Origin of the sequence: Azospirillum canadense (genome assembly GCF_025961225.1) — a bacterium.
Lineage (GTDB): Bacteria > Pseudomonadota > Alphaproteobacteria > Azospirillales > Azospirillaceae > Azospirillum > Azospirillum canadense.
On record NZ_JAOQNG010000007.1, the window covers coordinates 247,127 to 304,797 of the forward strand.

Below are 57,671 nucleotides of genomic sequence, written 5' to 3' on the forward strand. Positions count from 1 at the left end.
CGTGTGCCAGACCTCCGGCTTCGTGCCGGCGGGGGTGAGCGGGTCGAACAGCGCGAAGCAGGTCTTCAGGACCGCCTCCAGCGCGGGGTGGGTCCCGGTCGCCTCCGTGATCGGCTCGAACCAGCGTTCGAGGCCGCCGTTCAGGGGGTTGTAGTCCCGGCTCTGGTAATGGGGCTGGTGCGGCTTGCGCCGGATGCCGTCCGCGGACAGGGCGAAGGCGGCGTGCCGTCGGCGCCGGTAACGCCCGCCGTCCGCCATGAAGGCGTCCAGGCCGAGATCGTCCCAACTGGCGCTGAAACCTTCCCAATCGCGCAGGCCCGCCACGTCGAGCAGGCCCTGCATGTCGGCTGATTCGACGAAGGAGAAGCCCTCCGTCGCCACCGCGTCGCCAATCCTGTGCAGCTTTTCGGTCATGTCGGCTGTCCGGTCCAGAAGGCGATCCCGCTCGCCACGGACCATGACAGTACGAAAGCATCGGCGCGCCCGCCACGCCCGCAAGCGCATGGCTCACCCGACCAATATGAAGCGCGGCCACCGGATCGACACCTAAGTTCAATTGCGCCGTCACCCCGACGCGCGAAAGCTTGCAGGATGTCGGGGCGTCCTCACTGTTGAGTCGTTCCACGACCGGGCGGCGCACCCCAGGGGGGTCGCAAAACCGCCTTCACGGCCCGATCCGCAGCGCCGAAGCGATGCAGTGGGCCGACCTGGAACGACATCGCGGCTCCGATTCCCTGCGTGTCCAAGCGGATGCGCCTCGCACCCACGTGATCGAAGGATTTCGGCCATGAAAATCCTGATGGTATTGACGTCTCACGACCAGCTTGGCGACACCGGCCGCAAGACCGGCTTCTGGCTCGAAGAGTTCGCCGCCCCCTATTACGTGTTCAAGGATGCGAAGGCGGAGATCGTCATCGCCTCGCCCAAGGGGGGCCAGCCGCCGCTCGATCCCAAGAGCAACGAGCCGCGTTTCCAGACCGAGCTGACCCATCGTTTCGAGGCCGACCCGGCGGCCATCGCCGCGCTGGCCGCGTCGGTCCCGCTGCGCTCCGTCTCGGCGGCCGACTTCGACACCGTCTTCTACCCGGGCGGCCATGGCCCCATGTGGGACTTGGCGGAGGACGCGGATTCCATCCGCCTGATCGAGAGCTTCCATAAGGCCGGCAAGCCGCTCGCCCTGGTCTGCCACGCTCCCTGCGCGCTTCACCGCGCCCGCAGGCCCGACGGCCGCCCGCTGGTCGAGGGCAAGAAGGTGACGGGCTTCGCGAACAGCGAGGAGGAGGCCATGGGCCTCACGAAGGTTGTGCCGTTCCTGGTCGAGGACGAGTTGAAGCGCCTCGGCGGGATCTTCTCCAAGGCGCCGGACTGGGCTCCCTACGTCGTGACCGACGGCCTGCTGATCACGGGCCAGAATCCGGCCTCTTCCGGTCCCGGCGCCACGGCGCTGCTCAAGACCCTCGCCACCGCCACGGCATGACGGAACGGGCGCGTCGGACACCGGCGCGCCCACAGGCGGTTCGTTGCACCAAGCTGGCAAGCCGCTCCCGGTTCTCCCCGCAAGCCACAGTCCTGAACCGCGTCGGCCCAAGCCGACGATAAAAGCCCGTTGACTGTTTAGATGATGAAAGACATCTATTGCTCTTAGAGACTGATCGTCATCTAAACCGACGGGAGCGGGAGCATGGTGCAGGAATCGCAGGCAGCCGGAACGGGTCGGTCCGCCGGAGAGGCTCATTTCAAAGGGGCCTTGCGCCACCGCCGGCGTCGCACGATCGTGGTGTCCTCGCTCGCCGCCACGGTTGCGGTCGGCGCGATCCTGTCGGTTTCCACAGCGTGCTCGGCTCTGCTCAGCCCGGCCGCGGCGGTCGTGGAGACGGTGAGGGACCGCTTCGCCGGCGATCCCGTCATGGCCAAGCCCGATCCGGTCCGCGGGGTGCGCGTGATCGCCGTGGCGGAGGCCGGCACCACCCTGGAGAGGAACTTCACCGGCACGGTCGCCGCCCGCTATGAGACCGCGATTGGCTTCCGCGTCGCCGGCAAGATCCTGAGCCGGGCCGTCGATGTCGGGCAGGCCGTCCGGGCCGGCGACCTGCTCTTCGGCCTCGATCCCGCCGACTATCGCGCGGCGGTGTCCGCCGCCAAGGCGACGCTGGCCGCCGCGCAGGCACAGGCGGTCCAAACCGCCGCGGACGAGCGCCGACAGGCCCGGCTCCTCACGCAAGGGTGGGCGACCCAGGCGGCCTACGACCGCTACAAGGCCGCGGCCGAGGCGGCGACGAACCAAGCCCAGGCGGCCGCGGACCGCCTGACCCTGGCGCGCAACGACCTCTCCTATGCGGAACTGCGGGCGCCCCACGACGGGATCGTGACGGCCGTGAAGGCCGAGGCGGGGCAGGTCGTTCCCGCCGGCCAGCCCGTACTGACCCTGGTCCGGCCCAGCGACCGGGAGGCGCTGGTGACCGTTCCCGAGGGCCAGGTCGCGGACATCCGCTCCTGGTCGGCGACGGCGAGCTTCTGGGGTCGCGCCTCCGGCGCCGAGCCGGCCGTCCTGCGCGAGATTGCGCCGCAGGCCGACGCGGCCAGCCGGACCTACGCGGTCCGCTTCTCGCTGCCGGCCAGCGCCGGCACCGCGGAGCTTGGCAGCACGGTCACCGTCCACCTCAGCCGCGCGATGACAGGCGGCGCCACGACGATCCCTGCCTCGGCGATTGTCTTCCGGGACGGCAACCCGATCGTCTGGCGGATCGACCCGGCCGGCGACCGCGTCCAGGCCGCACCGGTTTCGATCCACCGGCTCGGCTCCGACAGCGCCGATGTGAGCGGCCTGTCGGCCGGCGACCGCGTCGTGACGCTCGGGGTGCACCGGCTGGACGAAGGTGTCCGCGTGCGCGTGGTCGAGGGTCCACGGGCCATGGCACCGGCTTCGGCCACAGCGTCCGAGGCGCACGCCCGGGGAGGCCGGTCATGAGCCGCTTCAACCTTTCGGAATGGGCCGTCCGCAACCGCGCCGTCGTGCTGTTCCTGATCCTGATGTCGCTGGTCGCCGGCGGATTTTCCTACCTCAACCTCGGCCGCGCCGAGGATCCGTCCTTCACCATCAAAACCATGGTGGTCACGGCGGTGTGGCCGGGCGCGACCGCGGACGAGATGCAGCGCCAGGTCGCCGATCCCATCGAAACCAAGATCCGCACGCTGCCCCGCCTCGACTGGGTGCAGAGCTATTCCCGGCAGAACGTCACCGTCGTGCAGGTGCAGTTGCGCGACGACACGCCGCCCCGCGAGGTCGCCAACCTCTTCTACGAAATCCGCAAGAAGATCGGCGACATCCGGGCCAACCTGCCCCAGGACCTGCGGGGGCCGTTCTTCAACGACGAGTACTCGGACGTCTACGCCGCCGTCTTCATGCTGACCGCGCCCGAACTCCCGCAGGCGGACCTCCTGCCCTACGCAGAACGGTTCCGGCAGCGGCTGCTGCGGATCGCCGACGTCGACAAGGTCGAGATCGTCGGGGAACGCCCCCGCCGGATCTTCGTCGACATCTCCTACACCAAGCTCGCGACGCTGGGCATTCCCGCCTCGGCCATCTTCCAGGCCCTGCAGCAGCAGAACGGGATGGTGCCGGCCGGCTCCGTCGACACACCGACGGAACGGGTCACCGTGAAGGTCGACGGCGCCTTCGCCGACGCGGACGCGGTGGCCGACGCGCCGGTCGCCGTCAACGGACGCACCTTCCGCATCGCCGACGTCGCGTCGGTATCCCGCGGGTACGAGGATCCCCCGTCCTTCATCGCGCTCTTCAACGGCGAGGAGGCGCTGGCGCTTTCCGTCCGGATGAAGGCCGGCGCCAACGGCCTCGCCCTCGGCAAGGCGCTCGACGAGGCCGTCCGCGACATCCGGGCGACGCTGCCGCTGGGCGTCGACGTGCACCAGGCGACGAACCAGGCGGAGGTCATCGCCGAGGCCGTGGACGAGTTCCTGCTGAAGTTCGTCGTCGCCATCGGCGTCGTCCTGCTCATCTCCTTCGTGGCGCTCGGCCTGTCCGCCGGCGTCATCGTCGCCCTGTCGGTGCCCCTGACGCTCGCCATCACCTTCGTGGTGATGGAGGCCGCGGGCATGCAGTTCCAGCGCATCACCCTGGGATCGCTGATCCTCGCCCTCGGCCTTCTCGTCGACGACGCCATCATCGCCATTGAGATGATGCTGGTGAAGATCGAGGAAGGGGTCGACCGCGTGACGGCGGCGACCTTCGCCTGGACATCGACCGCCATGCCGATGCTGATCGGGACGCTCGTCACGGTCGCGGGGTTTCTGCCGGTGGGGTTCGCGCGGTCGACGGCGGGCGAATACGCGGGCGGGATCTTCTGGGTCCTGCTGATCGCGCTCTCCGTGTCCTGGATCGTGGCCGTCCTGTTCACGCCCTATCTCGGCGTCACCCTGCTTCCCCGGCGCCTGGAGGAGCGGGCCGCGGCGCGCGGCGCGCACGATCCCTACCACACACCCTTCTACGACCGGTTCCGCCAAGCCGTGGACCTCGTCCTGCGCTGGCGCTGGGCGGCCATCGCGCTGACGCTGCTCGCCTTCGCCGCCGCCGGTGCCGCCTTCACCACGGTGCCGAAGCAGTTCTTCCCGCAATCCGAACGCCACGAGCTTCTGGTCGAGCTGCGCGGTGCGGAAGGCTCCAGCTTCGCCCTTTCGCAGGCCGAGGTCACGAAGGTGGAATCGCTGCTCGCCGGGCGTCCCGAGATCGAACATTTCGCCACCTACATCGGCCAGGGCGCCCCGCGCTTCTACCTCGCCCTCAATCCGGTCCTGCCCGACGAGAACTTCGCCCTGCTCGTGATCATGACGCGCGGCAACAAGGAACGCGAGGCGCTGCGCGCCGACCTGATCCGCCACTTCGCCGCGGAGGAAGGGCTGGTCCGCGGCCGCGTGCTGCGGCTCGACTTCGGGCCGCCGACGGGGCACGTGGTGCAGTTCCGGGTCGCCGGTCCCGACGTCGGCACGGTAAAGTCCATCGCGGAGAAGGTCCGTGACGTCGTGCGCGCCGACGAGAACACCCGCGACGTCGAACTGCAGTGGAGCGAGCAGGCCAAGTCCGTCCGCTTCGTGCTGGACCAGGATCGGGTCAAGCAGCTGGGCCTCTCCACCGCGGAGGTCGCGCAGATGCTGCAGGTCGTGCTGTCGGGCGCCCCGGCGACGCAGCTGCGCGAGAACAACCGCCTCACGGACGTTGTGATCCGCGCCGCGGCGGCGGAGCGGGCGGGGCTCGACCGGCTCGGCGACATCACGATCACGACGCGGTCCGGGGCTGCGGTCCCGCTTTCCCAAATTGCCCACCTGGAGGTGGCGGCCGAGGAGCCGATCCTGTGGCGGCGCAACGGCGATGTCGTGCTCTCCGTGCGCTCCGACGTGGTGGACGGGGTGCAGGGGCCGGACGTGACCAACGCGATCGTGCCCCGGCTGAAGCCGATCATGGACGCGCTGCCGCCCGGCTACCACATCGACCTGGGCGGCGCGATCGAAGAAAGCGCCAAGGCGAACGCCGCGCTCTTCAAGGTCCTGCCGGTGATGTTCCTGATCATGCTCACGCTGATCATGCTGCAGGTCCGCAGTTTCAGCCGGCTGTTCGTGGTGTTCCTGACCTTCCCGCTGGGCTTCATCGGTGCCAGCTTCGCGCTGGCGGTGACGGGCAAGCCCTTCGGCTTCGTCGCTCTGCTCGGCATCCTCGCGCTCGGCGGGATCATCGTGCGCAACACCCTGATCCTCGTCGACCAGATCGACACGGACATGGCCCACGGGCTGACCATGCGCGAGGCAATCATCGAAACGACGGTGCGGCGCGCGCGCCCCGTGGTTCTGACGGCGCTCGCCGCCGTGCTCGCCTTCCTGCCGCTGACGCTCACGAGCTTTTGGGGCCCGATGGCGATCGTCCTGATCGGGGGGACGTTGGTCGGCACCTTCCTCACCCTCTTCTTCCTGCCTGCCCTGTACGCCGCGTGGTTCCGGGTGGAGCGCGCGCCCGGCGGCGCGTCGTCCCCGGTGATTGCCGCCCAGGCAATCGCGGCGGAGTGATCCGTCGCTTGTAAAGATGATGGACGAAATCTATTTTGCAGGAAAAGGAGGCAAGGGCATGCGCAAGAACAAGGAAGAGACGGCGGAGAGCCGCCGCAGGATCCTGAAGGAGGCGGCAAGGCTCTACCGCGAGAAGGGCTTCTCCGGCGTCGGCGTCACCGACATCATGGAAGCGGCCGGCATGACCCACGGCGGATTCTACCGCCACTTCCCCTCCAAGGAGGCCCTGATCGCCGAAGCCATGACCGAGGCCTTCACCGACCGGGCTTCGCCGTTGGCGCCGGACCATGGGGAGGCCGGTTCGGATCTGTTGCGCAACTACATCGACCTTTACCTCTCCAAGGATCATCTTGACCACCCCGCGGCCGGTTGCCCGGTCGCGGCGGTCGGCAGCGAAGCCGCCCACATCGGCGGCGACGTGTCCCGTGTCTTCCACGACGGGGTTGCGCGCACCATCGACCGTGTGGCCGAAGCGCTCGGCGGGGCGAAGGAGGAAAGCCGCTCCGAGGCGCTACGTCTCCTCGCGACCCTGGTCGGCGCGATCGTGATCGCCCGGGCGGTGGGGAACCATTCCGACATTCAGGACGACGTCCTGAAGGCGGTCCGGGCGGACGGCGGTGTGTCCCGGCTCATCGGAGCCGAGCGCTGATCACACCGCCTTCTGATTACAGGGCCTTCTGCGCGTTCGCTCCGATCGCTACCGGCGGACGCCGCGTCGGCCGGTCCTGCCGGCGGCTCTCCTCGGCAAGCCACGCCACGGCGTCGGCCAGGGTCTCGGCGAACGGCCTCGTCTGGAAATGCAGCTGCGCCACGGCCTTGGCCGTGTCGAACCAGCCGGACGCGATGGCCAGCCGCACGCCGGTGACCGGCGCGGTGGGCGGCTTGCCGGAGACATGGTCGCTGATCCATTCGTCGACTTGGGCGAAGCCCAGCGCCAGCCAGCCGGGGATGCCCCACCGCCGAAGGGGCCTGCGGCCGCTCAGCAGGTCGAGCCGCCGCACCAGGGCGGACAGCCGGATGTTGGTCCCGCCGATCAGGTAGCGCTCGCCGACGGCGCCGTGCGCGGCTGCGAGCGCCAAGCCGGCGGCCACGTCGCGGACGTCGACCAGATTCAGCGTGCAGTCGAGGATGAAGCGCGGGCCCCCACGCAGGAACAGGCTCAGCATGGCCATCGGGGGTGTCGGGCCGCCGCCGGGGCCAATGACGGCCGTGGGATTGGCGATCACCACGGGCAGCCCGGCCGCCGCCGCTGCCAGCGCTGCCTGTTCGGCCCGGTATTTCGACCGGCAGTAGGATCCGGCCATCTCCGCCAGAGCCCGGTCGGCGGATTCGGCAACTCGCCCGACCGGGCGGCGGCCAAGCAGGACGGCCTCCGTCGAGCAATGGACGATCCGCTGCAACCGATGCCCCCTGGCGCGTTCCAGGACGCATTCCGTCCCGCGCCAATTGATGCGGTCGAACGCCCCCTTGTCGGGCAGCCACAGTTGCGGCAGGCCGGCGACATGATACAGCACCTGGACGCCCTCCAGCGCCGCGTCCACCGCCGCCGGGTCGAGGATCGAGCCCGGCATCACCTCCACGCCCCGCGGCAAGTCGTCGGAGACGCAGGTGTCGAGAACGCGCACGCGCTCGCCGCCGGCGACCAGATGCGCGACGAGGTGGCTCCCAATGAAGCCGCATCCTCCCGTGACGAGCGACAGCGCCATGGCGTTCGGCCCCCGCCTCTTTGACATGACGGGAATCCTGCGGCGGGCCGTCACCGGCCTCCAATGGCGCAACCGTTGCCAAGATACGGTATCAGGCCCCGCCGAGCAGCCGGTCGGCGTTGGCGTTGAGATCGCGTGTCAGGCCCGCGAGCCCCTCACTGCGCAAAGGGGCCTGGAACTCCGACCGTTGAGCGGCGAGCTGGCTGACCGTCCCCTTGGCGAGCACGTCGAGGATTCTCCAATCCTTTCCCACCGGATGCAGCACGTAGGTCAGGCGCACCGGGGCTTTGCGCGGCCTGGACAGGGTGGTGTCCACCAGCGTCGTGCCGCGCGGCCCTGCCCGCTCCCCGTCGATGGTGAAGCCCTCGCCGTTGTAGGAGGCGAAGCGGTCCAGGTATTGCGCGGCGCTGCGCCGGGTAAAGGCGTCAAGGGCCTGGCGCCGTTCGGCCTCGCCGGCCTGCTCGAAATAGGGGGCGGCGGCGATCTGCAAGGCGGCGTCCAGGTCGAAGACGTCCTGCATCACGGGCAGAAAGCGCCGAAGGCGAGCGCTGTTGGACTCCTGCCCGCCCCGGCGCATCAGGTCCAGCAACGCCTCGTTCAGCCGGCCCACCGGCGCCGTCGCCCCGGTGGCGGCCTCGGATAGGCTCCGGGATGGGTTCTGCGCCTGCGTGGCCGGCGCAATGGCAAGCGGCAACGCCGCGAGGACGGAGAGCAGCAAGGCAAGCACGTGGCGCATCCGCGTGGAGGAACCAGCCATGACGATCTCCGTCGATGATCCGCCCATAGGGTGCCGCCCGGTGTAGGAGGGGGTCAACCATCCGTGTGGGATGCCGCCGGGGGCACCGGTGGGCTATGCTCTTGGGTGCCTGCAGCACGACAGGAGGCTCCCCATGGGACGCTGGCTTCCCGCGGCCGACCACCCGCTTTACGGCTGCGACGCGCTGACCCTGCTGACGGTGATGCGGCGGAACGGGCCGCCGGACGCAGCCCACGCGGCGACCCTGGCCGCGGCCGTCGCCTCCGCCCTGCTGCGCGCGCCCTTCTCCCTGGCGGAGCGGGCGTGGGTGGCGTGGAAACGGCGGGGCGGCGAACCGCTGCCGGCGCCGGTCTTCATCGTCGGCCACTGGCGCAGCGGCACCACGCACCTCTACAACCTGCTCAGCCGTGATCCGCAGTTCGGCTTCATCGCGCCCGTCGCGGTGGGCCTGCCGTGGGACATGCTCGGGCTCGGCGCGGCCCTGCGCCCGCTGCTGGAACGGGCCTTGCCGGAGCGCCGCTACATCGACAACGTGGCGGTCCGCCCGGACTCCCCGCAGGAGGACGAGATCGCGCTGGCCAACATGTCGCCGCTGTCCTTCTACCACGGGCTCTACTTCCCCCGGCACTTGGACGAGAACCTGCGCCGGGGCCTTTATTTCGAGGGCTGCGGCCCGGACGAGATCCGGCGCTGGCGCGGCCGCTTCCTGCACTTCCTGGACAAGGTCGCCCTGTCTCAGGATGGGCGGCGCCTGCTGATCAAAAATCCGGTCTACAGCGCCCGCATCGCCATGCTGCGGGAGATGTGGCCGGACGCGCGCTTCATCCACATCCACCGGGACCCGATGGCGGTGTACGTCTCCACCGTCGGCTTCTACCGCACGCTCCTGAACCAGCTGGCGCTTCAGCCCCACGCGGGCATCGACGTGGAGCAGGTCGTGCTCGACCACTACCCGCGAATCATGCAGGCGCTTGTGGACGACGCGGCCGACCTGCCGCCGAACCGCTTCGTCGAGCTGGCCTTCGAGGATTTCGAGCGGGCCCCGCTGGCTGAGGCCGAACGCGTCTACCGAACCATCGAACTTCCGGGGTTCGAGGCCGCGAAACCCGGGTTCGAGGCTTACCTGGCCGAGGTGCGCGGCTATTCCAAGAACCGGCACCAGCTGTCCGACGCCGGGCGGCGGCGGGTGGAGCGCCACTGGGCGCCCTTCCTCGCCCGCTGGGGACAACCGGCCGCCGCCCCGTGATGCGCGCGGTGCTGCCGGCCGGCCTGCTGGTGCTGGGCTGGACGATGTCCGCGCTTGCCCAATGCCGGACGGTGGAGATCACGGCCGGCGGGCACCCGGTGGTCGGGATCGAGGATCTGGCCGTGGACGTCGCATCCCGGCGCGCGCTGCTTTCCGCCTACGACCGGTTGGCGGATCCGGACGCCGCCCGGGGTGGGCTGTTCGCCGTACCGCTCGACGCCCTGGATGCGGACCGTGCAGAGGCGGTCGAGCTGACCGCCGCCTTCCGCCCCGACGGCGGCTTCCGGCCGCACGGCATCGACCTGCGTGCGGAGCCGGACGGCACGCGATCGGTCCTGGTGGTCAACCGCCGCCGCGACGGGACCACGACCGTCGAGCGCTTCACGCTGGACGGGATGACCCTGCACCACCGGGGAACGGTCGAGAGCCCCCTGCTCTGCCGCGCCAACGACGTGGCCTTTCTGGACGGGGAGCGCTTCCTGTTCACCGGCGACCATGGCGGCTGCGGCCGGGTTGCAGCGGCCCTGGAGGATGCGCTGGACCTTCGCCGCGGCGTCGTTGGCCTGGTCGAGGACGGTGGCGCGCGCGTGCTGACCGGCGGCATCGGCTTTCCCAACGGCTTGCTGCCGGACATCGAGGCCGACCGCCTGTACGTCGCGGCGACGCGGGAGCGGGCGGTGCTGATCTACCGTCTGTCGGCTCTGCTCGGCGGCGACGACACGGCCCCCATCGCCCGCATCCCCGTGCCGGGCGGCCCCGACAACCTCAGCCGGGGGGTGGTTGGTGACCCGATGGAAGGCCGGGTGCTGGCGGCGGTGCATCCGTCGCTGTCGGCGCTGGCGCTGCACCGTCACAGCCTGCCGGGCGGAGCCACCGCGCCGGCCCGCATCGTCGCGCTCGGCCCGGAGGGGGTGGACACGTTGTTCGACGACAACGGACACCTCTTCTCGGCCGCGACTGTGGCGGCGGCCTGGGATGGCCAGCTCATTGCCGGATCGGTGATGTCCGCGCGCCTTCTGCTGTGCGGCGCCGCGACCAGCGATGCCAGCCGATCATCAGGCTGGGCAGCACGATCAGCGCCGACACCACCGTGAAAGTGATGGCGATGGCCAGAAGCATCCCCATGCTGGCGAGGCCACGGTGGGAGGAGATGGCCAGCGTCGCAAAGGCCGTGCTGGTGGTCAGCGTGCTGACCAGCACGGCGAGCGGCGTGCTGGTGACCAGCAGATCCATGCCGTAATCGGCACCGCCATGATCAACGCCGCGGGCGCCCGCGCGTTCCAACTCCTGCCCGCGGGCGACCATGTGGATGCTGCTGGACACGCCCAGCGCGAACAGCAGCGGAATGACAATCACGTTGGCGAAGTTGAAGGGAATGTCCAGCAGCCCGGCCGCCGCCATGGTCCACAGCGCCGCGACCACGAGCGGCGCCAGGATCAGCACGATGCCCTTCAGGCTGCGCTGCACGACCAGCAGCAGCAGGACGATCAGCAGCAGGGTCAGCCCCGTCGCCTCGGCGAAGGCGCGCAGCACAATCCACCCGGCCTGGGTCACGGTCACCGGCGCACCGGTCGCGTGCGGCGCCACGGTCAGCACCGCTTCGGCGAAGCGGGCCATGTCGCGGCTGTCGGAGATGTCGTGGGTCGGCAGCACTTCCACGCGCGCCAGCCCGTCCGGCGAGATCCAGCGGCGGCGGATGGTGTCCGGCACGTCCGCCGCGGTCACCGGCCGCTCCACCTCCAGCCCCTCGCGCAGCCGCTCCAGCAGGGGCGGGACGCCGCCGGTCAGCGTCTGGTCGAGCGCCGCCAGCGCCGGCGCGTCCTTCGGGGAGACGCGCTCCAGCGCCGCGGCGAAGCGCTGTGCGGCGGCGCGGGCCTCCGGCGCGCCGCCTTTCTCGGTCGAGAACCGGCCCAACGCCGCGTGCAGCACCGCCACCGCTTCCGCCCGCTCCTCCGTGGACAGGGGCTCCACATCGGTCGGGGTGGCGAGGCTCGGCCCCAGCAGCAGGGCCATGTCGGCGATGATCGGCAGCTTGGCGTCCTGATTCTTGGGAATGAAGCCGGCGAAGGTCCGCACCCCGCCCACTTCAGCGTTCCCGCGCAGGTGGTCGGCCACGGCCTGCGCCGCGGCGAGGTCCGGCTCCAGGATGTTGATCGCGTAGGGCGAGGTGCGCGGCGCGGTCGCCAGATCGCGGTAGGTGCGCACGGCCTCCGTCCGGCGGTCCTGGAGGTTCAGCGGGTTCACATCCAGCCGCACCAGCGGCAGCGCCGCCAGCGAGCCCAGCACGGTCAGCACGGTCAGCGCCAGCAGCGCGCTGTTGTGACGGGTCATCCAGGCGGCGAAGCCGCGGTCCTCCCGCGCGACCCGCACCACGCCCGGGCCGGGTGGCAACAGGATGAACAGGGCTGGCAGCAGCGTCAGGCTGATGACCAACGCTATCACCATGCCAAGGCCGGAAATCACGCCGAATTCCGCCAGCCCGCGATAGTCGGTCGGCACGAAGGACAGGAAGCCGAAGATCGCGCAGACCGTGCTGAGCGCCAGCGGCGGTCCGACTCCGCGCGCGGCCTCCAGCACCGCGGCGCGCACCGGACGGCCCCGCTGCCGCTCCTCCTGGTAGCGCAGGCCGAGGTGGCTGCCGAAATCGTCGCCCAGCCCGAAGAACATGACGGCGCAGGTGACGGAGATCAGGTTCAGCCGCCCCACGGTCAGCGCCGCCAGCCCGGCGTTCAGAGTCAGGCCAAGGATCAGCGTGACCATCATGCACAGGATCATCCGCCAGGACCGCATCCCAACGGTCAGCACCGCCACGACCAGCACGAAGGACAGGATGGTTGCGAGACCCGCCGTGTCCTCCACCGTGTCCAGCTCCGTCTGGCGCAGCGCGACGGCTCCGGTGACGCGGGCCTCCACGCCCAGCCCCGCCGACTCCTGCTTGATGGCCGCGATGGCACCGCGCACTGCATCCATTGCCGGGCGCCCGCGCCCGAAGGACGCCTCGCCGAGCACCGGCCGCGCGGTGACGAAGCGCTGGTTGCCGAACCGCTCGTCGTCGTTCAGCTTGACCAGTCCGGTCCAGGACACCGGCTCCGGCTTGCCGTCCGCGACGCCAGTGGCTGCGTCGGCAAGGCGGCCGATCAGGTCCGACAGGGCCGCCGGGGCGTTCTCGCCCGCGTGGCCCAAAACGAGGTCGACCATGCCGGCCAGCCCGCGCAGGTTCGGCGCCTCGTTCAGCGCGCCCAGCGCGGCCTGCGCCCCCGCCAGCCGCGTGGCGAGATCCTGAAGCGCGGATGCATCCAGGAACAGCAGCCCGTTGCGCCGGAAATAGGGATCGGCCGATGGGACCTCCACCTCGGCCAGGGCCTCCGGATGCGCGCGCATCAACTCGGCCAAGCGCAGCGCCGCCGCGTCGGACCGGTCGGCGGCGGGAGAGTCGACCACCACCACGATCTGGTCGTCGGCGAAGGGGAAGGCCTGCCGGTATCGCTCCGCATCGCGCCGGAACGGCACGTCGGGCGCGATCATGTCGGAGGTGCTGGTGCTGATGCGCAGCACCTCCGCCGAATACCAGCCGGCCAGCACCGACAGAAGCAGCGACACCAACACGGTGACCTTGGGCCAGCGGCACGCCGCCACGCTCCAGCTCTGCAGGACGGAGCGTGCAAGGTCCATCATGAGCCGTTCGCCCTAATAGCCGGGCGGCGGAGCGACCGTGACGTAGGAGACGGCGCCGTTGACGTAGGTCTGGTTGTACCAAGTGCCGCCGCAGCCGTAGTAGCTCACGCTCCCCGCGCTCACGACCGTCGGTGAGCAGGGGAGCACGGTCACATAGGTCGGCGACGCCGTCGCGGCCCCCGCGATGTAGCCGGCCGTCGCCCCGATCGCCGCACCCGCCAAGGCCCAGCCCCAATCGTCGTCGCCGTCCCAGTCGTCGTGGTGGGAGTCCCAGTTGTTCGACATGTTCTGCGCCGCGTAGGATCGGGCTTCGGTGCGTTCGGTCTGACCCTGCTGGCGGGCTTCGGTGCGCTCGGTCTGCCCCTGTTGCCGCTGCCCCTGCCGCTCCGTCCGTTCCGCCTGGCCGGAGGTGCGGGTGTCGGCCCGCGCCTGGGTCCGGGTCTGCTGCGTCTCGTTGCGCTGCGCCGAACGCTCGGTCGCTCCCGACTGGCGGGAAGCGGTCTGCGCGGCGGCGGTGCGTTGGCCGGACCGCTCGGTGGCCCCGGCCTGCCGGGCTCCGGTCGCGGCGGCGCCACCGGCCGGGCGCTGCGCCGGCCGCTGGGCGGCGGAAAAGCCGCCGCCCGACGCGGCGCCGGCACGGGCATAGCCCCCGCCGCCACCGCCCGATGGCCGCGACGCGGACAAACTGCCCCCCGCCGCCGGGCCGGAGCGGGAGAAGCCGCCTCCCCCACCCCCGCGGCCACCTCCCCCGCCGCCGCCGCGTCCGCCGCGCGCCGCGTCCGCCGCGACGGATGCGACGACCAGGACCAGGGCCGTGCCGACGGCGAGACCGGACCGTGCGAAGCCCGACTGTGTGAAGGCCATAATCATTTCGGGGCCTCCTCTGCGCTGCCGGACCGTTCCGGCTTGTCCTGAGCCCCTGGCTGGCCGCCCGCGGCCTTGCGGACGCGCACCAGGAAGGGAATGCGCTGCGTCCCTTCCGGCGGGTGGAAGGCGAGCTGCTCCGCCGACAGGTCGGGGTTCAGGGTCCAGTCCGTGAGGTCGGCGCGGTACTGCGGCTCGCCGTCATCGTTCTTGTAGGTGATGGTGATCCGCTGCGGCAGGGGCGTGCCGTCGGCCGCGACCCAGACCTGGAAGTCCACATCCTCGGTCTGGCCGGCCACATGGTCCGTCGGCACCGGCGTCAGCGTGTCACGTTCCACATAGTCCAGGGCCTGGATGCGCTGGTCCAGCTCCGCCGGCAGCGTCGTGACCAGCAACAGCGCCAGCGGCAGCCGGATTTGAAGCTCCTGGACCAGATAGCGCACCGCGTCGTCCACGCTGCCGGGCCGGTCCAGTTGGCCATAGACCTTCTGTCCGGGGTCGAACACGGTCAGCGCCTTGCCGTCGAAGGTCACCTGGCGCTGCGTCCCGTCGCTCTGCTGGGATTCCACCCGCAGGGCGTCGGGCCGGTTCAGCGTCACGGTGCGGCGCTCGCCGAACTCGATCTTCTCCCCCGTGTCCTGCACCACATCGTAGTTGGACCGGATCGTCACGCGGAAGCCCTTGGCCTGGGCCAGCGTGTCGGCCATCCGGTTCAGGACATCCATGGCGTGCTGGTCGATGCTTGGTTCATCGATGGCCTGATCGTCCTCCGCGTCCGGCTGTTCCGCCTGGGCAGCGGCCGGCGCGGGGCCGAACAGGAGGGGAAGGCAGAGCAGGGGACCGGAGAGCCACAGAAGCGTTCTCATGGAACACCGCCGATCAGTTGATGACGCCTTCGCTGCCACCGAAGCGACGTGGCCTATCACTCGGCCGATGATCTGACGCGCGGAGTCGTTGGCCAGGAAGGCGGAAGGCGTCGGTGCGGGCCGATCTCGTCCACGGTCGGGCACGGTCGGGTGGTGATCGGTCACTGTGGCCCAAGCCGCTTGGCGCTTTGAACCGTGCAACAGTTGACTTGGATACGGTAACGGACTGGCGACGGGACGTATCGTCCGGTAGCAATCCGTGAACGGCCAACCCTGAACAGCCACCAAGGTTGAAGCCGCCGTGCTCACGCCGCCGACGGCCCGAGTCACCGGATTCGTTACGGTATCAAAGTCAACTGTTGCGCCCTTACAGAGGCGCGCCCCGACAGGGTAGCGTCGCCTTCATGATCGCTTCCGTCCCGGTTGCGTCCCAGCGCACCAGCCTGCGGCGCATAGGGCGTTGGCGGAGGCGCCAATGGGGCGCCGATGGGGGCTGGGCCGATGCCTTGATGCGATCCACCGCCGTGCCGGTTGTGTACGTCCCCGGCCGGTCCCCGCCCAACCGGCCATTCCTGACGAGCGTACAGCGAAGAGAGGAATCCTGATGCCTGTCCGGTCGGAACAGCCCCTAATGATGCAGCCCTTCACGACTTGGCTTTCGGCCTGGAGCGCCTTCAATCCGGTTGCCTTTCCCTTCACCGCGGCCCCTTTCACTGCGGCCCACAACAACGGTCCCACAGCGAAGGGCTCCGGCGAGCGGTCGGGCAAGGACAGACAGCAAGGCACGCCGCTTCCGTCCTTCCCCAACCCCGTCCAGGACGCCATCGACTATGGCGTGGACGCGATGCAGCGCTGGATCCTGTTCCTCGACGTGATGCGCCGCCGTGGCGACCAGTTCCTGGAACACGCGCAGCATGGCAAGCCCCCGGTCCTCACCTTCCCGCACGAGGTGGTGATGGACGGGCGCAAGCTGAAGCGCCCCTGCAACTACATGCTGCTGCACATCCTGCCGGACCCCGCGGTCGGGACCGACCCGACGAAGCGCCCCTTCGTCATCGTCGATCCCCGCGCCGGCCATGGGCCGGGCATCGGCGGCTTCAAACCGGACAGCCAGATCGGCACCGCGCTACGCGCCGGCCATCCCTGCTACTTCATCGGCTTCACCCCCGACCCCGTGCCCGGCCAGACCCTGGCCGACGTGGGTGCGGCCGAGGCCGCCTTTATCGAGCATGTGGGCAAGCGGCACGCCCGGGCCGACGGCAAGCCCTGCGTCATCGGCAACTGCCAGGCCGGCTGGGCGGTGATGGCGCTGAGCGCCGTGCACCCCGAGCTGATGGGGCCGCTGATCATCGCGGGCTCGCCGTTGTCCTACTGGGCCGGCGTCAAGGGCAAGAACCCGATGCGCTACCTCGGCGGGCTGTACGGCGGCGCGTGGCTGGCGGCGCTGGCCGGCGACCTCGGCAATGGGCGCTTCGACGGCGCGCATCTGGTCGGCAACTTCGAAAAGCTGGACCCCGCCAACACCTACTGGAAGAAGGCGTACAACCTGTACGCCTCCATCGACACGGAAGGCGCGCGTTACCTGGAATTCGAGAAGTGGTGGAGCGGCTTCTTCCTGCTCAACACAGAAGAAATCGAGTCCATCACCGACGAGCTGTTCGTCGGCAACAAGCTCAGCAGCGGCGGGATCGTTAGCAAGGACGGCCGCCGGCTCGACCTGCGCAACATCCGCTCGCCCATCCTGGTCTTCGCTTCCTTCGGCGACAACATCACGCCGCCGCAACAGGCGCTGGGCTGGATCCTCGATCTGTATGACAGCGTGGAGGACATCCGGTCGCACGAGCAGACCATCGTCTACAACCTGCACCACGATATCGGCCACCTGGGCATCTTCGTGTCCGGCCGCGTCGCCCGGAAGGAAACGGCGGAGTTCGTCGAGAACATCGAGCTGGTCGACCTGCTGCCGCCCGGCCTTTACGAAATGGTGATCGAGCCGAAAGACCCGAACGCGCCGGGCGCCGACCTCGTCGCCGGAGCCTACGTCACGCGTTTCGAACCGCGCACGCTGGACGACATCCGGGCGCTCGGCGGCAACACGCCGGAGGATGACCGGCGCTTCGCGACGGTTTCCCGCATCTCCGACGTGAACAAGGGCCTGTACGACAGCTTCGCCCGCCCCTGGATCCGCGCCATGATGACGGAACCCATGGCCGAATGGTTGCGGCTGACCAACCCGGCGCGGGCGCAATACTACCTGTTCTCCCACCTGAATCCCTTCCTGGCGCCGGTGGAGGCGATGGCCCACTGGGCGCGCGAGCACCGCCGGCCGATCGGCAAGGACAACCCGTTCCTGGAGGCGCAAACGCGCGTCTCGGACGCCATCGCCCAGGCGCTCGACAGCTACCGCGACCGGCGCGACGCCGCCGTGGAACAGCTGTTCCTGACCACTTACAACGCACCGCTGCTCCAGGCGCTGGTCGGGCTGGCCGCGCCCGACGCGGAGGTGCGGCCGCCGCGTGTCCGCGACGAGGCCTTCGAGGCCCTGGTCGAGAAGCGGATGGCCGAGATCGAGGCGCGCGTCGCCGACGGCGGCCTGCGCGAGGCGCTGTTCCGCATCCTCGTCTTCGCCCGGCGCGCCGAGGGGGCCATCGACGAGCGCGCCTTCCAGACGCTCCGGCGGATCCGCGACGAATTCCCCGAGGCGAAGCAGCAGAGCCTGGACGAGGTGCGCGCGGTGTTCCGGGAACAGGTCTTCCTGCTGCTGATCGACGAGGAGGCGGCGATGGCCGCCCTGCCCGTCCTGCTGCCCGAGGACAAGGACCGCAAGACCGTCCTGGAGCTTGCCGAACGCGTCCTGTCGGCCGCCGCCCCCCTGACCGCGGAGCAGCGCGCCCGCCTGCGCGAGGTCTCCGCCATCCTGGAGCGCGACCGGGCCGAGGCCGGCGCGGAGACCGCGCTCCGCGTCGTGTCGCGGGGTGCCGGCTCCTCCGTGGCCAAGGCCGCCGCCGAGATCAGCCAGGCCGCCAAGCAGCGGCGTCCCACCCGGACCGAACGCGCCAAGTGACGCCCCGGGCGTCCACCGCAGGCCAATCAAAAGGAGGACCGCACCATGACGGACGAAACGATTAAAACCTCCTCCATCGGTGACGACCTGATTAGCCCCGAAGACCTCCGCCGGATCGCCGAAGAGCGCGAGATGGCGAAGCTCAAGGAGGCGTTGGAGCACGAAAAGAAGCTCCAGGAGGAGCAGAGCGGCGTCCGCGACGCCTTCATGAACCAGCACATCCGCCCGGACGCCAAGGAGCGATTCACCCGCGCCGTGCGCGCGGCGGCGGAGCGCGGCGTGAACGAAATCCAGATCACCCGCTTTCCCAGCAGCTATTGCACCGACGGGGGGCGGGCCATCAACAACTTCGAGCCGGACTGGCCGAACTCCCTGACCGGCTTTGCCCGCGAAGTCTACGAGATCTTCGACAAGACGTTGCGCGCCAAGGGCTACAAGCTGCGCGCGCAGGTCCTCGACTACCCCGGCGGGATGCCGGGCGACATCGGTCTTTTCCTGCGCTGGTAACCGGGGGTGCGGCATGACGGACGTCCAGGCCCACACCGATGCGTCGCTGGCCGCGCCACCAAGCGGTGCCCCCGCCCGGCGGCATGAGAAGTACGAGCAGCTGGTCGCGGCCTGCCGCTCGGTTGCCCCGGTGTCGACCGCGGTGGCGCACCCCTGCGACGTAACCTCGCTCAGCGGGGCGGTGGACGCGGCGGAACAGGGCTTCATCGCCCCCATCCTGGTCGGCCCGGCGGCGCGCATCCAGGCCGTCGCGGAGGAGGCCGGGCTGAACCTCGCCCCCTACCAGATCGTCGACGTGCCGCACAGCCACGCGGCGGCCGCGGCGGCGGTGGACCTCGTGCGGCAGGGGCGCGCGCAGCTGCTGATGAAGGGCAGCCTGCACACCGACGAGCTGCTGCACGAGGTGGCGAAGCGGGACAGCGGCCTGCGCACGGAGCGGCGGATCAGCCACGTCTTCATCATGGACGTGCCCACCTACCCGAAGGCCCTGTTCATCACCGACGCCGCTGTGAACATCGCGCCGACGCTGGAGGACAAGCGCGACATCATTCAGAACGCCATCGATCTTGCCAAGGCGCTCGGCAACGATCTGCCCAAGGTGGCGATCCTGTCGGCGGTGGAGACGGTCAATCCGAAGATCCCCTCCACGGTCGAGGCGGCGGCGCTGTGCAAGATGGCCGACCGCGGCCAGATCACCGGCGGCGTGCTCGACGGCCCCCTGGCGCTCGACAACGCCATCAGCCCAGAGGCCGCGCGCATCAAGGGCATCGCCTCTCCCGTCGCCGGCTACGCCGACATCCTCGTGGTGCCGGACCTGGAGGCGGGCAACATGCTCGCCAAGAACCTGACCTTCCTCGCCAACGCCGACGCCGCGGGCCTCGTGCTCGGCGCGCGGGTGCCGATCGTGTTGACCAGCCGCGCCGACAGCGTGATGACCCGCATGGCCTCCTGCGCGGTGGCGGCGCTCTACGCCGACCACCTGCGGCGGGCGCAACCGGTGAAGGGGTGAGGCCCATGGCCCAATCCACGCCCCGCGATACCATCCTGGTCGTCAACGCCGGATCGTCCAGCATCAAGTTCCAGCTCTTCGATCTGGACGACGACGCCTTGCCGGCGCTCCTGCGTGGCCAGATCGAGGGGATCGGCACGCACCCGCGGCTGGTCGTGAAAGGCGGCGAAACCCTCCACCTTCCGGCCGAGGCGGAGGGCGTGCCCGGGGCGCTGGCCTTCCTTGGCGCTTGGCTGCGGGAGCATGCCGGCGCGGGCGGGCTGCCGGTCGCCATCGGCCACCGGGTGGTGCATGGCGGGCCGGCTTTCGACACCCACGTGGTCGTGGACGAAGCGGTGATCGCGACGCTGGAAACCTACATCCCGCTCGCCCCGCTGCACCAGCCGAACAATCTGGCGCCGATCCGCGCGATCCGCCGGATCATGCCTGACGTGGTACAGGTTGCGTGCTTCGACACGGCGTTCCACCGCCGCCATCCGGAACTGGCCGACCGCTACGCCCTGCCGGAACGCCTCTACCAGGACGGCGTGCGCCGCTACGGCTTCCACGGCCTGTCCTACGAATACATCGCGCGCCGCCTGGCCGAGATCGCCCCGGAGGTCGCCCCGGACATTGCAAACGGGCGCGTCGTCGCGGCCCATCTCGGCAGCGGGGCCAGCATGTGCGCCATCCAGGCGGGCCGCAGCGTCGACAGCACCATGGGCTTCACCGCCATGGACGGGCTTCCCATGGGAACCCGGCCGGGTCAGTTGGACCCGGGCGTGGTGCTCTACCTGATGGACCAGGGCATGGACGTCCGCGCCATCGAGCACCTGCTGTACCACGACTGCGGGCTGAAGGGCCTGTCCGGCGTCAGCAACGACGTCCGCGACCTGCTGGCCAGCGCCGACCCGCGCGCCCGCTTCGCGCTCGATTACTTCGTCTACCGGGCCGGCCTTGCCATCGGGTCGCTCGCCGCGGCGATGGGCGGCATCGACGCCCTGGTCTTCACCGCCGGCATCGGGGAGCGGGCGCCGTCGATCCGCAAGGGCATCGCGGAGCGGGCGCGCTGGCTCGGGCTCGACCTCGACGGACCGGCCAATGAAGCGGCCAACGGGGCGGGGGAGACCCGCATCAGCACGCCCGGCAGCCGGGTCAAAGCCTACGTCGTGCCGACCGACGAGGAACGGATGATCGCGCTGCACACGCGCGACATCCTCGGCCGGCATCATTAGGGAGGGTGGCGCGCCATGACGACACGAACGGCAAGCGCGGCGGTCGTCGCCAGCCTCCTTCTCCTGGGGTGCGAGCAACCGGAAGCGCCTCCCGCGGAGGCAACGCTGATCCGCGCGCTCGCCGTGCAGGAAACGGCCTTCGACCAGACCACGGCGCTGACCGGCGACATCCAGGCCCGTCATGAGAGCAACCTGGGCTTCCGCGTCGGCGGCAAGGTGGTCGAACGGCTCGTGGACGTCGGGCAGACGGTCGCCGACGGCGACCTGCTGGCCCGGCTGGACGACCAGGACCAGCAGAACGCCGTGCGCTCCGCGGAATCCGACGTGGCCGCCGCGCAAGCCTTCGTGGAACAGAGCCGCACCCAGGAGGAACGCCAGCGCACCCTGCTCGCCCAGGGCTTCACCACGCGGGTGCAGTACGACAACGCGCAGAAACGCTACACCCAGGCGCAGGCGGAGATGAAAGCCGCGCAGGCCAAGCTGCAAACGGCCAAGGACACGCTGTCCTACACCGAGCTGCGGGCCGACCGCGACGGGGTCATCACCGCCAAGGCGGCCGAGCCGGGGCAGGTCGTGGCCGCCGGCCAGATGGTGCTGCGGCTGGCCGACCCCGGGGAGCGTGAGGCGGTGTTCCAGGTTCCCGGCGCCAGCACCCGGCTGGAAGGCCAGACGAAGCTGCCGGCGGTCGAGGTGCGGCTGGTCAGCGACCCGAAGATCGTCGCCGACGGCACGATCCGGGAGGTGTCGCCGGGCGTCGACCCGGTCACCCGCACCTACACCGTCAAGGTCTCCCTGCCCGACGCGCCGCCAGCCTTCCTGCTGGGCGCCGCCGTCACCGGGCGGGCCAAGCTGCCGGCCCGGCCGGTCGTCACCCTGCCCTCCTCCGCCCTGTACCAGACCGATCAGGGCGACCCGGCGGTCTGGGTCGTCGCCCGCTCTCCCGAGTCCAAGCCCGATGCCAAGGCGGCCAACACCGTCAGCCTGCGGCCCGTCTCCGTCCTCCAGTACGACACCGGCGTGGTCACGGTGGAGCGGGGCCTCAGCGCCGGCGACCTCGTGGTGATCGGCGGCGTCCAGAAGCTGCGGCCCGGTCAGGCGGTGACCATCAAGCAGGGGAGCGGGTCATGACGCGCGCCATGCCGAGACAAGCCTTGTCCGCCGCCCTGCTGCTGACCGCGGCGATGCTCGCCGGGTGCCAGGAGCAGTCGCATCACCAAGCCGATGCCGGGCCGGTGATCCGACCGGTCCGGACCATCACCGTCCAGCCGCAGAGCTTCCGCCTGTCCGAGACGGCGACCGGAACGATCGAGGCGCGCGCCGACGCCGACCTGGGTTTCCGCATCGCCGGCAAGCTGGTCGAGCGCAAGGTCGATGTGGGGGACCGGGTCCGCGCCGGCGACTTGCTCGCCCAGCTGGACGACCAGGACCAGCGCAACGCGCTGCGCACGGCCGAGTCCAACCTGGCTTCCGCCCAGGCGGAGCAGGTGCAGGCCCGCAACGAGGAGGGCCGCAAGCGGGAGCTTCTGGCCAACGGCAACACGTCCCGGGCCATCTACGACGCGGCCCTACTCTCCATGCGCACGGCGGACGCCAAAGTGGTGGCGGCTCAGGCCGCTCTCCAGTCGGCGCGCGACAAGGTCGGCTACACCGAGCTGATGGCCGACCGCGACGGCGTGGTGACCACGGTGGGCGCCGAGCCCGGACAGGTGGTCGAGGCCGGCGCGATGGTGGTCCGGGTCGCCCAGCCGGAGGAGCGCGAGGCGGTCTTCAATGTGGCCGAGGCTGGAATCCGGGGGGCGCCCAAGGATCCGGTGATCGAGGTGACGCTGGCCGGCGCGCCGGACGTCGCGGCGCTTGGCCGCGTCCGCGAGATCTCGCCCCAGGCCGACCCCGTCACGCGCACCCACACCGTGCGGATCGCCTTGGAGAACCCGCCCGACGCCCTGCGCCTCGGCGCCACCGTCACGGGCCGCCTCAAGCAACCGCCGGCCCCGGTGATCGAGCTGCCGGCGACGGCGCTGCTGGAGGAAACGGCAACGGACGGGTCCACGCGCACCCTCGTCTGGGTTGTGGATCCGCAAAGCCAGACCGTGCGGCGTCGTATCGTCGCCATCCGGCCCAGGGATGGCGCCAGGGGTCCTGATGGCCCGGTCATCGTCACCGACGGCCTGTCCAAGGGCGACGTCGTGGTCACCACCGGTGTGCACAGCCTCACCGAAGGTCAGCGCGTGCGGTTCAACAAGACCATTGAAACGGCGGCGGCACCATGATCACCAGCTTCAATCTGTCGGAATGGGCGCTGCGGCACCGTTCCTTCACCTGGTACCTGATCCTGTCGCTGACCGTGGCGGGCGCGCTCGCCTACATGCGGCTGGGGCGGGAGGAGGATCCGGCCTTCACCATCAAGACCATGGTCGTCCAGACGAACTGGCCCGGCGCCACGATCGAGGACACCATGAACCTGGTGACCGACCCCATCGAGAAGAAGCTGGAGGAGATCCCCTATCTCGACTACGTCAAGAGCTACACCAAGCCCGGAATCTCCGTCGTCTACGTCAACCTGAAGGACTACACGCCGGCCGAGGCGGTGCCCGACCTGTGGTACCAGACGCGCAAGAAGATCGCCGACATGAAAAGCACCCTGCCCGCGGGCGTGCAGGGGCCGGCCTTCAACGACGAGTTCGGCGACACCTTCGGCACCGTCTACGCCTTCACCGCCGACGGGTTCAGCTACCGCGAGCTGAAGGACTATGCAGAGACCGCGCGTGCGGAGCTGATGCGCGTGCCGAACGTCGGCAAGGTGCAGTTCGTCGGCATCCAGAACGAAAAGATCTACCTAGACTTCTCAACCCGCCAACTCGCCGCCATGGGCATCGACCGCGAGCAGGTCATCGCCGACCTCCAGGCGCAGAACGCCGTAGCCCCGGCCGGCGTGGTCCAGGCCGGCGACGAGAAGATCACCGTGCGGGTCAGCGGCGCCTTCGCGTCGGAGGACAGCCTGCGCGCCATCAGCCTGCGCGCCAATGGCAAGTTCTACCGGCTGGCCGACGTGGCGCAGGTTCGCCGCGGCTACGCCGACCCGCCCACCCCGCTGTTCCGCTACAACGGCCAGCCCGCCATCGGCCTGATCATCTCCATGGCGGCCGGCGGCAACATGCTGGCCTTCGGCGAAGGCATCCACGAGAAGATGCGGCAGGTGGAGGCCAACCTGCCCGTGGGCATCAACGTCCACCTTGTGGCCAACCAGTCGGTGGTCGTCGAGGAGTCCATCGCCGGCTTCACCAAGGCGCTGAAGGAGGCCGTCATCATCGTCATGGCGGTCAGCTTCGTCAGCCTCGGCCTGCGGGCCGGCATGGTGGTGGCGACCTCGATCCCGCTGGTGCTGGCCATGACCTTCATGGGTATGGTCTATTTCGGGATCGAGCTGCAGCGCATCTCGCTCGGCGCCCTGATCATCGCGCTCGGCCTGCTGGTCGACGACGCCATGATCACCGTGGAGATGATGATCACCAAGCTGGAGGAAGGCTTCAGCCTGGATAAGGCGGCGACCTTCGCCTACACCTCCACGGCCTTTCCCATGCTGACCGGGACGCTGGTCACGGTCGCCGGCTTCATTCCCATCGGCTTCGCCCAGGGCGGGGCGGCGGAATACTGCTTCTCGCTGTTCGCCGTGGTGGCAATGGCCCTGCTGTTCTCCTGGATCGTCGCGGTGCTGTTCGCCCCGCTGATCGGGGTGAACGTCCTGCGCGAGCCGAAGGCGGCCAAGCACGCCCACGGTGCGCACGAACCCGGCCGCCTGATGCGCATGTTCCGGACGGCCCTGCGCACCGCCATGCGCGCCCGCTATCTGGTCATCGCCGGCACGCTGGCGCTGTTCGCCCTGTCGGTCTTCGGCATGAAATTCGTGCAGCAGCAGTTCTTCCCGGCGTCAGACCGGCCGGAGCTGCTGGTGAATCTGACGCTGCCGCAGACCGCGTCCATCAACGCGACGCGCGAGACGGTGGACCGGTTCGAGAAGGTGCTGGCCGCCGACCCCGATGTCGATCATTGGAGCTTCTACGTGGGCCAGGGCGCCATCCGCTTCTACCTGCCGCTCGACGTCCAGCTCTCCAACGATTATTTCGCGCAGGCCGTGGTGGTGACCAAGGGCTACGCGGTCCGCGACGCCGTCCGCGCGCGGCTGGAGCGGGTGCTGAACGAGGACTTCTCCGACCTGAACACGCGGGTCAGCCCGCTGGAGATGGGGCCGCCGGTCGGCTGGCCGATCCAATACCGCGTCTCCGGCCCCGACGTGGGCGAAGTGCGCGCCATCGCGGCGAAGATGGCCGACACCATCGGCACCAACCCCTACACGCTGCTGATCAACTACGACTGGAACGAGCCGTCGAAGGTCGTGCGCGTCGACGTGGACCAGGACAAGGCGCGCCTGCTCGGCATCAGCTCCAAGTCCTTGAACGCGGCGCTGAACGCCACCGTGTCGGGCGCCGCCTTCACGCAGGTGCGCGACAACATCTACCTGATCGACGTGGTGGCGCAGGCAACGAACGCGGAGCGCAGCTCCATCGAGACGCTGCGCAACCTCCAGGTCGCCATTCCCGAGGGGCGCACCGTGCCGTTGAAGGAGGTGGCGACGCTGCGCTACGACCTGGAGCAGCCGGTGGTCTGGCGGCGGTCCCGCAACCCGACGATCACGGTGCAGGCCGACCTCGTCCCGCCGCTCCAGGCTGCGACGGTCGTGAACCAGCTGGCCCCGGCGGTGGCGGAGCTGCAACGCAGCCTGCCGCCCGGCTACCTGATCGAGGCCGGCGGCACGGTGGAGAACAGCGCCAAAGGCATGGCCTCCATCATCGCGGTCTTCCCGATCATGGTCTTCGTCATGCTGACCGTGCTGATGATCCAGCTGCAAAGCTTCCAGAAGCTGTTCCTGGTCATCAGCGTGGCGCCGCTGGGCCTGATCGGCGTGGTCGCGGCGCTGCTGCCGACCGGCACGCCGCTGGGCTTCGTCGCCATCCTCGGCGTCGTCGCGCTGATCGGCATGATCGTGCGCAACTCGGTCATCATGATCGCCCAGATCGACGAGCATCTGGCCATGGGCGAGCATCCCTGGGACGCGGTGATCAACGCCACCATGCACCGCGTGCGGCCGATCCTGCTGACCGCCGCCGCCGCCAGCCTGGGCATGATCCCGATCGCGCCGGAGGTCTTCTGGGGGCCCATGGCCTACGCGATCATCGGCGGCCTGATCGTGGCGACGGTGCTGACCCTGCTGTTCCTGCCGGCGCTCTACGTCGCCTGGTTCCGCATCAAGGAGCCGGCGCCGGCGACCGCCGGGCCCGCGGCGCAAGTCCGTCCGCCGCCATCCACCAAGGACGAGACGCCGACCAAGGGCGTGCCCAGCGGGGCGTGAGCCGCCCCTGCCGTGAGAAGACCGCGCCCTTTCCCCTGGGGAGTTCCAGCGAGGGAGGTTCCAATGCCAGATGCGGATGACCGGTCGGGAACCGGCATGACGGCCGAGCATGCCCGGCTGAACGAGGCGCGCGACCTGGGCGTGGCCTGGAAGGCCTGGGGCCCCTACCTCAGCGAGCGCCAATGGGGCACGGTGCGGGAGGATTACAGCGAGTCCGGCGACAGCTGGAACTATTTTCCCCACGACCAGGCCCGCTCCCGCGCCTATCGCTGGGGCGAGGATGGGCTGGCCGGCATCTCCGACGAGCGGCAGCGGCTGTGCTTCGCGCTCGCCCTGTGGAACGGCCGCGACCCGATCCTGAAGGAACGGCTGTTCGGCCTGACCAACAACGAGGGCAACCACGGCGAGGACGTGAAGGAATACTACTTCTACCTCGACAGCACGCCGACCCACGCGTACATGAAGTATCTGTATAAGTATCCGCAGGCGGCCTTCCCCTACACCGACCTGATCGAGACGAACCGCCGGCGCGGCCGGCACGAGATGGAATACGAACTGCTCGACACCGGCGTGTTCGCGGACAACCGCTACTTCGATGTCTTCGTCGAATACGCCAAGGCGTCGCCGGGGCAAATCCTCGTCCAGATCACCGCCTGCAACCGCGGGCCGGACGCGGCGGAGCTGCACCTCCTCCCCACCCTGTGGTGGCGCAACCGCTGGTCCTGGGGCGACCGCCCCGACGAGGCCGCGCACCGGCCGTCCCTGCGGGACGCCGGCGGCGGGTCCGGGCATCGGACCGTCGCAGCGACCGACCCCGAAGAGGGCGAGAAGGCGCTGCATTGCGACGGCGACCCCGACCTGCTCTTCACGGAGAACGAGACCAACAGCTGGCGCCTGTTCGGCGCGCCGAACCGCACGCCTTACGTGAAGGACGGCATCGACGCCTGTGTCGTCCAGGGCCGCGGGGATGCCGTCAACCCGGAGAAGACCGGCACCAAGATGGCGGTGCATTACCGCCTGACGCTCGGCCCCGGCGAGAGCCGGACCATCCGCCTGCGCCTGGACGCGGACGGGCAAGGAGCGGCGGACGGCGATGTCTTCGGGAACGCCTTCGCGGAGGTGATGGAGACGCGCCGCCGCGAGGCCGACGCCTTCTACGCGGCCGTCACCCCGGCCTCCTTCAGCGCCGACGCGGCCATGGTCTTCCGCCAGGCGCTGGCCGGCATGCTGTGGAGCAAGCAGTTCTACGACTACGACCTGACCACCTGGCTGGAGGAGCGCGGCGCGAGCCCCTTCCGCGCCATGCACCGGGCGCCGCCGCGCAACTTCCATTGGCACCACATGGACAACGCCGACATCATCTCGATGCCGGACAAGTGGGAATATCCCTGGTACGCCGCCTGGGACCTCGCCTTCCACGTCGTGGCCCTGACGCTGGTCGATCCGGACTTCGGCAAGCACCAGCTGGATCTGATGCTGCGGGAGCGCTACCTGCACCCCAACGGCCAGATCCCGGCCTATGAATGGAACTTCGGCGACGTGAACCCGCCGGTCCACGCCTGGGCCAGCATCTTCACCTACCGCCACCTCAAGTCCCGCGACCATGCGGACGACCTGGTCTGGCTGGAGCAGATCTTCCAGAAGCTGCTTCTGAACTTCACCTGGTGGCTGAACCGCAAGGACCGGGAGGGCAAGAACGTTTTCGAGGGCGGCTTCCTCGGGCTCGACAACATCGGCGTGTTCGACCGCAGCGCGCCGCTGCCGACCGGCGGCCATCTGGAGCAGGCGGACGGCACCGCCTGGATGGGGCTGTTCAGCCTGAACATGCTGGAGATCGCCGCCGAGCTGATGAAGGAAAAGCCGATCTACGCGGACATGACCATGAAGTTCGCGGAGCATTTCCTGTGGATCGCCTCGGCCATGACCCGCGTCGGCGACGACACCGGCCTGTGGGACGAGGAGGACGGCTTCTTCTACGACGTGCTGCGCCGTCCGGACGGTCGGTCGGAGCGGCTGAAGGTCCGTTCCCTGGTCGGGCTGCTGCCGCTGTGCGCGGTGTGCGTGTTCGACGGCGACCTCCTGGCCGGCTTCCCGCACCTCGCCCGGCACTTCCGGGATTTCGTCGCGGACCGCCCGGACATGGTGGCCGCCATGCACGACCCGCGGCGCCCGGGATGCAACGGACGGCGCATGGGCGCGATCCTGACGGAGGCGCGGCTGCACCGGGTGCTGGCGCGCATGCTGGACGAGCGCGAATTCCTCAGCCCGTACGGAATCCGCTCCATCTCCCGCGTCCACGCGGAGCACCCCTACGTCTTCACCGTCGACGGCCGGGAATTCCGCGTCGACTACCTGCCGGCGGAGTCCGACACCGGGATGTTTGGCGGCAATTCGAACTGGCGCGGGCCCGTCTGGATGCCGGTGAACGTGCTGATCGTCCGCGCCCTGCTGCAATATTACATATATTACGGCGACAACTTCACCGTCGAATGCCCCACCGGCTCCGGCCGGATGATGACCCTGTACCAAGTGGCGGAGGAGATCTCGCGCCGCCTGGCCGGCATCTTCCTGCGCGACGAGCAGGGTCGCCGGCCCGTCTTCGGGGGGTCGGAGACGTTCCAGCGCGATCCCCATTGGCAGGACTGCTTGCTGTTCTACGAGTACTTCCACGGGGACAACGGTGCCGGCATCGGCGCCAGCCACCAGACCGGCTGGACGGGCGTCGTCGCCCGTCTGATGCACGTCTTCGCCACCACCACCCCGCAGGAGATCCTGGAAGGCGGAACCGCGCCCTACGCCGCCTCCCTCACGCAGCCTGCGCACACGTAAGGCAGCGTCCACGCCAAGAGGCCGGACCCCATCGCAATAGGAGGACACCATGAACACTCGTGCAGCCATCCCGACGGCCGTGGCGCTCATCCTCGGCGCTGTTGTCCTGGTGCCGGTCACCCTGGCGCAGCCCGCGGCGGCGCAGGGCCGGCCCGTCCTGACCAACGTCGTGCCGGACGCCGCGGCGGTGTCGATCCGCGCCAAGATCACGGCGATCGACCCGAACAGCCGGCACGTGACGCTGACCGGGGAGTCGGGCCGGCGGGTCACCGTCATGGCCGGACCCAACGTGCGCCTGGAGATGCTGAAGGTGGGCGACACCGTCGACGCGCAATATTACCGGTCCGTGGCCTTTCTGGTGTCCCAGCCCGGCGCCACCGTGCCCGACGACGAGATCCAGCAGGTGGTCGCGCGGCCGGTCGAGGCGCCGGGCGGCATCGGCATGCAGGTCACGCAGGTCAGCGGGCTGGTCGTCGGCATCGACCTCAACACCCACAGCGTCGACCTCGTCAATCCTAAGGGCGGCGAGATCTACACCGTCAACGTCACGGACCCCGAGCGGCAGGCGCGACTGCCGTCGCTGAAGGTCGGTGACACGATCACCGCCGTGGTCAACGAAGCGCTGGCCGTGGACATCCAGCCGGCGAAGAAGGGCCTTTTCTGAGGCTTTGGACGCCACGTTCCAGTCGCTTGCGTCTGCGGCTGGAACGTGGCGATGCCGCCGGGTACGCCGTGTTGCCGGTTATCGGCTGGGCGTTCCCGCTTCCGTCAGGTGGGGCATTACGAGCCGGTCGAAGGCGTATTTGACCTGCCGGTATTCCTCTTCGCACAGCTTGGCCCGCTCGGCGGGCAGATAGCCCTTCTCCACGAAATCACCGAACGTCTTGCGGTCGGACCCATAGGCGATGCACATCAGGTTGTAGAAGCGCTGGGCCGGCAGGCTGTGTTCGTTCGCGAAGTCCTTCAGCTCCGGCGGAGCCTCCTTCGCCTCGCTGGCGTACATGACCGCCACGCTCGCGATCACCCGGCGGGCCTCATCCTTGCCGAGGCGCAGCAGCGTGTAGGCCGCCACTTGGTCAGCCGCGTCTTCCTCACGCCCGAGGATAGGCACCTTCTTCAAGTCGAAGATGGCGTGCGCCAGCTCGTGCAGGACGACTTCCAGGAACGGACCGACGATGTAGTTGGCGGGCGTGAGTCCCTCGGCGACACCCGCGGGCGGGATCGACCGGCCCAGATCCTGGATGTAGGCGAGGTATTCGTAGCAGATGGTGAGAGTCGTGTCGGACGCCTCGTACGAGGCGTCGACCTCGCCGTCGCAACCCTTCACCGTCAGGGTCAGCACGCGCGGCAGCCGCAGGCCCACCAGACGGTCGCGTATGCGTTCGAGCACCCGCTTGTCGCGCAGGGACCGGTAGAGCGGTTCGTGCGCCGCATCCTTCGGCACGGCGTAGACGATCCGAATGCCGCCCTCGCGCGCCAGCGCGGGAGCGCCGGCCGAACATGCCAGCGCCAAACAGGCCAGCGCCAGACAGGCCAGCGCCAGACAGGCCAGCACGGCAAAATGAAGCGTCGGGCGGTGGATGATCGCCATCGTCGGCATTCCCAAAGACCTTTCGACCGATTTTCCCACCGCACCCTGAAACGGAGGCTTCGACAGCACGATGCCGCCTCATTCGCCGATCCAATGTTCGAGTTCCCGCAGGATCTCGCGCTCCAGATCCGCGATGAGTTCGCGGCACGCGTTGCAGCGCTCCAGCCGTTCCGGGTCGTTCTCACCCTCCCAACCGCGCAGCACCTCGACGGCTTCCCCATAATCCTCGCACAGGCTGCGGAAGAAGCGGTTGTCGGCGCAGCACTGCTTGATCGCCGGGGCCAGGTCGGGAAAGCGCGTTACCGCATATCTTACCCTGTCCGGCATGGCTGTCCTCGCCTGGGCATGGATGCTCCCGCCGGATCGGGGCGGCCCTCCTGAAGCGGATTGCCATCCGCGTCAGGTCCGGGCGCGGGCGCCGCCCTTCGGCGGCAGCTTCCCGATGGCCACCGCAATGTCGCGGCTCAGCGCCGTCAGATTGTCGTTCATGGCCGCAACCAACGCGGGATAGCCGCTCGCCTGGACGGGGGTGGACAGGCGCGTCTCGTCGCGGACCAGAACCTTGCCGGTCGCGCCGTCGCGGATCGCCCAGTGGGCGGCAAGCGCGCTGTCGCCCGACACCGTCCGCTCAAACCGGTCGACATCGACCGTGACCTCATAGTCGAAGCGGTCGCCGTCCCGCGCCGGCAACACGCGCACGCGGTCGGTGACCAGCAGGACGGACAGGTTCTCCGCCAGGACGCGCGTGGCGTTGGTCGGCAACCGCTCGGCCCACTGGTCGTCGCGGTTGGCGGACAGCTCGTGCGCGCTGGTGTGGGCGACGATCTCCGGCCGGTCGAGATACTCCGGCATCGTGACCGGCTGGACGCCGATCGACCGGCCGCCGTGGCGTCGTTCGCTCGTCCCCCCGCTTCCATTCGGCGCGCCCGGCGGCAGCGGGGTCAGGACGTAGAGGCGCGGCGGTGCGCCGGCGCAGCCGGCCAGAATGCCCACGGCCGCGATTCCCTTGAGGATCCCCCGACGCCGAACCCCGGACAATCTCATGACGTTCACCGTCCCGTGATGATGACGTTGGGGCGCCGGTCGAGCTGGTCGGCGAAGGACCGCAGCGATTTCGAGGCGGAGGACAGGTTGCTCATCGTCTGCTCCAGGTTGCCGCGCAAGGGGCTTCGCGGATCAATCACACCGTTGACCGCCCGCAGCGCGCCGTCGGCCTGCTGGAAGGCCCGTTCGGCCGCCACCGCCGCCGCCTGGACGCGGGCGCTGAGCGGCTGAACCTCCCCGTCCACCTTGCCGACCACGCCGCGCAGGTCGCCGACCAGCGCGTGCACATCCTGCTGGAGTTCGACGATGGCCTCCTGCGCCTCCTTGGCGGTGCGCTCGACGTCGCTCAGCAACGGGCGGCTCTGCGTGTTCGCCGTTTCCATCAGCGCTTCGAACTGCTGCAGACCGCCGGCGAGCGAGACCATGGCGGTCTTCCACTCAGGCCCGGACAGCAGCGCATCCACGCGCGTCAGGACCTGCACCAGGGTGGTGGCGATCTCGTCCAGCGGCAGGTTGCTCAAGGTCGACCGCAGCGTCTCCATGTCCGAGCGGACGGACGGAATTTCGGTAACGCCCTGCGGCAGCCCGCCGACCACCGTGGCCGGCGCGTCCGGGTAGTAGTTCAGCTCGATCGCCAGCAGGCCGGTCACCAGGCTCTGCGACACCAGCTTGGCGCGCAGCCCCCGGTCGATCAGGCGGCGAAACTCCTCCGGCTGCAACGGGTGGTCGGTCCATTGGACGACGCCGGGGATGAATTCGAACTCCACCGGCATGCGGGGCGTCAGCGTCTTGCTGTCCACCTCCAGCCGGATCGCCTTCACCTCGCCGACCCGCACGCCGCGGTAGGTGACCGGCGCCCCCACCTCCAGCCCGGCGACCGAGCCCTCGAAATAGGTGCCGGCGCGCGGGCGCTTGACCAGCAGATTGCCGCCGCCGAACAGCGCCACCACAAGGACCAGCAGCGCCACGGCCCCGACGACGAAGCCGCCGACCACCTTCGGATTGGCCTTGGCTGCCATGGCGCACCTCCCTTTCCGGCCGCCCCGTCAGGCGGGCGTTGCGGCCATCTCACCGCCCATCTCACCGCGATGCAGGAATTCCCGCACCTTCGGGCTTTCGGCGTGGTCGATCAGGTCGCGCGGGTTTCCGTGCGCGATCGCCGTGCGGCTTTCCGCGTCCAGGAAGACCGCGTCGTCGGCGATGGCGAAGATGCTCGCCAGCTCGTGCGTGACGATGACCACCGTGCTGCCCAGGTTGTCGCGCAATTCCAGGATCAGGTCGTCCAGCCGGCGGGAGCTGAGCGGGTCCAGCCCGGCCGACGGCTCGTCCAGGAACAGGATGTCGGGGTCGAGCGCCATGGCCCGCGCCAGCCCCGCGCGCTTGCGCATGCCGCCGCTGATCTCCGACGGGTAGTACTCCTCGAAGCCGCGCAAGCCGACCAGCGCCAGCTTCAGCGCCACCATCTCCGCCACCTCGCGCGCGTCGAGATCGGTGTAGAGCGTCATCGGCAGGGCGACGTTCTCGGCCAGCGTCATGGAACTCCACAGCGCGCCGCTCTGGAACAGGACGCCGAAGCGCCGGCTGATCGCCATGCGGTGGTCGGTCCCGTCGCTCCCGGCGCTGCCGCCCCAGAAGCTCTCGCCGTCGTAGAGCACGTCGCCGCGGGCCGGACGGATCAGCCCGATCATGTGCTTCAGCATCGTGCTCTTGCCGCAGCCGCTGTCGCCCATGATGACGAAGATCTCGCCGCGCCGGACCGTGAAGCTGACGTCGCGCTGCACCACGAAGCCGCCGAAGGCCATGTCCAGGGTCCGCACGGCGATCCGCGGCTCGTTGGCCAGGTAACTGGTGGGGGGCGCCGGTTCCATGCCGCCCTCCCCCTCACAGCCCGACGATGTTCAGCAGGACGGCGAGGATCGCGTCGCTGATGATGATGTAGACCAGCGCCGTCACCACGGCCGAGGTCGCGGCGTTGCCCACCGCCGCGGCGCTGCGCCCGGACTGGATGCCGCGCATGCAGCCGGCGATGGCGACCAGCGCGCCGAACAGGACGCTCTTGCCCCAGCCGACGAAGAAGTCGGTGAAGGAGAAGCTGGCCTGGGTTTGCGTCAGGTAGGTGGTGCCGGTCAGGTCCAGCATGCCCGTGCCGACCAGCAGGCCGCCCAGCATTCCGGCGAAGGCCGAATAGAGATACAGCAGCGGCATCATCAGCATCAGCGCCAGCATGCGCGGCAGCACCAGGAAGTCGATCGGCGACACGCCCAGCGTGGTCAGCGCGTCGATCTCCTCGTTCGCCTGCATGGTGCCGAGCTGGGCGGCGAAGGCCGCACCGGTCCGCCCGGCCAGCACGATGGCGGTCATGATGGCCGCCATCTCGCGGGTCATCGCCACGGTGACGAGGTTGGCGACGTAGATCTCCGCCCCGAAGGTGCGCAGCTGCACCGCGCCGACGAAGGCCAGGATCAGCCCGACCAGCAGCGAAATGATGAAGGCGATGCCCAGCGCCTGCGCCCCGCATTCCTGCACCGTCAGCATCAGGTCGGAGCGGCGGAAGCGCGCCCGCCCGGCGACCAGCCGCAGGAAGGACAGGGTGGCTTCCCCCAGGAAGGACAGCGTGTCCTGGAACCCCGACCAGGAGCGCAGCGTCCCCTCCCCCACCAGGACCAACACCGGCTTGGCCCCCCCGGCCCGGCGCGTTCCCGCCCGTTCCGGTACGGCGAGCGCAAGATCGACGAGGCGCCGGACGCCCGGCGGCAGGTCGCCCTTGTCGAAGGCGATCGACCGCGACCGGCACAGCTCCTCCACCGCCGCGACGTAGGCCACCAGGGAGGAGTCCCAACGCCCCAGCTCGCGCGCCTGCACGATCACCCGGCCCGGCGCCGGATCGCCGGCCAGACCCGCCGCGACCTCCGCGACGGCGGGCATGCCGTGCCGCACGGTCCAGTCCCCGGAACAGCGGAACTCCAGGGTTTGGCCGTCGCTGGATTGGCCGTCAATCCTCTCAAGGCGCACGGATGCCGTCATGGCGTCGCATCATCCTCCCCCGAGCAATCAATCGATCACGTGATAGCCGCCGTCGATGTAGACCACCTGGCCGGTGATCTGCCGCGCGGCGTCGCTGGCCAGGAAGGCGGCGGTCGGCCCGATCTCGTCCACGGTGACCAGATGATGGGTGGGCGCCCGGGCCGCGGCGCGTTCCAGCAGTTCGTCAAAGCGGTCGATGCCCGAAGCCGCGCGGGTCGCCAGCGCGCCCGGGGACAAGGTGTTGACGCGGATCTTCTTGGACCCCAGCTCGGCCGCCATGTAGCGGACCGCGCTTTCCAGGGCGGCCTTGACCGGGCCCATCATGTTGTAGTGCTCGACCACCTGCCCCGCGCCGTAGAAGCTGACCGTCATCAGGCATCCGCCGTTGGTCATCAGCGGCTCCGCCAGCTTCGCCATGCGGATGAAGGAGTGGCACGACACCTCCATGGCCAGCGAGAAGCCGTCCTTGGAGCAGTCGACCACGCGCGCGTGCAGATCCTCCCGCGGGGCGAAGGCGATCGAATGGAGCAGGAAGTCCAGCCGGCCCCAGCGGTCGCGGATGGCCACGAACACCCGCTCCAGATCGCCGTCGCGCTGCACGTCGCAGGGCAGGATGAGGTCCGCGCCGAGCCGTTCGGCGAGCGGGCGGACGTGCGGCTGCGCCTTCTCGTTCAGGTAGGTGATCGCCAGATCCGCCCCAAGCGCACGAAAGGCCTTGGCGCAGCCGTAGGCGATGCTCTGGTCGTTGGCGATGCCGGCCACGAGGCCGCGCTTGCCGTCGAGCGAGATCAACGTCATGGCGGGAAGCTCCCGTATTTCGGATCGGTGCCGACGGGCCGTGCTGCCAGTGTGGGTCAGCTGCCCTTCTGGCTCTGCCCCGTCTGCACGCCGCGCTGATAGGCGGATTGCTCCGTCCGTTTGTGATAGTCGTAGAGCAGGCCACCGGCCAAGCCGGCGCCGGCGCCGATCGCGGCCCCCATGCCGGCGTTTCCGGCGATGGCGCCGATCAGGGCGCCGCCGGCCGCGCCGCCGGTCGTCCCGGTGAGCGCGCGCTGCTGGGTTGGGGACATGTCGCTGCACGCGGTGAGCGGGAACGCGACGGCCGCGACGATGAGAAGATGGTTGGGTGTCATGGCTGTGCCCTTGTCAAAATGCCCCATCGGAATGAGCCTGCGGTTTTGGCGCAGAGGTCAGACGCGGCACGGGTAGCGTTGGCTGAGGAAGCGGAACAGCCCTTCCACCGGCGGCGTGTTCATCTGCTGGGGATTCTGCTTCGCCCAGGCGATGAAGGCCGCCACGGCCTCGTTGCGCGACGGCGGCGGGTTCGGCGCACACACCAGTTGGCGCTTGCCCTCGGCCGCGGTGACGATCTGGTGGTATTGATAGGCCCCGACGGCGAAACCCTGGCAGAAATGCAGGGCCGCGATCCCCGTCGGGTCGGTCGGCGCAGCCTCGCACAGTTGCACGAGATCGCCGGTGGTCCGAACCTGGAAATTGGTTTCTGAAGGGGCCTGCGCGGTTTGCGCCTGCGCCGTGGCGGCCGCCATGGCCATGGCGATGGCCACCGGGATGGCCGCCAGAGCGCGTTTGGGCTGGTGTGTCATCGATCACTCCCGACGATTTTTCCCCGACAACTTTTCCTGGCCACCGGCGGCGCGCCCCGCTGGACGACAACGAATGGGGGCACGCGTGACTTCGGTTCCGGTGACTTCGGTTCCGACGTCCATTGAGACGCAACCGCGGGGCGTCCAGAAGTAGCAAGCGGGAGAAACGCGGGCGTGCTACGGTAACATCTCACCGTATCAAGCGGGGCGGGTATCAAGCAGCGCGGGCGATGGCTGCCGGCATCAGCCGGACGGGACGGCAAGGCCGGCTTTCCGGACGCCGTCGAGGATTTTGGCGATGGTGGGCGGGGCGATGTTCCGCCGCTCCAGTTCGGGCACGATCTTCGCGCCGAAGTCCGGATCGAGACGGAGGATTTCCCGCACCTCCCGCGCGGCGTCGCTTTTGTGCCCAGCCTGCGCGTGGATCATCGCCAGGGCGACGTGGGAAAGAACGAACTCCGGCACGTCGACGCGCTGGGCCTCGGCAAGAGCCTCGTCATACCGTCCGTTCACATAGTGATAGGTGGCGATGACGATGCGGTACCAGCTCGGTTGCGCCGGGTTGCGCGCGTACGCCTCCTGGATCAGGGGTATGCCCGTCTGCCAGTCCCCAACGAGGCTGTAGCAGCGTCCGAGATCGGCGAGAATGTCGGGACCGTGGGGATTGAGCGCACGCGCCCGCTCGTAGGCGGCGATGCTCAGCTGCGGCTCGCGCCGCAGCCAATAGGCCAGCCCGAGCGCCTGGTGCGGCAACGGGCTGTCGGGCGCCAGGGCGACGGCGCGCTGCGCCAGTTCCAGGCCGGTGGCCAACGGGTCGGGGTCGGCGGACCGCGGGTTGAAGCCAAGCCGGGTCTCGTCGATGGTGACCATGGCCAACGCAGCCCACGCGTCCGCGTAGAGCGGATCGGTCTGCACCGCGCGTTCCAGGCAGGTGCGCACCTGGCCATGCAGGTCCGCGTCCAGGTGGCGCCAGTACTGCCGGGTCCGCAACAGGCATTCGTAGGAGGACAGGGCCGTCGGCGGCCGGTCGGCCGCGTGGCGCGCCTCCTCCTCCTCGATCACGCCGTTCGGCTGCACCAGCGCGCGGGCCACCCGGACGGCGATGTCCTGGCGCAAATCGACCATGGTGGCGGCCGTCAAGTCGCGGCGGACGTTGTCGGACCACAGATAACGGCGGGTTTTCGCGTCGATCAGCACGGCGGTGACCTGGATCTGCCCGCCGACCTGGGCGACGCTGCCCTTCAGGACATAGTCGATGGGAAGGTTCGGTTCGGCCTGCCGCAGGGCCGCCGCCGACTTGTAGCGAAAGCTGGTCTCGGCCCCGAAGACGAGCACATTCTTGAAGCGGACCAGCGCGCCGATAAGCTCCTCGGTGTAGCCTTCGGCGAAAATGTCCTGCGATGGGTCGGTGCTGCCGTTGGCGAACGGCACCACCAGCAGCGCCGGGCCACGCTCCACGAAGGCCGGCGGCACCCCGCCCGACGGCTCCCGCCGGATCGAATCCACGCCCCACAGGGTGAAAAGCAGCGCGGCGACGGCCAGCAGCACCGCCGACGCGAGAACGGCCGTGCGCGGCTTGGCGGCGAAGCGGAAACGCGGGCGCCATGGCGGCGTGGAGAGTTGTGCCGGGTCACCGGCCGGCTCGCCCGGGCCGCGACCGCCAGCCGCGGCGTTGCCGTCGGCTTGGTGCTCCGCCCGGGAGTGCAGGGCAGCAAACGGGGCCACGGCCGGCATGCCGGTGAATTGGGGAACGTAACTGCCTTTTGGAATGGTGATGCGGACCGCGTCGGAAGCCCCGTCGGTCAGGTAGTACTGCTCCAGGCAACGGCGGACACGGCCCGCATGGATGCGGACCACCGGGTCAAGCAGCGGGTCGAAGCTGGCATCGCGGTCGAACACATCGATCGCGATGGCGTAAGCCTTGATCCGGTCGGCGTGGCCGGCCAGGGTTTCCTGAACGATGAACCGCAGGAACCGCTGCTTGCGAGCGGACCCGCGGAACCCCCGGCTGGCGAGAACCCGCTCCAGCGCCTCATCAATGAGCGCAGGCGGAATCGCCTCACCAGAGGATTGCGGCATGCCCCCTCCATCCATGCTCTCACCATCCACTGGTTCCGGCCACTGGTTTGGACACGAACAGCCCGGCACGCGATAATCGACGGCACCCCCACAATGTTTTTGCACAACGCTTTGAAAGAACACGCCTCTTCCACGGAACGTGGAGAAGCCGTGCCAGCGCGAGAACGGTCTCTTTTGTTTTGGGTGAATTTCTAAAGAAGTCTCTTTGCTTGCCCGCTCTTGCAAGCCCTGTTTATCGCCGGCAGGGCGCAATTGAAACAACAGCGGAAGGCGTACATACTCATAGCTTACAGCAGAAGCTATGCCTCCACTTTCCCTCGAAGCGCACCAATCGTTCGAACGACGAACAGCATTCCTCAAGCGTGACCGGGCTATCTCCTATTGTCGGAACCCTTTGAAGCCGACGGTGCATTGGATCGGATTTTCAGACCAGGATTACCGACCGACGGAATGTCTCTGGGTAGTCTTGATCGAAGGCAACGGATTGTATGACAAAAAAGGTAGGCTAACCCAAAGGTAGGCTAACCCTATGAAGGAAGGACATGGCCGGCGCGGATTCGCACGGCGCTCCTGTGCCGATGACAGCGCGCCTATGGCCCTGGGCGGAGATGGAAGACGCGCGATCCCCGGCGTGCCTTCCGTTGGTTGATACGGTACCACGGCCGCATCGTGTTACCGTATACAGGCGCTTCCACGCGGCGGCTTCCACGCGGCGGTGTCTTCCGGGGGGGGGGTGGACGACATACCGTATCGCGCGTTCGCGGCGCGGAAGTTTTCGATAAGAAAGACCATGGCGCGAGAAGGCGGCGATGACCCCCGTCATGGCCCATCATGGCCCGCCGCGCGCGCACGCCCTTCCCGGGAGCAGAGCCATGGCCGATGTCTTCCACGACGAACGGATGCCGCAGGCCGGTGCGTTGGACACGGCCGATCGGTTTGAGATGAGCTACGTCCGCAAGGCGCTCGTCCTCGCGCTGATCCTGGTGCTGCTGGGCGGCTGTTTCGTGGTGCTGCGGCCCTTCATCGCGGCGATTTTGTGGGCGGTCATCCTGACCTTCAGCACCTGGCCGCTCCATTGGCGGCTGGAACGCGCGCTGGGCGGCCGCACCACGCTGTCGGCCGCGATCATGACGCTGGTGGTGATGACCCTGTTCGTCGGCCCGCTGGTTCTTCTGGGGCTAAAGTTGTCCGAGAACGTGCTGCGTCTCTTCGAACTCATCAACACCGGCGTCGAGCAGGGATTGGGGCCGCTGCCCGACTGGATGGCCCGGATCCCCATCGCGGGCGCGACGATGCAGGAGGTCTGGACCGCGCTGGCGACCGGCCAGGCGGACCTCCGCACCGTGCTTCAGCCCTATCTGGGGCGGATCCGCGACTTCGTCCTGGCGAGCGGAGGCGCTTTGCTGTCCGGCACCTCGCTGATCGCGATCAGCGTTTTCATCGCCTTCTTCCTCTATCGCGACGGCCGCGCGGCGGTGGAACGGCTGCGCAGCGTCATGGGGCAAATCGCCGGTTCGCGGGCGCGGCAGTCGCTGGACGTGGCGGCGACCACCATCATCGGGGTCGTGCACGGCGTCCTCGGCACGGCGCTGGTGCAGGCCATCGCCGCCGCCTTCGGCTATTGGGTCGCCGGGGTTCCAGGCGCCTTCCTGCTGGGCTTCGCGACCTTCTTCCTGACGCTGATCCCCATGGGCCCGGCGGTCATCTGGGTGCCGGTGACGATCTGGCTGGCCGGGCGGGGGGAGACAGGCATGGCGCTGTTCATCGCCGTGTGGGTCGGCCTTGTGGTCGGCAGCCTGGACAACGTGCTGCGCCCGATCCTGATCGGGCGCGGCAGCGACCTGCCCTTCATCGTCATCTTCCTGGGCATCGTCGGCGGACTCGTTGCCTTCGGCCTGATCGGCGTCTTTCTCGGCCCCACGCTGCTCGCCGTCGCCTACAGCCTGACCCGCGAATGGAGCGGCGGATCGGAGCGCGGCGAAGCGCCCGCGGACTGATGCGGCGCAGCCTGCTGATTTTTGGAGTGCGACGGGGCTATGGCCGCCGGATGTCTTCCCTTGCGTCCGTGGGAAGAGGCCGTGGACAGCTGCCGCAATCGGCTTTCACGCACGGACAGGCTGGAAAAGCGCACGCGTCGCCATTCACCTCGGTGGCCCGCACGGCCAGGTCGTAGCGAAGGCCGCGCATGAGGACGACGCTGTCCTGGCCCTGACGCTCGTAGCCTTCCACGATCCTGCGAAGCCTTATCAGAATGCCACGCCGCCGATGGACGCTGTAGCCGTGCATGGGACTCCCCGGTCACAACAAACAGAACAACATCTCGGCGTGAGAAACCGACATCGGACCATTCGCATTATGTCCATGCGTCAAACCCCGGCGCGTCAATCCCCGGCGGCTGACAGGCGGGCGCCCTCGCGCGCGCAGATCTGGGTCGGCCGGCAATCGGCGCCGGAGCGGCGTATTGACAATCCATACAATGCCGGGCCTTATGGTGGACGGTGGCACGACGCCATAAGCCACGGGAACAGGCAAGCCGATGGACGACAAGGCCCCGGGTAAGACCGAACTCGGTAAGACCGAATGGGTCCCGGACATCGAGGACCGGTCCAAGCCGGTCTATCTCGCCATCGCCGACGCGATCGGCGACGACATCCGCGCCGGCCGGCTGGCGCCCGGCCAACGGCTTCCGCCGCAGCGGACCCTGGCCGAACGGATCGGCATCGACTTCACCACCGTCAGCCGCGCCTATGGCGAGGCCCGCGCCCGCGGGCTGGTCGACGCGCGCGTCGGCCAGGGCACCTTTGTTCGTCCCGGTGTCCGGCCCAGCCCGGTCGTGACCATGGCGCCGCCCCTTCCCGCTGCCTCCGGCCACTCCACCGCACACTCTGGATCTGCGGCCGGATCGCTGATGGACATGACCATGAACCAGCCGCCACTGCCGGATTCGCCGGCGTTGCTCCAGCGGCTGCGCCAAAGCATGGCGGAGGTCGTCTCCGGCCTTGCCCTGCCCGACCTGCTGCATTATCCGGAGGCCGGCGGCCCGCGGGAGGAGCGCGCGGCGGGCGCTCAGTGGCTGCGCGACCGTTTGCCGAACCTGCCCGTCGAACGGGTTCTGGTGACGCCGGGCACGCAGGGCGCGCTGCTGGCCCTGCTGACCACGCTGGCCCGCCCCGGCGACACCGTCTGTACGGAAGCGCTGACCTACCCCGGCTTCCGCGCCGTCGCCGCGCAACTGGGTCTGCGGGTGGTCGGCGTGCCCATGGACGCCGACGGGATCGACCCGGACGCCCTGCGCGCGGTCCTGGCGCAGCACCGGCCGAAGGCGCTCTACTGCATCCCGACCTTCCACAACCCGACCACCGCGACCATGCCGCCGGACCGGCGCGCGGCGGTCGTTGCGGCCGCGCGCGACCATGGCGTGCCAATCATCGAGGACGACATCTACGGCACCCTGCCGGAGGACTCCCCCCCGCCACTGGCCGCCCTGGCGCCCGAGATCACCTTCCACATCGCCGGCTTGGCGAAGTGCGTGTCGCCGATGCTGCGCGTCGCCTATGTGGCCGTGCCCGACGCGCGGCAGGCGTTGCGGGTGTCGGCCGCCCAGCGCGGCACGACGCTGATGGCCTCCCCTCTCGCCGCGGGGATCGCGCGGCGCTGGGTCGAGGACGGCACCGCCGCCGCCATCCGCGACGGCATCCGCGCGGAGGCGGTGGAGCGCCGGGCGCTCGCCGAGTCCCTCCTGCCGCCGGGCAGCGCCATCACCAAGCGGGAGGCGTTCCACCTCTGGCTCAGCCTGCCGGAGAGCTGGACGCGGGGCGAGTTCGCGGCCCATCTGCGCGCCCGCGGCATCGCCGCGGTGACGGCCGACGCCTTCGCGACGACACCCGACGTGCCGCAGGCCCTGCGCGTCTGCCTGGGCGCCCCGGCCACCCGAGAGGACACCCGCCAGGTGCTGCATGTCCTGGCGGAGGCGCTGGACCTGATCCCGGCCGCCGCGGGCGTCGTCATCTGACGGGCGCATCTGACGGGGCGGGCCTCCATACAGGGTGCTACAAAGTGACGCATTGATAGGATTATGCCCGAAACACGGCATTTTTCCGTCTTTGCAATACATTCAATCCGTCTTGCGACCCCTACAATGCGCGCATACAATGCCCGCATTGCCGCAAGGCCGGCGCTTCGGCGGGTCTTCGGCCACGATACTTCGTGCAGAGGCTCGTCATGCAGAAACTCGCCCGCTCTCCGGTCGGAGAATCCGGGGCCGTCACTCCACCGCCCAATCCACCTTCCCTGCCGCCGCTCTATGCATCCCACAAAAAGATTTACCCGAAGGCGGCCCGCGGACGGTTCCGCCGGATCAAGTGGGCGCTGACGACGGCCCTGCTCGCGCTGTTTCTCATCCTCCCCTGGCTGCGCTGGGACCGCGGGGCCGGCGTGCCGGACCAGGCGGTGCTGCTCGACCTCGACGCCCAGCGCTTCTACCTGTTCGCCGTGGAGCTGTGGCCGCAGCACATCTATTACTTCACCGGGGCGATGATCCTGGCGGCCATCGGGCTGTTCCTGGCGACCGCGCTGGCCGGGCGCGTCTGGTGCGGCTACAGCTGCCCGCAGACGGTCTGGACCGACCTCTATGTGTGGGTCGAGGAGCGGATCGAGGGCGACCGCGGAGCCCGCATCCGGCTGGACAACGGCCCGCGCGACGCCCGCTGGCTCGCCAGGAAGGCGGCCAAGCACGCCGTGTGGCTGCTGATCGCGCTGGCGACCGGCGCCACGGCGATCTTCTACTTCGTGGACGCGCCGGGCTATGCCCGTGACTTGGCACGGCTGGAGCCGTCCACGCTCGCCTCGGGCTGGATGCTGTTCATGGCCGCCTGCACCTACGCCATGGCCGGCTTCATGCGGGAGCAGATGTGCGTCTACGTCTGCCCCTGGCCGCGCATCCAGGCGGCCCTGCTGGACGAGGAGAGCCTCGTCGTCACCTACCAGGATTGGCGCGGCGAGGGCCGGGCGCCCCTGCGAAAGGACCAGGGATGGGAGGCGCGCAAGAGCACGGGCCTTGGTGACTGCATTGACTGCAACGCCTGCGTCCATGTCTGCCCGACGGGGATCGACATCCGCGACGGCATCCAGATGGATTGCATCAGCTGCGGCCTGTGCATCGACGCCTGCAACGACGTCATGGCCCGCATCGGCCGGCCGGGCGACCTGATCCGCTACGACACCCAATCGGCCCAGGCCGCCAAGGCAGCGGCCCGCAAGCCGGAGCCCTACCGGCTCGTCCGTCCGCGCACCATCGTCTACACGTTGCTGATGGTGGTGGTGAGCGGCGTGATGGCCTGGAGCCTCGCGCTGAAGCCGGCGTCCGGCCTGTCCGTGCTGCGCGACCGAGCGCCGTTGTATGTGGCGTTGTCCGGCGGCGAGCTGCAGAACAGCTACACGGTGAAGATCGCCAACATGACCCGCCAGCCGCAGGCCTACCGCCTGACCCTGTCGGGGATCGCGGGTGCGGTGCTGAACGGGGCCGGCGTCAACGGTGCGGAGGGGGCCGAACTGGAGCTGACCGCGGCGCCCGACACGGTGCAGACCTACCGGGTCCACGTGCGGGTTCCGCGTAGCGCGGTCGCCGCGGTGTCGACCCCCATCACCTTCACGCTGACCAACACGGCCGAGGGCGGAGTACAGACCGCCGCGACGGTGTTTTTGGGGCCGTAGAGTAAATCTGAACCACAGAGACACGGAGACACAGAGGGGTTTCAGCCGGCCGTGCGACGCGACCAAGAACCCTTATAATCTCCGTGTCTCCGTGCCTCTGTGGTCAACATCCTGGAGACGACTTCACCAAGCCGGCAGGATCGCGCCCTTGAAGCGGGTTTGCAGGAAGTCCTTCACCTCCTGCGACTGGTAGGCAGAGACCAGAGTCTTCAGCGCCGGGCGGTCCTTGTCCTTCGCGCGCGCGGCGATGAAGTTGCCGTAGGGGTTGCCGTCGCGCGGTTCCTGGATCAACGCGTCCTTGGCCGGGGTCAGGCCGGCGTTCACCGCGTAGTCCGTGTTGATGATGGCCCCGTCGAAGTCATCCAGCGCGCGCGGCAGCTGCGCGGCCTCAAGCTCGATCAGCTCCAGCTTCTTCGGGTTCGTGGCGATGTCGAGCACGCTCGGCGTCAGGCCTTTGCCGTCCTTCAGCGTCAGCAGGCCGTTCGCCGCCAACAGGTTCAGCGCGCGGCCGCCGTTGCTGGGGTCGTTCGGGATGCCGATCTTGGCGCCCGGCTTCAGGTCGCCGATCGCCTTCACCTTGCGGGAGTAGAGGCCGATGGGTTCCACGATCGTGTAGCCGATGGGAATGATCTTGTAGCCGCGCGCGGCGATCTGCGCGTCCAGGTACGGCTTGTGCTGGAAGGCGTTGGCGTCGAGTTCGCCGGCGTCCAGCGCCGCGTTGGGGATGGCGTAGTCGGAGAAGGTGATCAACTCCACCTCCAGCCCGTTGCGGGCGGCGACCTTCTTGGCGACCTCGGCGATCTCCTCCTCGGCGCCGCCCATGACGCCCAGCTTGATCTTCTCCGCGGCGGAGGCGGCGCCCGACGCGAGCAGCGCCAACGCGATGCCGCCGGCCAAGCCGGCGCGGCGGAGCCAATTGCGTCGGGAAGTGACATGGTCTTGCATGGGATTCCTCTTGGGCTGATTCTTGGACTTTGGTTTTTTCAAACAGGCTGCATCACGCATCCATACGACAGCCTTCTGGCGTTGATCACTGCCGATCACGCAGAGCAGTTCTGTGTTGAATTGTGCTATATATCTATAAAAATAATAGACTATAATGTCGAGTTCCGCGACGGCATGGACATACTGACCCGTACGGATGGTCCGTCAGCGTCCGTGCCGCGTTCCTGTTTACGGTGAAGGGCCAAAAATACGGCCTGCCCCGTCCGTTGAAGGGAGGACACCCATGAACACCCGCCGCGCACCCGACCCGCGGTCCGGCGTGCTGTCCCTGGTTGGAAACACGCCCATTGTCGAAATCTCGCGGCTGGACACCGGTCCCTGCCGCCTGTTCGTGAAGCTGGAAAGCCAGAATCCCGGCGGCTCCATCAAGGATCGCATCGCCCTGTCGATGGTCGAGGCGGCGGAGCGCGACGGCCGCCTGACGCCCGGCGCCACCATCATCGAGGCGACCGCCGGCAACACCGGCCTGGGGCTGGCGCTGGTCTCAGCACAAAAGGGCTACCGGCTGGTCCTGATCGTGCCGGACAAGATGGCGCGGGAGAAGGTGTTGCACCTGAAGGCGCTGGGGGCGGAGGTGCGCATCACCCGCTCCGACGTCCCGAAAGGGCACCCGGAATACTACCAGGATTTGGCGGAGCGGCTGGCGGCGGAGATCCCCGGCTCCTTCTACGTCAACCAGTTCGGCAACCCCGCCAACCCCCATGCCCACGAGACGACCACCGGCCCCGAGATCTGGGAGCAGATGGGCCACGACGTCGACGCCGTGGTGGCCGGCGTGGGCTCCGGCGGCACGATCACCGGCGTCGGGCGCTTCCTGAAGTCGGTCAATCCGAACACGGAGATGGTGCTGGCCGATCCAGAGGGATCGGTGCTGGCCCACTATATCGCCACGGGCGAGCTGGTCGAGGCCGGTTCCTGGAAGGTGGAGGGCATCGGGGAGGACTTCGTGCCGCCCATCGCCAACCTCGACCTCGTCTCCAAGGCCTACACCGTGTCGGACGCGGAGAGCTTCGAGACGGCGCGCGACCTGCTGGTGAAGGAAGGCATCCTGGCGGGCTCCTCCTCCGGCACGCTGGTCGCGGCGGCGCTGCGCTATTGCCGGGAGCAGACCACGCCGAAGCGAGTCGTCACCTTCATCTGCGACAGCGGCAACAAATACCTGTCCAAGATGTTCAACGACTTCTGGCTGCTGGACGAGGGCTTCACCCCGCGCGCCCACACCGGCGCGGTGCGCGACCTCGTCACCCGGCGCTTCGATTCCGGCGGCACCATCACGGTCAGCCCCGCGGACACACTGCGCACCGCCTTCAGCCGCATGCGCGTGGCCGACGTGTCGCAGCTACCGGTGACCGACGGCGGGAAGCTGGTCGGGCTGCTGGACGAGAGCGACATCCTGCACGCGGTGGTCTCCGGATCCTTCGACAGGCCGGTGCGGGAGGCCATGGTGCGCGACCTCGTCACCACTCCGGCGGACGCGCCCATCGCGGCGCTGAACCCGCTGTTCGCCCAGGACCGCGTGGCCATCGTGGTGGAGGGCGACCGCTTCCTCGGCCTGGTCACACGGGTCGACCTGATCAACCACCTTCGGCTTGAGAGCGCGTGAGCATCATGACGGACAGCAGCAAGGGCAAGAACCGCCTGGCCTTCGCCACGCGGACCATCCATGGCGGGCAGTCTCCCGACCCGTCCACCGGTGCCGTCATGGTGCCGATCTACGCCACCTCCACCTTCGTGCAGGAGAGCCCCGGCGTCCACAAGGGCTACGAGTACGCGCGCAGCCAGAACCCGACGCGCATGGCCTTCGAACGCTGCATCGCCGACCTGGAGAGCGGCACGCGCGGCTTCGCCTTCGCGTCCGGGTTGGCGGCCATTTCCACGCTGCTGGAAACGCTGGACGCGGGAACGCACATCGTCGCGTCGGACGACCTCTACGGCGGCAGCTTCCGCCTGTTCGAGCGGGTGCGCAAACGCTCCATGGGCTTGCGCGCCAGCTATGTGGACATGAGCGACCTCGACGCCTTGGCCGCCGCCGTGCAGCCGGACACGCGGCTGATCTGGATCGAAACGCCGACCAACCCGATGCTGAAGCTGGTGGACATCGAGGCGGTGGTCCGCTTTGCCAAGGCACGCGGGATCTGGACCGTGGTGGACAACACCTTCGCCAGCCCCTGGATCCAGCGCCCGCTGGAGCTGGGCGTCGACGCGGTCGTGCACTCGGCGACCAAGTACCTGAACGGCCATTCCGACATGGTCGGCGGAGTCGCGGTCGTCGGCGACAACGCGGAATTGGCAGAGAAGCTGGCCTTCCTCCAGAACGCGGTCGGCGCCATCTCCGGCCCCTTCGACAGCTTCCTGGCGCTGCGCGGGCTGAAGACGCTGGCGCTGCGCATGGAGCGGCACTGCACCAGCGCCCTGGAGATCGCCCGCTGGCTGGAGCGTCACCCGCGCGTGCGCCGCGTCGTCTACCCGGGGCTGGAAAGCCACCCGCAGCACGATCTCGCCAAGCGCCAGATGCGCGGCTTCGGCGGCATCGTCACGGTGGAGTTGGACGCGGGCCTGGAGGACACCAAGCGCGTGCTGGAACGCTGCCAGCTCTTCGCGCTGGCCGAAAGCCTGGGCGGCGTGGAAAGCCTGATCGAGCACCCGGCGATCATGACCCACGCCTCCATCCCCGCGGAGCAGCGCCGCGCGCTCGGCATCGGCGACGGGCTGATCCGCCTGTCGGTGGGAATCGAGGACGCGGAGGATCTGCGGGAGGATTTGGAACGGGCGTTGGCGTAGTCCTTCTCCCCTCTGGGGAGAAGGGTTGGGATGAGGGGGCGGCCGCAGGCCGGAAAAGCGCTGCAATGAGGCTGCGTTTCCGCCCTGCGGGCGCCCCCTCACCCTAACCCTCTCCCCAGGGGGGAGAGGGGATTATGGACGCTCACGCCTGGTCCAGCGTGATTCCTTCGATCAGGTCGCCGACGTCGTCGCAGCGGTCGGTGACCGCTTCCAGAAGCTCGTACACCTCGCGGCGGCCGAGGAAGGCGATCATTTCCGGCTTTTCGGCGATCAGCGCCTTCAGGGCGTCACGCAGGATCTCGTCGGCCTCGTCCTCCAGGTCGGAGATCTGGCTGCAGACGTTCAGGATGCGTTCGGCGTTGCCGGTGATGGTCGCCAGCAGCGGCATCACGTCCACCAGCAGCGCCGCCTGCCGGCGGATGATCGACGCCATGCGCCGCATCGGCGTGTCGAAGCTGTCGATGCCGTAGAGCGCCGCGTGGCGCGGCACCTCGTCCATCAGGTCGATGCAGTCGTCCAGCGCGTTGATCAGCGCCTGGATCTCCGACCGGTCGAAGGGCGTGATGAAGGTGCGGTGCAAGCCGCGCCCGGCTTCCTTCGCCACGCGGTCGGCGTCCTTCTCGATGCGCTTCAGGGCCGCCGTCCGCTCGCCCCGCTCCTCCGGTTCGGCGGCCATGACAGCCTCCAGGGCATCGGCCGCCGTGACGATGTAGCGGGCCTGCTCGACGAATTGCTCAATGACCCGCTCTTCTTTCGGCATCATGGAACGGATGGCGCGCAGCAGCAGCATGGGAGCTGGTCTCTCGGTCGGTTCGAACGCTCCCTAATAACCCCATGCGCGGCGGCTTTGCAGCAAAATCGTCACACAAGCGTCATGGCAGGGGCCGGGGGCCCAAAAGAAAGAAGCCGGGGCAAGGCGCCCCGGCTTCCCATGCTGTCGGCCTTCGCCGGCCAGCGTCGTCGATCAGACCATGCCCGACTTGGTGAAGGGCAGATGGTGCAGCCGCTTGCCGGTTGCGGCGAACACCGCGTTGGCCACCGCCGGGGCGGCGGTCGGCACGCCGGGCTCGCCGACGCCGGTCGGGCGGATCGTAGACGGCAGGATGTGCACCTCCACCGGCGGCATCTCCGAGTTGCGCAGCGGCTGGTAGGTGTCGAAGTTCGCCTGGTCCACGACGCCGCCGGTCATGGTGATCTCGTCACGCAGCGCGTGGCCGATGCCCCATCCGGTGCCGCCGGAGATCTGCGCCTCGATGATGTTCGGGTTGACCGCCTGGCCGCAATCGACCGCGCAGACCACCCGTTCCACCTTCACCTGCCCCTTGTCGTTGACCGAGACCTCCGCCACGTGCGCCACGAAGGTGTCGAAGCTTTCGTGCACGGCGACGCCGCGCGCCCGACCCTTTGGCAGCGGCTTGCCCCAGTCGGCCTTCTCGGCCGCCAGCTTCAGCACGCCCTGGAGACGCGGGCTGTCCTTCAGCAAATCCATGCGGAAGGCCACCGGGTCCTTGCCGGCCGCAGCGGCCAGCTCGTCGATCATGACCTCCTTGGCGTAGGCGGTGTGGGTGTGCCCGACCGAACGCCACCACAGCGTCGTCACCGGCGACACCGGGGAGTGCAGGTCCACCGCCAGGTTCGGCACCGCGTAGGCCATGTCCGACGCGCCCTCGACCGAGGTCTCATCGACGCCGTTCTTGACCATCACGGCCTCGAACGGGGTGCCGGTCATGAAGCTCTGGCCGACGATGCGCTGCTGCCACGCGACCAGCTTGCCCTGCGCGTCCACGCCGGCCTTGATCTTGTGCAGGAACAGCGGGCGGTACCGGCCGCCCTGGATGTCGTCCTCGCGCGTCCAGACCAAATGGACCGGCGCCTTGCCGTAGGCCTTGGCGATGATCGCCGCCTCGGCGATGTAGTCGGCGTTCGGGGTGGCGCGCCGGCCGAAGCTGCCGCCGGCCCATTGGGTTTCGATCGCCACCTGCTCCGGCTTGCAGCCGAGGATGGAGGCGACGACCTTCTGCTCCACACCCTGGAACTGCGACCCGGCGTAGATGGTGCAGCCGCCGTCGGGCTTCAGCTCCACCGTGGCGTTCAGCGGCTCCATCGGCGCGTGGGCGAGGTAGGGGAAGACGAACTCCGCCTCCACCACCTTGGCCGCCCCGGCCAGCGCCTTTTCGGCGTCACCCTTGTTGGCGGCGACGTTGCCCTGCTTCTCCGCCAGATTGCGGTAGTCGGCCAGGATCTCCTCGGTACCGCGGGTCTCCGCCTTGGCGTCGTCCCACTCCACCTTCAACGCCTCGCGGCCTTTGATGGCCGCCCAGGTGTTCTTGGCGACGACCGCGACGCCGACCGGCAGGGTCAGCACGTCGATCACGCCCGGCACCTGCTTGGCCGCCGCCGCGTCGACCGACTTCACCGTGCCGCCGAAGCGGGGGGAGCGCGCCAGCACCGCGGTCACCTGGCCGGGACGGCGGATGTCCATGGCGAAGATGGCCGTGCCGTTGGTCTTGGACACATGGTCGAGACGGTGCAGCGACGGGTTGCCGACGAGCTTGTAGTCCTTGGCGTCCTTCAGCGCGACCTTCTGCGGGACGGGCAGCTTCGCCGCGTCCTCCGCCAACGCGCCGAAATTCGCCGTGCGGTTGGACTTGGCGTGGCGGACCACGCCCTTCTCCACCGTGATCTCCGACACCGGGACGTTCCAGCGCGCGGACGCCGTGGCGACCAGCATGGCGCGGGCGGCCGCACCGGCCATGCGCAGCTCGTCCCAGCTGTTGGCGACAGCGGTGGAACCGCCGGTGCCCTGGATGCCGAAGAAGTGGTTGGCGTAGAGCGTGCTGTCGGCCGGAGCGAAGGCGCCGCGCATCTGCTCCCAGTCGGCGTCAAGCTCCTCCGCAACGATGGTGGTCAGGCCGGTCATGATGCCCTGGCCCTTGTCCAGGTGCTTGACCAGCACGGTCACCGTGTTGTCCGGCGCGATGCGGACGAAGGCCTGCGGGCGCGGGTCGGCCGGGCCGATGATGGTCGGCGCCTTGGCCTCCGCGGCGAAAGCACCCCGCGGCAGCATGGCGCCGATCACGAGGCCGCCGCCAACGGCGCCGGCGCCCTTCAGGAAGGATCGGCGGGACGCGGTCACCGGTTCGGCGGCCACGGCCACGTCGCCGGCCGCCTGCTTGATGAGATGATGCAGCATGGATCAGGCCCCCATCGCCTTGGCGGCGTCCTTGATCGCCGCGCGGATGCGCGGGTAGGTGGCGCAGCGGCAGACGTTGCCGTCCATGGCCGCGTCGATGTCGCTGTCCGACGGGTTGTGGTTGTCGGTCAGCAACGCCACCGCGCTCATGATCTGGCCGGACTGGCAGTAGCCGCACTGCACCACGTCCAGCTTCTGCCAGGCGGCCTGGATCGCCTCCGCGGCCTTGCCGGAGATGCCTTCGATGGTGGTGATCTTGGTGCCCACGGCGGATTCCGCGGGCGTCTGGCAGGCACGGGTCGCGGTGCCGTCGATGTGGACGGTGCAGGCGCCGCACTGGGCGATGCCGCAGCCGAACTTCGTGCCGGTCATGTTCAGTTCGTCGCGCAGGACCCAAAGGAGGGGCATGTCGGGCGGCACGTCGACGTCGCGGTCCTGCCCGTTGATGTTCAAACGAATCATGGGATGATTCCTGTCTCTGTCTTCCCGTCGGATCTTTTTGTGTCGGAATGGTCCGCGCGGCGACGGCCGCGCCTCGACCAGGCAACCGGAACCGGGCGCCCCCACCCGATCACGGAGCCGCTCCCTGGCGGAGCGTGCGCTCAAGTTCGTACCGGCCGGCCACAAGTCAAGGGACCTACATCGGAAGTCAGCCCTCCAACGCCGGCCTGCGCCGCACGCTCCGCCTCACACGCCATGCTCATGGCCCCCAGTATCGCGCGGCGACGCCGGCCGTTGTTGCCCGATGCTCGCCGTTCTTTGCCTGATCCTCCAAGATGTCGCGCGAGCGGAGGCGGTTGGGGTAGTCTTGCCCCATGACCACCCTGCTCGATGCCGTCCGCCGCTACGCGGAGATCCACGCCGACGCGTCCGGCCTGGCACAGACGCCGATTCCGGGCCTCACCACCGTGCGCGCGACCGCGCCCAGCGGCGTGGTCCACGCCATCTCCCGCCCGCTGGTCTGCCTTGTCCTCCAGGGAAGCAAGCAGGTCACGATGGGGGCGCAGACCTTCGCCTTCACCGCGGGCGATTCCCTGCTGGTCACGGCCGACCTGCCAATCGTCAGCGAGGTCACGCGCGCCAGCGTCGCCGCCCCCTACCTCTGCCTCGCCCTGGAACTCGACCCGGCGGTCATCGCGGATCTTGCGGCTGAGATGGGGGCGGCACTCGTGGCCGACCCCGCGCCCGTGCGGGTCGAGCCGACCGACGCGGAGGTCGCCGACGCGGCGCTGCGGCTGATGCGGCTGCTCGACCGCCCGGAATCGGTGCCGGTCCTGCAGGCCCAGCTGGTGCGCGAGTTGCACTACTGGCTGCTGGCCGGCCGGCACGGGCCGGCGATCCGGCGTCTGGGCTGGCTGGACGGGCACGCGCAACGCGTGGCGCGCGCGGTCACGGTGCTTCGGGCGGAATTCACGCAGCCCTTGCCCGTCAAGCGCTTGGCGGCGGTGGCGGGGATGAGCGTGTCGTCCTTCCACCAGCACTTCCGCACCGTGACCTCCCTATCCCCGTTGCAATTCCAGAAGCGGTTGCGGCTGATCGAGGCGCGCCGGCTGATGCTGTCGGAGGGGATGACCGCGAGCAGCGCGGCCTTCGCGGTCGGCTACGAAAGCGTGCCCCAGTTCACCCGGGAATACGGCCGCATGTTCGGCCTGCCGCCCGTCCGCGACCGGGAGGCGGCGAAGGGCAAGGCGCGGCAGCCGGAGCCGCCGTCCCAATTGGGCGGCAAAATGGGAGCCAGGATGGCCGGGTGACCATCCACTTGGCGGACGCGGTCAGCGGATCTCGATCAGGTCGGTCAGCTCGCGCACCACCAACTCCAGGCTGTCCGCCACCGCTTCGCAGGAGATGCGGTCGTCAGCGGATTCGAAGGTGCCGGACCGCAGCATGGCGATGCGTTCCTTCACGCGGTCGATGTAGGCGATCAACTTCTCTTCCATGGTTTCAACCCTCGGCGCTGCCCCGTGGCGCAGGGATAACACCCCGGCCTTCCCTTTGTGGCACGTCCACCGCCGGACGCCTCGACAGGTGCCGGATTGTCGGGCAGGCTGTTGCGCGGCCGGCGTAGGACGCCAGCCTTCAGAGTCCCACAGCGAAAGTCCCAGGGCCGTGACAAAACGCGAGGAAACGGAAGCCCTCCTGGCCGAACTGCGCCAGGGCTTCGGAGCCAAGTCGAACAGCGACCTGCTGCATCTGCTCGCCACGCTCGGCCGGATCGTCCTGACCGAATCCTCCAAGGACGAGCGCGGCCGCCGCGTGCTGAAAATCGTCGGCAAGGGCGGCAAGGAACGGCAGATCGTCATTTCGGACTGAGGTCACGCCACGGCGCCCATGCAGCGTTGCAGCGCCTCTTGCAACTGGCGCGGCGTCACCGGCTTGAAGGCGACGCCGAAGCCCAGGTCGGCCGCCTCCTTCTGCCATTCCGGGCTGGTCTCGCCGGTCAGGATGATCGCGGGAACGGCGGAACCGAGAAAGTCGAAGACGCGCCGCACGGTGTCCGTTCCCCGCTCGCCGCCGCGCAGCCGGTAATCGGCGACGATCACGTCCGGTTCCCGCCCGTCGGCGCGCAGTTTTTCGATCGCTTCCTCCGCCGACGCGGCGATCAGCGTGTCGTACCTCCAGCCCCGGAACACGGTCTGAAGCGCCAGCAGGACGATGGAGTCGTCGTCGATCAGCAGCGCGAGGCGGCCATCGCCATCCTCCAGGACCGGCTGCGTCCCCGGATTCTCCTGGGATCCGTCGGTATCGCCGGGTAACGCGACAATGGAGAAGACGGATCCCCGCCCCGGTTCCGACCGCACCGACACCGGATGGTGGAGGAGAATCGACAGCCGCTGCACGATGGACAGCCCGAGCCCCAGGCCCTGGCCGCGGTCCCGCTCTGGGTTGGCGAGCTGGTGGAATTCTTCGAAAATCCGGTCGAGCTGCCCGGCGGGAATGCCGATCCCGGTGTCCTGCACGTCGATGTGGACGCGGCCGTCGGCCTCGCGGCAGCCCAGCTCGACGTAGCCCGCCTCGGTGTAGCGGATGGCGTTCTCGACCAGGTTGCGGATCATCCGGCCCAGCAGGTTGCGGTCGCTGCGGACGACGAGGTCCGGGCCCTTGCGCACGCGAAGCTCCAGCCCCTTCGCGGCCGCCACCGGCAGGTAGGCCTCGGCGATGTGGTCGAGCACCGGCCGAAGCTGGACATCCTCGATGGCCGGGCTGATGCCCCCGGCGTCAAACCGCGACACGTCCAGCAGGCTCTCCAGCAGCCCCTTCATGGTGTCCAACCCCCGTTCCAGCATGGTCAGGGCGCTGCGCCCGCGCTCGCTCGCCACATGCGGGCGTAGCGCGGATGCGAACAGGAACATGGACTGCATGGGCTGGCGAAGGTCGTGGCTGGCCGCCGCCAGGAACTTGCTCTTCGACAGGTTGGCCTGTTCCGCCTCCTCCTTGGCGGCGCGCAGGGCTCCCTCCGTTTCCTTGCGGTGCGTGATGTCGATGTGCAGCCCGGACAGCCGCAGCGGCGTGCCGTCCGCGGCGTAGGTGGCGTTGGCCACCGACTCCACCCAACGGACGCTGCCGTCCCGCCGCAGGATCCGGTATTCCTGACTGATGGTCGGCGTTTGATCGGCCAGCGCGGCCCTACGCTCCTGCAGCACCCGGTCGCGGTCCGCCGGGTGCAGGCTGGCCGCCCAGGTCTGGTAGCCCGGCGCGGCGCGTCGCGGATCCAGGCCGAAGATCCGATAGGTTTCGTCCGACCATTCGGCCCGGCGGGAGCGGAGCTTGATCCCGAAGGTTCCGGCCCGGGCAGCCTGCAGCGCCAGGACCAGCTGTTCCTGGACGCGGACGAGTCGGCTCGCCCCCCAGGCGACGCCGGCGTAGCATAGGACCAGCACGCCGACGAACATCGCCATCGTGCGCCAGAGGCTGCGGTCGATCGACCCCATGGCCTCGGCCTTGTCGATTCCCGCCATGACCAGGATGCCTTCGGCGCCGACCTCGGTGCTCGAATAGGCCATGATCCGCTTGACGCCGTCGAGGCCCGTCGCCTCCACCGTCGCGCGCCGGCTGCCGCTGAGCATGTAGCGCAGCCGTTCCGGCAGATGCTGCCCGACCAAGTCGGGCTGCGCGGGCGTCCGGGCGAACACCCGGCCGGAACGATCGGCGATCAGGATGGTCGCGTTCTGCGGCAGGGGCTTGCGCGCCAGGAACTCGTGCAGCCAGTCGATGTCGAGAAGGGCGGTGACGACGCCCGCGGTGGCTCCGTCCGTCCCGTCGAAGGGTTGCCCGAAGGTCAGGACGGCGTGGCCAAGCCGCCGTGCGGTGGCATAGTTGCCGAGGACGAAGTCCCCGGCCGCTAACGCCCGCTGGACGTTCTCCCGTTCGCCGATGTAGGCGCCGACGGCGCGCTGGTCGGTCGCGCAGCGGACATGCCCGTCCATCCCCATCACTTCGATGACCAGATAGGGGGGCATCTGCGTGTGCACCCGGTCCAGGGTCGCCTGACAACCGGCCCCGGCCAACTGCGGAGCCGCGGCGGTGGCCAGCGTTCCGAGAACGTGGTGGACGTCGTCGATCAGGCGCTGCTGCTCGGTCTCCACGCCGTCGAGCAGCCGCATCGCCTGATCGTGCATCTCGGCCATCCGTTCGCGGCGCAGGTTGAACTGCATCGCCAGCTCGACCCCCAGCAGGGGCAGCATGATCAGCGAGAGCAGGACCAGCGAGCGGCGGAGGGTGGCTTGCACGTCAACCCCACGGAAAAGCGCGTGACCGAACCGTCCGGATGTCCGAATGCTGCACGCAGAGAAGATGGTACCCACAACAATGCCTAATAAAAAGCCCGATTCCGTCCAGCGGCGGTAGAGACATTGGTCGTGCTGCCGCGGAATTCATAAAAATCAACTGTACGTCGATAAAAACCCCGCACAGGTCAATTGATCCTCATTTGCCGACTGTGCCGCGCCATCGGGACGCGGCCATCAGAAGACGTTGGCCACCAGTCCGACATTCCGCCGATGGAGGACATCAAGCCGCCCCGCTCCGACAGGACGGCGGTTCTATAAATCGACGCTTTGGCGGCCTAATTGGCGTGCTCGGACATCGGCTGGGCGGCGACCGCGCGCCGATGCCCGAGACGCCTGATGTCCGAAAAGGTTGGATAAGTGTCCTTCGGGCCATCAGCAACATAGGCTACCACTGAGTCCGGGAACGGGTCCCACGCCCCCGGGGACCGCCGCCCGAACATTCAACGCCACGACAGGAACGAACGATGACATCCGTCACCAAACCGACCGTTCTGATCACCGGAGCCTCCTCGGGCATCGGAGCGGTCTACGCCGACCGCTTCGCGCGGCGCGGCCATGATCTGGTGCTGGTGGCCCGCGACACCGCGCGCCTCGATGCCCTGGCGGAACGCCTCCGCCGGGAGGCCAAGGTTGGCGTCGACACCATCCGGGCGGACCTCACCGATCCGGCCGATCTCGCGTCCGTGGAGGCGCGACTGCGCGAGGACGAGCGCATCGGCGTGCTGGTCAACAATGCGGGGGCCGCGCTCAAGGGCAACTTCCTCGACCAGAGCCTAGAGGACATCTCCGCCCTGATCGCGCTGAACGCAACCGCCCTTACCCGCCTCGCCCGTGTCGCGGCACCGCGCTTCGCCGCCACCGGCACGGGCGCGATCATCAACGTGGCATCGGTCGTGGGGTTCGCGCCGGAAATCGGGCTGACCGTCTATGGGGCGACCAAGGCCTTCGTCCTGTTCCTCAGCCAGGGGCTGCATCTGGAGCTTGGCCCCCGGGGGGTGTATGTGCAGGCGGTGCTGCCGTCGGCGACGCGCACCGAAATCTGGGAGCGGTCCGGCCGCGACGTCGACGCGCTTCCGGCGGTGATGGACACCGGCGAACTGGTCGATGCGGCGCTGGCGGGATACGACCGGCGAGAGACGGTGACCATCCCGCCGCTGCACGACGCGGACCAGTGGGAGGCCTATGACGCCGCCCGGCGCGCGATGGTCCCGAACGTCATGCAGGTCCACGCCGCATCGCGCTACCGCAACGGCTGAGAACGGACCAAGGCTGTTTGAAGAAAGCGTCTGGGGAGGCCGCCGCCTCGCACCACTTTCCGCTGTGCCGCTGATGCGGAAGGAAAGTGGTGCCCAGGGACGGAGTCGAACCGCCGACACGGGGATTTTCAGTCCCCTGCTCTACCAACTGAGCTACCTGGGCGCCGCAACGTGCGGGGGCTGCCTTATAGAAAGAACCACGCCCCTTGTCCAGCGGAATATGCACACGGACGTGCATTCCAGATTTCCGCGCCGCCCTGCCTGATCGAAAGGCCCCGAGGCGCTCCAAAAGGGTCGCGCCACCCCATATTGCTGTGCGCTATCGTCGTGTGCAGAAACGGCAGGTGTCGGTGATTGGGATGAAGACCGCGGCGACGGT

General features: G+C 69.0%; 45 protein-coding genes, 1 tRNA gene and 1 pseudogene (2 of these 47 running past the window's edge). 24 read left to right on the forward strand and 23 right to left on the reverse strand.

Annotation, left to right across the window (positions count from 1 at the left end; genetic code table 11):
• Positions 1-414, reverse strand: partial view of a 2OG-Fe dioxygenase family protein gene (locus M2351_RS28940; protein WP_264659496.1) — the 5' portion only. Its footprint begins 309 nt before the window's first position; the window shows 414 of its 723 coding nt (coding positions 1-414); it begins with the start codon at positions 412-414; the stop codon falls past the left edge of the window.
• Between the two features lie 373 nt (positions 415-787).
• Here M2351_RS28940 and M2351_RS28945 point away from each other — a divergent pair, with 373 nt between their 5' ends.
• From M2351_RS28945 to M2351_RS28960, 4 genes are all read left to right on the forward strand, one after another.
• Positions 788-1,477, forward strand: coding sequence for a type 1 glutamine amidotransferase domain-containing protein (locus M2351_RS28945; RefSeq protein ID WP_264659497.1), 690 nt, complete (start codon positions 788-790; stop codon positions 1,475-1,477).
• Between the two features lie 204 nt (positions 1,478-1,681).
• The gene (locus M2351_RS28950) at positions 1,682-2,968 is read left to right on the forward strand and encodes an efflux RND transporter periplasmic adaptor subunit (protein WP_264659498.1); all 1,287 of its coding nucleotides are present in this window, start codon (positions 1,682-1,684) and stop codon (positions 2,966-2,968) included.
• Positions 2,965-6,072 (forward strand): efflux RND transporter permease subunit, encoded by a 3,108-nt coding sequence (locus M2351_RS28955; RefSeq protein ID WP_264659499.1) that lies wholly within the window; start codon positions 2,965-2,967, stop codon positions 6,070-6,072. Before M2351_RS28950 ends, M2351_RS28955 begins: the two co-directional genes overlap by 4 nt.
• A 58-nt stretch (positions 6,073-6,130) precedes the next feature.
• Positions 6,131-6,721, forward strand: coding sequence for a TetR/AcrR family transcriptional regulator (locus M2351_RS28960; RefSeq protein ID WP_264659500.1), 591 nt, complete (start codon positions 6,131-6,133; stop codon positions 6,719-6,721).
• Positions 6,722-6,737: 16 nt separating this feature from the next.
• On the opposite strand, the gene M2351_RS28965 is transcribed toward M2351_RS28960, so the two are convergent.
• Together M2351_RS28965 and M2351_RS28970 are read right to left on the reverse strand one after the other, a co-directional pair.
• On the reverse strand, positions 6,738-7,805 hold the full coding sequence (locus tag M2351_RS28965; RefSeq protein WP_264659501.1) for an NAD-dependent epimerase/dehydratase family protein: 1,068 nt from the start codon (positions 7,803-7,805) through the stop codon (positions 6,738-6,740).
• Between the two features lie 64 nt (positions 7,806-7,869).
• Complete coding sequence (locus M2351_RS28970) at positions 7,870-8,535, reverse strand: ABC transporter substrate-binding protein (RefSeq protein ID WP_264659502.1); 666 nt, start codon at positions 8,533-8,535, stop codon at positions 7,870-7,872.
• Positions 8,536-8,668: 133 nt separating this feature from the next.
• On the opposite strand from M2351_RS28970, the gene M2351_RS28975 reads away from it, so the two are divergent.
• Together M2351_RS28975 and M2351_RS28980 are read left to right on the forward strand one after the other, a co-directional pair.
• Positions 8,669-9,781 carry a sulfotransferase family protein gene (locus tag M2351_RS28975; RefSeq protein ID WP_264659503.1) on the forward strand — a complete coding sequence of 371 codons (1,113 nt, stop codon included), beginning with the start codon at positions 8,669-8,671 and terminating at the stop codon, positions 9,779-9,781.
• On the forward strand, positions 9,781-10,875 hold the full coding sequence (locus M2351_RS28980; protein ID WP_264660368.1) for an SMP-30/gluconolactonase/LRE family protein: 1,095 nt from the start codon (positions 9,781-9,783) through the stop codon (positions 10,873-10,875). The genes M2351_RS28975 and M2351_RS28980 overlap by 1 nt, the downstream gene beginning before the upstream one ends.
• On the opposite strand, the gene M2351_RS28985 is transcribed toward M2351_RS28980, so the two are convergent.
• Genes M2351_RS28985 through M2351_RS28995 form a run of 3 tightly spaced genes read right to left on the reverse strand, consistent with a single transcriptional unit; the run spans position 10,766 to position 15,186 of the window.
• Positions 10,766-13,456, reverse strand: a complete 2,691-nt coding sequence (locus M2351_RS28985) for an MMPL family transporter (RefSeq protein WP_264659504.1) — start codon at positions 13,454-13,456, stop codon at positions 10,766-10,768. The two genes, M2351_RS28980 and M2351_RS28985, sit on opposite strands and share 110 nt — an antisense overlap.
• A gap of 12 nt (positions 13,457-13,468) precedes the next feature.
• On the reverse strand, positions 13,469-14,326 hold the full coding sequence (locus M2351_RS28990; RefSeq protein ID WP_264659505.1) for a hypothetical protein: 858 nt from the start codon (positions 14,324-14,326) through the stop codon (positions 13,469-13,471).
• Entirely contained in the window at positions 14,323-15,186 is an 864-nt protein-coding gene (locus M2351_RS28995) for a DUF2092 domain-containing protein (RefSeq protein ID WP_264659506.1), read from the reverse strand. The genes M2351_RS28990 and M2351_RS28995 overlap by 4 nt, the downstream gene beginning before the upstream one ends.
• Before the next feature lie 631 nt (positions 15,187-15,817).
• On the opposite strand from M2351_RS28995, the gene M2351_RS29000 reads away from it, so the two are divergent.
• The 9 genes and pseudogenes from M2351_RS29000 (at position 15,818) to M2351_RS29040 (ending at position 29,880) form a co-directional block, all read left to right on the forward strand.
• Positions 15,818-18,250, forward strand: a complete 2,433-nt coding sequence (locus M2351_RS29000; RefSeq protein ID WP_264659507.1) for a DUF3141 domain-containing protein — start codon at positions 15,818-15,820, stop codon at positions 18,248-18,250.
• A 45-nt stretch (positions 18,251-18,295) separates the two neighbouring features.
• Positions 18,296-18,757 carry a hypothetical protein gene (locus M2351_RS29005; protein ID WP_264659508.1) on the forward strand — a complete coding sequence of 154 codons (462 nt, stop codon included), beginning with the start codon at positions 18,296-18,298 and terminating at the stop codon, positions 18,755-18,757.
• A gap of 79 nt (positions 18,758-18,836) precedes the next feature.
• Positions 18,837-19,766 (forward strand): annotated as a pseudogene (locus M2351_RS29010) (bifunctional enoyl-CoA hydratase/phosphate acetyltransferase); the annotation flags it as partial.
• A gap of 5 nt (positions 19,767-19,771) precedes the next feature.
• Positions 19,772-20,980, forward strand: coding sequence for an acetate/propionate family kinase (locus M2351_RS29015; RefSeq protein ID WP_264659509.1), 1,209 nt, complete (start codon positions 19,772-19,774; stop codon positions 20,978-20,980).
• Positions 20,981-20,995: 15 nt separating this feature from the next.
• Complete coding sequence (locus M2351_RS29020) at positions 20,996-22,108, forward strand: efflux RND transporter periplasmic adaptor subunit (protein WP_264659510.1); 1,113 nt, start codon at positions 20,996-20,998, stop codon at positions 22,106-22,108.
• Positions 22,105-23,250 carry an efflux RND transporter periplasmic adaptor subunit gene (locus M2351_RS29025; protein WP_264659511.1) on the forward strand — a complete coding sequence of 382 codons (1,146 nt, stop codon included), beginning with the start codon at positions 22,105-22,107 and terminating at the stop codon, positions 23,248-23,250. Before M2351_RS29020 ends, M2351_RS29025 begins: the two co-directional genes overlap by 4 nt.
• Positions 23,247-26,387 (forward strand): efflux RND transporter permease subunit, encoded by a 3,141-nt coding sequence (locus M2351_RS29030; protein WP_264659512.1) that lies wholly within the window; start codon positions 23,247-23,249, stop codon positions 26,385-26,387. Before M2351_RS29025 ends, M2351_RS29030 begins: the two co-directional genes overlap by 4 nt.
• 63 nt (positions 26,388-26,450) lie before the next feature.
• Positions 26,451-29,216, forward strand: coding sequence for an MGH1-like glycoside hydrolase domain-containing protein (locus M2351_RS29035; protein WP_264659513.1), 2,766 nt, complete (start codon positions 26,451-26,453; stop codon positions 29,214-29,216).
• 49 nt (positions 29,217-29,265) lie between these two features.
• On the forward strand, positions 29,266-29,880 hold the full coding sequence (locus M2351_RS29040) for a hypothetical protein (protein ID WP_264659514.1): 615 nt from the start codon (positions 29,266-29,268) through the stop codon (positions 29,878-29,880).
• A 78-nt stretch (positions 29,881-29,958) separates the two neighbouring features.
• On the opposite strand, the gene M2351_RS29045 is transcribed toward M2351_RS29040, so the two are convergent.
• The 10 genes from M2351_RS29045 to M2351_RS29090 form a co-directional block, all read right to left on the reverse strand.
• Positions 29,959-30,807 (reverse strand): DUF4344 domain-containing metallopeptidase, encoded by an 849-nt coding sequence (locus M2351_RS29045; protein ID WP_264659515.1) that lies wholly within the window; start codon positions 30,805-30,807, stop codon positions 29,959-29,961.
• 78 nt (positions 30,808-30,885) lie between these two features.
• Positions 30,886-31,134, reverse strand: coding sequence for a hypothetical protein (locus M2351_RS29050; protein ID WP_264659516.1), 249 nt, complete (start codon positions 31,132-31,134; stop codon positions 30,886-30,888).
• Between the two features lie 72 nt (positions 31,135-31,206).
• Positions 31,207-31,800, reverse strand: coding sequence for a PqiC family protein (locus M2351_RS29055; RefSeq protein WP_264659517.1), 594 nt, complete (start codon positions 31,798-31,800; stop codon positions 31,207-31,209).
• A 56-nt stretch (positions 31,801-31,856) separates the two neighbouring features.
• Positions 31,857-32,870 carry an MlaD family protein gene (locus M2351_RS29060; protein WP_264659518.1) on the reverse strand — a complete coding sequence of 338 codons (1,014 nt, stop codon included), beginning with the start codon at positions 32,868-32,870 and terminating at the stop codon, positions 31,857-31,859.
• Positions 32,871-32,897: 27 nt separating this feature from the next.
• On the reverse strand, positions 32,898-33,719 hold the full coding sequence (locus tag M2351_RS29065; protein WP_264659519.1) for an ABC transporter ATP-binding protein: 822 nt from the start codon (positions 33,717-33,719) through the stop codon (positions 32,898-32,900).
• 13 nt (positions 33,720-33,732) lie between these two features.
• Positions 33,733-34,875, reverse strand: coding sequence for an MlaE family ABC transporter permease (locus M2351_RS29070; RefSeq protein WP_264659520.1), 1,143 nt, complete (start codon positions 34,873-34,875; stop codon positions 33,733-33,735).
• Positions 34,876-34,902: 27 nt separating this feature from the next.
• Complete coding sequence (gene fabI / locus M2351_RS29075; protein WP_264659521.1) at positions 34,903-35,673, reverse strand: enoyl-ACP reductase FabI; 771 nt, start codon at positions 35,671-35,673, stop codon at positions 34,903-34,905.
• Between the two features lie 56 nt (positions 35,674-35,729).
• Positions 35,730-36,008, reverse strand: a complete 279-nt coding sequence (locus tag M2351_RS29080; protein WP_264659522.1) for a glycine zipper family protein — start codon at positions 36,006-36,008, stop codon at positions 35,730-35,732.
• A 57-nt stretch (positions 36,009-36,065) separates the two neighbouring features.
• Positions 36,066-36,479, reverse strand: a complete 414-nt coding sequence (locus tag M2351_RS29085; protein WP_264659523.1) for a Rap1a/Tai family immunity protein — start codon at positions 36,477-36,479, stop codon at positions 36,066-36,068.
• A gap of 243 nt (positions 36,480-36,722) precedes the next feature.
• Complete coding sequence (locus tag M2351_RS29090) at positions 36,723-38,558, reverse strand: tetratricopeptide repeat protein (RefSeq protein WP_264659524.1); 1,836 nt, start codon at positions 38,556-38,558, stop codon at positions 36,723-36,725.
• A gap of 872 nt (positions 38,559-39,430) precedes the next feature.
• On the opposite strand from M2351_RS29090, the gene M2351_RS29095 reads away from it, so the two are divergent.
• The 3 genes from M2351_RS29095 to ccoG all read left to right on the forward strand — a co-directional run bounded on the left by M2351_RS29095 (position 39,431) and on the right by ccoG (position 44,270).
• Entirely contained in the window at positions 39,431-40,555 is a 1,125-nt protein-coding gene (locus M2351_RS29095) for an AI-2E family transporter (protein ID WP_264659525.1), read from the forward strand.
• Positions 40,556-41,094: 539 nt separating this feature from the next.
• Positions 41,095-42,570, forward strand: coding sequence for an aminotransferase-like domain-containing protein (locus tag M2351_RS29100; RefSeq protein ID WP_264659526.1), 1,476 nt, complete (start codon positions 41,095-41,097; stop codon positions 42,568-42,570).
• 209 nt (positions 42,571-42,779) lie between these two features.
• On the forward strand, positions 42,780-44,270 hold the full coding sequence (gene ccoG, locus M2351_RS29105) for a cytochrome c oxidase accessory protein CcoG (RefSeq protein ID WP_264659527.1): 1,491 nt from the start codon (positions 42,780-42,782) through the stop codon (positions 44,268-44,270).
• Positions 44,271-44,393: 123 nt separating this feature from the next.
• Here the strand turns inward: ccoG and M2351_RS29110 are convergent, their stop codons facing one another.
• Positions 44,394-45,215, reverse strand: a complete 822-nt coding sequence (locus M2351_RS29110; protein WP_264659528.1) for a MetQ/NlpA family ABC transporter substrate-binding protein — start codon at positions 45,213-45,215, stop codon at positions 44,394-44,396.
• 283 nt (positions 45,216-45,498) lie between these two features.
• Here M2351_RS29110 and M2351_RS29115 point away from each other — a divergent pair, with 283 nt between their 5' ends.
• Complete coding sequence (locus M2351_RS29115; RefSeq protein ID WP_264659529.1) at positions 45,499-46,878, forward strand: cystathionine beta-synthase; 1,380 nt, start codon at positions 45,499-45,501, stop codon at positions 46,876-46,878.
• 5 nt (positions 46,879-46,883) lie between these two features.
• Entirely contained in the window at positions 46,884-48,056 is a 1,173-nt protein-coding gene (locus M2351_RS29120) for a cystathionine gamma-synthase (RefSeq protein ID WP_264660369.1), read from the forward strand.
• A 142-nt stretch (positions 48,057-48,198) separates the two neighbouring features.
• Here M2351_RS29120 and M2351_RS29125 read toward each other — a convergent pair whose 3' ends face one another.
• The 3 genes from M2351_RS29125 to M2351_RS29135 form a co-directional block, all read right to left on the reverse strand.
• Positions 48,199-48,846, reverse strand: coding sequence for a DUF47 domain-containing protein (locus M2351_RS29125; protein ID WP_264659530.1), 648 nt, complete (start codon positions 48,844-48,846; stop codon positions 48,199-48,201).
• Positions 48,847-49,020: 174 nt separating this feature from the next.
• The gene (locus M2351_RS29130; RefSeq protein ID WP_264659531.1) at positions 49,021-51,249 is read right to left on the reverse strand and encodes a xanthine dehydrogenase family protein molybdopterin-binding subunit; all 2,229 of its coding nucleotides are present in this window, start codon (positions 51,247-51,249) and stop codon (positions 49,021-49,023) included.
• 3 nt (positions 51,250-51,252) lie between these two features.
• Complete coding sequence (locus M2351_RS29135) at positions 51,253-51,711, reverse strand: (2Fe-2S)-binding protein (protein ID WP_264659532.1); 459 nt, start codon at positions 51,709-51,711, stop codon at positions 51,253-51,255.
• Positions 51,712-52,064: 353 nt separating this feature from the next.
• On the opposite strand from M2351_RS29135, the gene M2351_RS29140 reads away from it, so the two are divergent.
• Positions 52,065-53,000 (forward strand): AraC family transcriptional regulator, encoded by a 936-nt coding sequence (locus tag M2351_RS29140; protein ID WP_264659533.1) that lies wholly within the window; start codon positions 52,065-52,067, stop codon positions 52,998-53,000.
• A 21-nt stretch (positions 53,001-53,021) separates the two neighbouring features.
• On the opposite strand, the gene M2351_RS29145 is transcribed toward M2351_RS29140, so the two are convergent.
• On the reverse strand, positions 53,022-53,186 hold the full coding sequence (locus tag M2351_RS29145; protein ID WP_264659534.1) for a hypothetical protein: 165 nt from the start codon (positions 53,184-53,186) through the stop codon (positions 53,022-53,024).
• A gap of 169 nt (positions 53,187-53,355) precedes the next feature.
• Between M2351_RS29145 and M2351_RS29150 the strand changes: the two genes are divergently transcribed.
• A complete protein-coding gene (locus tag M2351_RS29150; RefSeq protein ID WP_264659535.1) occupies positions 53,356-53,559 on the forward strand; it encodes a hypothetical protein in 204 nt (67 codons plus the stop codon).
• 2 nt (positions 53,560-53,561) lie between these two features.
• Here the strand turns inward: M2351_RS29150 and M2351_RS29155 are convergent, their stop codons facing one another.
• Positions 53,562-55,976, reverse strand: coding sequence for a hybrid sensor histidine kinase/response regulator (locus M2351_RS29155; protein WP_264659536.1), 2,415 nt, complete (start codon positions 55,974-55,976; stop codon positions 53,562-53,564).
• 524 nt (positions 55,977-56,500) lie between these two features.
• On the opposite strand from M2351_RS29155, the gene M2351_RS29160 reads away from it, so the two are divergent.
• Positions 56,501-57,292, forward strand: a complete 792-nt coding sequence (locus M2351_RS29160; RefSeq protein WP_264659537.1) for an SDR family NAD(P)-dependent oxidoreductase — start codon at positions 56,501-56,503, stop codon at positions 57,290-57,292.
• A gap of 87 nt (positions 57,293-57,379) precedes the next feature.
• Here the strand turns inward: M2351_RS29160 and M2351_RS29165 are convergent.
• A tRNA-Phe gene (locus M2351_RS29165) sits at positions 57,380-57,455 on the reverse strand.
• 196 nt (positions 57,456-57,651) lie between these two features.
• On the opposite strand from M2351_RS29165, the gene M2351_RS29170 reads away from it, so the two are divergent.
• A protein-coding gene (locus tag M2351_RS29170) for a hypothetical protein (protein WP_264659538.1) crosses the window boundary here: on the forward strand, positions 57,652-57,671 show its start. It continues 448 nt past the right edge of the window; the window shows 20 of its 468 coding nt (coding positions 1-20); it begins with the start codon at positions 57,652-57,654; the stop codon falls past the right edge of the window.

Excerpts from the sequence above, each read along its gene's own strand:
- M2351_RS29140 (WP_264659533.1), top strand. The coding sequence starts at position 52,065 with ATGACCACCCTGCTCGATGCCGTCCGCCGCTACGCGGAGATCCACGCC.
- M2351_RS28960 (WP_264659500.1), top strand. The coding sequence starts at position 6,131 with ATGCGCAAGAACAAGGAAGAGACGGCGGAGAGCCGCCGCAGGATCCTG.
- M2351_RS29045 (WP_264659515.1), bottom strand. The coding sequence starts at position 30,807 with ATGGCGATCATCCACCGCCCGACGCTTCATTTTGCCGTGCTGGCCTGT.
- M2351_RS29005 (WP_264659508.1), top strand. The coding sequence starts at position 18,296 with ATGACGGACGAAACGATTAAAACCTCCTCCATCGGTGACGACCTGATT.
- M2351_RS29030 (WP_264659512.1), top strand. The coding sequence starts at position 23,247 with ATGATCACCAGCTTCAATCTGTCGGAATGGGCGCTGCGGCACCGTTCC.
- M2351_RS28990 (WP_264659505.1), bottom strand. The coding sequence starts at position 14,326 with ATGATTATGGCCTTCACACAGTCGGGCTTCGCACGGTCCGGTCTCGCC.
- M2351_RS29125 (WP_264659530.1), bottom strand. The coding sequence starts at position 48,846 with ATGCTGCTGCTGCGCGCCATCCGTTCCATGATGCCGAAAGAAGAGCGG.
- M2351_RS29035 (WP_264659513.1), top strand. The coding sequence starts at position 26,451 with ATGCCAGATGCGGATGACCGGTCGGGAACCGGCATGACGGCCGAGCAT.
- M2351_RS29120 (WP_264660369.1), top strand. The coding sequence starts at position 46,884 with ATGACGGACAGCAGCAAGGGCAAGAACCGCCTGGCCTTCGCCACGCGG.
- M2351_RS29110 (WP_264659528.1), bottom strand. The coding sequence starts at position 45,215 with ATGCAAGACCATGTCACTTCCCGACGCAATTGGCTCCGCCGCGCCGGC.
- M2351_RS28970 (WP_264659502.1), bottom strand. The coding sequence starts at position 8,535 with ATGGCTGGTTCCTCCACGCGGATGCGCCACGTGCTTGCCTTGCTGCTC.
- M2351_RS29000 (WP_264659507.1), top strand. The coding sequence starts at position 15,818 with ATGATGCAGCCCTTCACGACTTGGCTTTCGGCCTGGAGCGCCTTCAAT.
- fabI (WP_264659521.1), bottom strand. The coding sequence starts at position 35,673 with ATGACGTTGATCTCGCTCGACGGCAAGCGCGGCCTCGTGGCCGGCATC.
- M2351_RS29070 (WP_264659520.1), bottom strand. The coding sequence starts at position 34,875 with ATGACGGCATCCGTGCGCCTTGAGAGGATTGACGGCCAATCCAGCGAC.
- M2351_RS29090 (WP_264659524.1), bottom strand. The coding sequence starts at position 38,558 with ATGCCGCAATCCTCTGGTGAGGCGATTCCGCCTGCGCTCATTGATGAG.
- M2351_RS28985 (WP_264659504.1), bottom strand. The coding sequence starts at position 13,456 with ATGATGGACCTTGCACGCTCCGTCCTGCAGAGCTGGAGCGTGGCGGCG.
- M2351_RS29130 (WP_264659531.1), bottom strand. The coding sequence starts at position 51,249 with ATGCTGCATCATCTCATCAAGCAGGCGGCCGGCGACGTGGCCGTGGCC.
- M2351_RS29135 (WP_264659532.1), bottom strand. The coding sequence starts at position 51,711 with ATGATTCGTTTGAACATCAACGGGCAGGACCGCGACGTCGACGTGCCG.
- M2351_RS29095 (WP_264659525.1), top strand. The coding sequence starts at position 39,431 with ATGGCCGATGTCTTCCACGACGAACGGATGCCGCAGGCCGGTGCGTTG.
- M2351_RS28955 (WP_264659499.1), top strand. The coding sequence starts at position 2,965 with ATGAGCCGCTTCAACCTTTCGGAATGGGCCGTCCGCAACCGCGCCGTC.
- M2351_RS29015 (WP_264659509.1), top strand. The coding sequence starts at position 19,772 with ATGGCCCAATCCACGCCCCGCGATACCATCCTGGTCGTCAACGCCGGA.
- M2351_RS28975 (WP_264659503.1), top strand. The coding sequence starts at position 8,669 with ATGGGACGCTGGCTTCCCGCGGCCGACCACCCGCTTTACGGCTGCGAC.
- M2351_RS29080 (WP_264659522.1), bottom strand. The coding sequence starts at position 36,008 with ATGACACCCAACCATCTTCTCATCGTCGCGGCCGTCGCGTTCCCGCTC.
- M2351_RS29100 (WP_264659526.1), top strand. The coding sequence starts at position 41,095 with ATGGACGACAAGGCCCCGGGTAAGACCGAACTCGGTAAGACCGAATGG.
- M2351_RS28965 (WP_264659501.1), bottom strand. The coding sequence starts at position 7,805 with ATGTCAAAGAGGCGGGGGCCGAACGCCATGGCGCTGTCGCTCGTCACG.
- ccoG (WP_264659527.1), top strand. The coding sequence starts at position 42,780 with ATGCAGAAACTCGCCCGCTCTCCGGTCGGAGAATCCGGGGCCGTCACT.
- M2351_RS29160 (WP_264659537.1), top strand. The coding sequence starts at position 56,501 with ATGACATCCGTCACCAAACCGACCGTTCTGATCACCGGAGCCTCCTCG.
- M2351_RS29145 (WP_264659534.1), bottom strand. The coding sequence starts at position 53,186 with ATGGAAGAGAAGTTGATCGCCTACATCGACCGCGTGAAGGAACGCATC.
- M2351_RS29040 (WP_264659514.1), top strand. The coding sequence starts at position 29,266 with ATGAACACTCGTGCAGCCATCCCGACGGCCGTGGCGCTCATCCTCGGC.
- M2351_RS28950 (WP_264659498.1), top strand. The coding sequence starts at position 1,682 with ATGGTGCAGGAATCGCAGGCAGCCGGAACGGGTCGGTCCGCCGGAGAG.
- M2351_RS29020 (WP_264659510.1), top strand. The coding sequence starts at position 20,996 with ATGACGACACGAACGGCAAGCGCGGCGGTCGTCGCCAGCCTCCTTCTC.
- M2351_RS29065 (WP_264659519.1), bottom strand. The coding sequence starts at position 33,719 with ATGGAACCGGCGCCCCCCACCAGTTACCTGGCCAACGAGCCGCGGATC.
- M2351_RS28945 (WP_264659497.1), top strand. The coding sequence starts at position 788 with ATGAAAATCCTGATGGTATTGACGTCTCACGACCAGCTTGGCGACACC.
- M2351_RS29060 (WP_264659518.1), bottom strand. The coding sequence starts at position 32,870 with ATGGCAGCCAAGGCCAATCCGAAGGTGGTCGGCGGCTTCGTCGTCGGG.
- M2351_RS29085 (WP_264659523.1), bottom strand. The coding sequence starts at position 36,479 with ATGACACACCAGCCCAAACGCGCTCTGGCGGCCATCCCGGTGGCCATC.
- M2351_RS28980 (WP_264660368.1), top strand. The coding sequence starts at position 9,781 with ATGCGCGCGGTGCTGCCGGCCGGCCTGCTGGTGCTGGGCTGGACGATG.
- M2351_RS28995 (WP_264659506.1), bottom strand. The coding sequence starts at position 15,186 with ATGAGAACGCTTCTGTGGCTCTCCGGTCCCCTGCTCTGCCTTCCCCTC.
- M2351_RS29050 (WP_264659516.1), bottom strand. The coding sequence starts at position 31,134 with ATGCCGGACAGGGTAAGATATGCGGTAACGCGCTTTCCCGACCTGGCC.
- M2351_RS29025 (WP_264659511.1), top strand. The coding sequence starts at position 22,105 with ATGACGCGCGCCATGCCGAGACAAGCCTTGTCCGCCGCCCTGCTGCTG.
- M2351_RS29115 (WP_264659529.1), top strand. The coding sequence starts at position 45,499 with ATGAACACCCGCCGCGCACCCGACCCGCGGTCCGGCGTGCTGTCCCTG.